This is a genomic window from Micromonospora polyrhachis (genome assembly GCF_014203835.1).
Taxonomy (GTDB): Bacteria; Actinomycetota; Actinomycetes; order Mycobacteriales; family Micromonosporaceae; genus Micromonospora_H; species Micromonospora_H polyrhachis.
On the sequence record NZ_JACHJW010000001.1, the window covers coordinates 4,804,603 to 4,862,273 of the forward strand.

General features: G+C 67.8%; 48 protein-coding genes, 2 tRNA genes and 3 rRNA genes (1 of these 53 running past the window's edge). 36 read left to right on the forward strand and 17 right to left on the reverse strand.

Annotated elements, in window-relative coordinates; translation table 11 throughout:
• The 3 genes from FHR38_RS21105 to FHR38_RS21115 form a co-directional block, all read left to right on the forward strand.
• Positions 1–690 carry the 3' portion of an amidohydrolase family protein gene (locus tag FHR38_RS21105; protein ID WP_184536295.1) on the forward strand. 378 nt of this gene lie to the left of the window's left edge, so the window shows 690 of its 1,068 coding nt (coding positions 379–1,068); its start codon lies beyond the left edge, outside the window; its stop codon occupies positions 688–690.
• 233 nt (positions 691–923) lie between these two features.
• The gene (gene ctaJ / locus FHR38_RS21110) at positions 924–1,253 is read left to right on the forward strand and encodes an aa3-type cytochrome oxidase subunit CtaJ (protein ID WP_446685675.1); all 330 of its coding nucleotides are present in this window, start codon (positions 924–926) and stop codon (positions 1,251–1,253) included.
• Positions 1,240–1,650, forward strand: coding sequence for a DUF5130 family protein (locus tag FHR38_RS21115; protein ID WP_184536296.1), 411 nt, complete (start codon positions 1,240–1,242; stop codon positions 1,648–1,650). Before ctaJ ends, FHR38_RS21115 begins: the two co-directional genes overlap by 14 nt.
• Before the next feature lie 112 nt (positions 1,651–1,762).
• On the opposite strand, the gene pepN is transcribed toward FHR38_RS21115, so the two are convergent.
• Entirely contained in the window at positions 1,763–4,309 is a 2,547-nt protein-coding gene (pepN, locus tag FHR38_RS21120; protein ID WP_184540011.1) for an aminopeptidase N, read from the reverse strand.
• 243 nt (positions 4,310–4,552) lie between these two features.
• Here pepN and FHR38_RS21125 point away from each other — a divergent pair, with 243 nt between their 5' ends.
• The 4 genes from FHR38_RS21125 (at position 4,553) to FHR38_RS21140 (ending at position 7,556) form a co-directional block, all read left to right on the forward strand.
• Positions 4,553–5,155, forward strand: a complete 603-nt coding sequence (locus FHR38_RS21125; RefSeq protein WP_221449914.1) for a mycothiol-dependent nitroreductase Rv2466c family protein — start codon at positions 4,553–4,555, stop codon at positions 5,153–5,155.
• Positions 5,156–5,299: 144 nt separating this feature from the next.
• Complete coding sequence (locus tag FHR38_RS21130) at positions 5,300–5,557, forward strand: hypothetical protein (RefSeq protein ID WP_184536298.1); 258 nt, start codon at positions 5,300–5,302, stop codon at positions 5,555–5,557.
• Positions 5,558–5,713: 156 nt separating this feature from the next.
• Entirely contained in the window at positions 5,714–6,913 is a 1,200-nt protein-coding gene (locus FHR38_RS21135) for a DUF1015 family protein (protein WP_184536299.1), read from the forward strand.
• A gap of 175 nt (positions 6,914–7,088) precedes the next feature.
• A complete protein-coding gene (locus tag FHR38_RS21140; RefSeq protein WP_184536300.1) occupies positions 7,089–7,556 on the forward strand; it encodes a ribose-5-phosphate isomerase in 468 nt (155 codons plus the stop codon).
• Positions 7,557–7,649: 93 nt separating this feature from the next.
• Here the strand turns inward: FHR38_RS21140 and FHR38_RS21145 are convergent, their stop codons facing one another.
• Entirely contained in the window at positions 7,650–8,018 is a 369-nt protein-coding gene (locus FHR38_RS21145) for a hypothetical protein (RefSeq protein WP_184536301.1), read from the reverse strand.
• Between the two features lie 167 nt (positions 8,019–8,185).
• On the opposite strand from FHR38_RS21145, the gene FHR38_RS21150 reads away from it, so the two are divergent.
• Entirely contained in the window at positions 8,186–8,728 is a 543-nt protein-coding gene (locus tag FHR38_RS21150) for a hypothetical protein (protein ID WP_184536302.1), read from the forward strand.
• Between the two features lie 18 nt (positions 8,729–8,746).
• Here the strand turns inward: FHR38_RS21150 and FHR38_RS21155 are convergent, their stop codons facing one another.
• The 3 genes from FHR38_RS21155 to FHR38_RS21165 all read right to left on the reverse strand — a co-directional run bounded on the left by FHR38_RS21155 (position 8,747) and on the right by FHR38_RS21165 (position 11,208).
• Entirely contained in the window at positions 8,747–9,484 is a 738-nt protein-coding gene (locus FHR38_RS21155) for a polysaccharide deacetylase family protein (RefSeq protein ID WP_312882315.1), read from the reverse strand.
• A gap of 56 nt (positions 9,485–9,540) precedes the next feature.
• A complete protein-coding gene (locus FHR38_RS21160) occupies positions 9,541–10,482 on the reverse strand; it encodes an anti-sigma factor RsbA family regulatory protein (RefSeq protein WP_184536303.1) in 942 nt (313 codons plus the stop codon).
• A gap of 255 nt (positions 10,483–10,737) precedes the next feature.
• Positions 10,738–11,208 carry an ArsI/CadI family heavy metal resistance metalloenzyme gene (locus tag FHR38_RS21165; protein WP_184536304.1) on the reverse strand — a complete coding sequence of 157 codons (471 nt, stop codon included), beginning with the start codon at positions 11,206–11,208 and terminating at the stop codon, positions 10,738–10,740.
• 77 nt (positions 11,209–11,285) lie between these two features.
• On the opposite strand from FHR38_RS21165, the gene FHR38_RS21170 reads away from it, so the two are divergent.
• Complete coding sequence (locus FHR38_RS21170) at positions 11,286–11,642, forward strand: ArsR/SmtB family transcription factor (protein WP_184536305.1); 357 nt, start codon at positions 11,286–11,288, stop codon at positions 11,640–11,642.
• Between the two features lie 4 nt (positions 11,643–11,646).
• Positions 11,647–12,726, forward strand: a complete 1,080-nt coding sequence (gene arsB / locus FHR38_RS21175; RefSeq protein ID WP_184536306.1) for an ACR3 family arsenite efflux transporter — start codon at positions 11,647–11,649, stop codon at positions 12,724–12,726.
• A gap of 69 nt (positions 12,727–12,795) precedes the next feature.
• On the opposite strand, the gene FHR38_RS21180 is transcribed toward arsB, so the two are convergent.
• Positions 12,796–13,245: a hypothetical protein gene (locus FHR38_RS21180; protein WP_184536307.1), complete on the reverse strand. Its 450-nt coding sequence runs from the start codon at positions 13,243–13,245 to the stop codon at positions 12,796–12,798.
• Between the two features lie 516 nt (positions 13,246–13,761).
• Here FHR38_RS21180 and FHR38_RS21185 point away from each other — a divergent pair.
• Together FHR38_RS21185 and FHR38_RS21190 are read left to right on the forward strand one after the other, a co-directional pair.
• Entirely contained in the window at positions 13,762–14,145 is a 384-nt protein-coding gene (locus FHR38_RS21185) for a hypothetical protein (RefSeq protein WP_184536308.1), read from the forward strand.
• Between the two features lie 369 nt (positions 14,146–14,514).
• Positions 14,515–14,724, forward strand: coding sequence for a hypothetical protein (locus FHR38_RS21190; protein ID WP_184536309.1), 210 nt, complete (start codon positions 14,515–14,517; stop codon positions 14,722–14,724).
• A gap of 107 nt (positions 14,725–14,831) precedes the next feature.
• On the opposite strand, the gene FHR38_RS21195 is transcribed toward FHR38_RS21190, so the two are convergent.
• Positions 14,832–14,905, reverse strand: a tRNA-Gly gene (locus tag FHR38_RS21195).
• A gap of 324 nt (positions 14,906–15,229) precedes the next feature.
• On the opposite strand from FHR38_RS21195, the gene FHR38_RS21200 reads away from it, so the two are divergent.
• The 7 genes from FHR38_RS21200 (at position 15,230) to FHR38_RS21230 (ending at position 21,277) form a co-directional block, all read left to right on the forward strand.
• Positions 15,230–15,303: transfer RNA gene (locus tag FHR38_RS21200), tRNA-Pro, on the forward strand.
• A gap of 114 nt (positions 15,304–15,417) precedes the next feature.
• On the forward strand, positions 15,418–16,758 hold the full coding sequence (gene tig, locus FHR38_RS21205) for a trigger factor (protein WP_184536310.1): 1,341 nt from the start codon (positions 15,418–15,420) through the stop codon (positions 16,756–16,758).
• 174 nt (positions 16,759–16,932) lie between these two features.
• Positions 16,933–17,574 carry an ATP-dependent Clp protease proteolytic subunit gene (locus FHR38_RS21210; protein ID WP_184536311.1) on the forward strand — a complete coding sequence of 214 codons (642 nt, stop codon included), beginning with the start codon at positions 16,933–16,935 and terminating at the stop codon, positions 17,572–17,574.
• A gap of 9 nt (positions 17,575–17,583) precedes the next feature.
• A complete protein-coding gene (locus FHR38_RS21215; protein WP_184536312.1) occupies positions 17,584–18,246 on the forward strand; it encodes an ATP-dependent Clp protease proteolytic subunit in 663 nt (220 codons plus the stop codon).
• A 208-nt stretch (positions 18,247–18,454) separates the two neighbouring features.
• A complete protein-coding gene (gene clpX / locus FHR38_RS21220; protein ID WP_184536313.1) occupies positions 18,455–19,747 on the forward strand; it encodes an ATP-dependent Clp protease ATP-binding subunit ClpX in 1,293 nt (430 codons plus the stop codon).
• 32 nt (positions 19,748–19,779) lie between these two features.
• Complete coding sequence (locus FHR38_RS21225; protein WP_246446675.1) at positions 19,780–20,394, forward strand: GNAT family protein; 615 nt, start codon at positions 19,780–19,782, stop codon at positions 20,392–20,394.
• An 85-nt stretch (positions 20,395–20,479) separates the two neighbouring features.
• Positions 20,480–21,277: a carbon-nitrogen hydrolase family protein gene (locus tag FHR38_RS21230; protein ID WP_184536314.1), complete on the forward strand. Its 798-nt coding sequence runs from the start codon at positions 20,480–20,482 to the stop codon at positions 21,275–21,277.
• Between the two features lie 81 nt (positions 21,278–21,358).
• On the opposite strand, the gene FHR38_RS21235 is transcribed toward FHR38_RS21230, so the two are convergent.
• A complete protein-coding gene (locus FHR38_RS21235; protein WP_184536315.1) occupies positions 21,359–21,574 on the reverse strand; it encodes a hypothetical protein in 216 nt (71 codons plus the stop codon).
• A 644-nt stretch (positions 21,575–22,218) separates the two neighbouring features.
• Here FHR38_RS21235 and FHR38_RS21240 point away from each other — a divergent pair.
• The 3 genes from FHR38_RS21240 to rrf all read left to right on the forward strand — a co-directional run bounded on the left by FHR38_RS21240 (position 22,219) and on the right by rrf (position 27,383).
• A 16S ribosomal RNA gene (locus FHR38_RS21240) occupies positions 22,219–23,735 on the forward strand.
• 345 nt (positions 23,736–24,080) lie between these two features.
• Positions 24,081–27,187 (forward strand): 23S ribosomal RNA (locus FHR38_RS21245).
• Positions 27,188–27,266: 79 nt separating this feature from the next.
• Positions 27,267–27,383, forward strand: a 5S ribosomal RNA gene (gene rrf, locus FHR38_RS21250).
• Together the 16S, 23S and 5S rRNA genes form the textbook arrangement of a ribosomal RNA operon.
• Before the next feature lie 357 nt (positions 27,384–27,740).
• Here the strand turns inward: rrf and FHR38_RS21255 are convergent.
• Positions 27,741–28,451: a hypothetical protein gene (locus tag FHR38_RS21255; protein ID WP_184536316.1), complete on the reverse strand. Its 711-nt coding sequence runs from the start codon at positions 28,449–28,451 to the stop codon at positions 27,741–27,743.
• 69 nt (positions 28,452–28,520) lie between these two features.
• Here FHR38_RS21255 and FHR38_RS21260 point away from each other — a divergent pair, with 69 nt between their 5' ends.
• The 3 genes from FHR38_RS21260 to FHR38_RS21270 are packed head-to-tail and all read left to right on the forward strand — an operon-like array spanning position 28,521 to position 32,940.
• Positions 28,521–31,157 (forward strand): valine--tRNA ligase, encoded by a 2,637-nt coding sequence (locus FHR38_RS21260; RefSeq protein ID WP_184536317.1) that lies wholly within the window; start codon positions 28,521–28,523, stop codon positions 31,155–31,157.
• 59 nt (positions 31,158–31,216) lie between these two features.
• Positions 31,217–32,488: a bifunctional folylpolyglutamate synthase/dihydrofolate synthase gene (locus tag FHR38_RS21265; RefSeq protein WP_246447606.1), complete on the forward strand. Its 1,272-nt coding sequence runs from the start codon at positions 31,217–31,219 to the stop codon at positions 32,486–32,488.
• Positions 32,489–32,541: 53 nt separating this feature from the next.
• Positions 32,542–32,940 (forward strand): DUF4233 domain-containing protein, encoded by a 399-nt coding sequence (locus FHR38_RS21270; RefSeq protein ID WP_184540017.1) that lies wholly within the window; start codon positions 32,542–32,544, stop codon positions 32,938–32,940.
• 87 nt (positions 32,941–33,027) lie between these two features.
• Here the strand turns inward: FHR38_RS21270 and FHR38_RS21275 are convergent, their stop codons facing one another.
• Together FHR38_RS21275 and FHR38_RS21280 are read right to left on the reverse strand one after the other, a co-directional pair.
• Complete coding sequence (locus FHR38_RS21275) at positions 33,028–33,756, reverse strand: SDR family oxidoreductase (protein WP_184536319.1); 729 nt, start codon at positions 33,754–33,756, stop codon at positions 33,028–33,030.
• 111 nt (positions 33,757–33,867) lie between these two features.
• Positions 33,868–34,596 carry an SDR family oxidoreductase gene (locus tag FHR38_RS21280; protein ID WP_184536320.1) on the reverse strand — a complete coding sequence of 243 codons (729 nt, stop codon included), beginning with the start codon at positions 34,594–34,596 and terminating at the stop codon, positions 33,868–33,870.
• Between the two features lie 102 nt (positions 34,597–34,698).
• Between FHR38_RS21280 and FHR38_RS21285 the strand changes: the two genes are divergently transcribed.
• Positions 34,699–35,550 (forward strand): helix-turn-helix transcriptional regulator, encoded by an 852-nt coding sequence (locus FHR38_RS21285; protein WP_184536321.1) that lies wholly within the window; start codon positions 34,699–34,701, stop codon positions 35,548–35,550.
• Positions 35,551–35,558: 8 nt separating this feature from the next.
• Here the strand turns inward: FHR38_RS21285 and FHR38_RS21290 are convergent, their stop codons facing one another.
• Positions 35,559–37,103: a VOC family protein gene (locus FHR38_RS21290; protein ID WP_184536322.1), complete on the reverse strand. Its 1,545-nt coding sequence runs from the start codon at positions 37,101–37,103 to the stop codon at positions 35,559–35,561.
• A 221-nt stretch (positions 37,104–37,324) separates the two neighbouring features.
• Here FHR38_RS21290 and ndk point away from each other — a divergent pair, with 221 nt between their 5' ends.
• Positions 37,325–37,750, forward strand: coding sequence for a nucleoside-diphosphate kinase (gene ndk, locus FHR38_RS21295; protein WP_184536323.1), 426 nt, complete (start codon positions 37,325–37,327; stop codon positions 37,748–37,750).
• A 142-nt stretch (positions 37,751–37,892) separates the two neighbouring features.
• On the opposite strand, the gene FHR38_RS21300 is transcribed toward ndk, so the two are convergent.
• Positions 37,893–38,336, reverse strand: coding sequence for a carboxymuconolactone decarboxylase family protein (locus FHR38_RS21300; RefSeq protein WP_184536324.1), 444 nt, complete (start codon positions 38,334–38,336; stop codon positions 37,893–37,895).
• 429 nt (positions 38,337–38,765) lie between these two features.
• Between FHR38_RS21300 and ileS the strand changes: the two genes are divergently transcribed.
• Positions 38,766–41,936: an isoleucine--tRNA ligase gene (gene ileS, locus FHR38_RS21305; protein ID WP_184536325.1), complete on the forward strand. Its 3,171-nt coding sequence runs from the start codon at positions 38,766–38,768 to the stop codon at positions 41,934–41,936.
• A 233-nt stretch (positions 41,937–42,169) separates the two neighbouring features.
• Complete coding sequence (locus FHR38_RS21310) at positions 42,170–42,880, forward strand: lysophospholipid acyltransferase family protein (RefSeq protein ID WP_184536326.1); 711 nt, start codon at positions 42,170–42,172, stop codon at positions 42,878–42,880.
• Between the two features lie 119 nt (positions 42,881–42,999).
• Here the strand turns inward: FHR38_RS21310 and FHR38_RS21315 are convergent, their stop codons facing one another.
• Positions 43,000–44,475: a cryptochrome/photolyase family protein gene (locus FHR38_RS21315; RefSeq protein ID WP_184536327.1), complete on the reverse strand. Its 1,476-nt coding sequence runs from the start codon at positions 44,473–44,475 to the stop codon at positions 43,000–43,002.
• Positions 44,476–44,587: 112 nt separating this feature from the next.
• A complete protein-coding gene (locus FHR38_RS32905; RefSeq protein WP_281384895.1) occupies positions 44,588–45,775 on the reverse strand; it encodes a hypothetical protein in 1,188 nt (395 codons plus the stop codon).
• A gap of 348 nt (positions 45,776–46,123) precedes the next feature.
• Here FHR38_RS32905 and FHR38_RS21325 point away from each other — a divergent pair, with 348 nt between their 5' ends.
• The 7 genes from FHR38_RS21325 (at position 46,124) to FHR38_RS21355 (ending at position 55,382) form a co-directional block, all read left to right on the forward strand.
• Complete coding sequence (locus FHR38_RS21325; protein WP_184536328.1) at positions 46,124–48,112, forward strand: TIGR03960 family B12-binding radical SAM protein; 1,989 nt, start codon at positions 46,124–46,126, stop codon at positions 48,110–48,112.
• A gap of 212 nt (positions 48,113–48,324) precedes the next feature.
• Entirely contained in the window at positions 48,325–49,059 is a 735-nt protein-coding gene (locus FHR38_RS21330; protein WP_312882318.1) for a TIGR03936 family radical SAM-associated protein, read from the forward strand.
• Positions 49,060–49,193: 134 nt separating this feature from the next.
• A complete protein-coding gene (locus FHR38_RS21335; protein ID WP_184536330.1) occupies positions 49,194–52,412 on the forward strand; it encodes an Rne/Rng family ribonuclease in 3,219 nt (1,072 codons plus the stop codon).
• Between the two features lie 240 nt (positions 52,413–52,652).
• Positions 52,653–52,967 (forward strand): 50S ribosomal protein L21, encoded by a 315-nt coding sequence (gene rplU, locus FHR38_RS21340; protein WP_184536331.1) that lies wholly within the window; start codon positions 52,653–52,655, stop codon positions 52,965–52,967.
• Positions 52,968–52,978: 11 nt separating this feature from the next.
• Positions 52,979–53,236 (forward strand): 50S ribosomal protein L27, encoded by a 258-nt coding sequence (gene rpmA, locus FHR38_RS21345; RefSeq protein ID WP_184536332.1) that lies wholly within the window; start codon positions 52,979–52,981, stop codon positions 53,234–53,236.
• A 91-nt stretch (positions 53,237–53,327) separates the two neighbouring features.
• On the forward strand, positions 53,328–54,830 hold the full coding sequence (gene obgE, locus FHR38_RS21350) for a GTPase ObgE (protein WP_184536333.1): 1,503 nt from the start codon (positions 53,328–53,330) through the stop codon (positions 54,828–54,830).
• Positions 54,831–54,926: 96 nt separating this feature from the next.
• Positions 54,927–55,382 carry a GNAT family N-acetyltransferase gene (locus FHR38_RS21355; protein ID WP_184536334.1) on the forward strand — a complete coding sequence of 152 codons (456 nt, stop codon included), beginning with the start codon at positions 54,927–54,929 and terminating at the stop codon, positions 55,380–55,382.
• A gap of 40 nt (positions 55,383–55,422) precedes the next feature.
• Here FHR38_RS21355 and trpS read toward each other — a convergent pair whose 3' ends face one another.
• Both trpS and FHR38_RS21365 read right to left on the reverse strand, forming a co-directional pair.
• Positions 55,423–56,433: a tryptophan--tRNA ligase gene (gene trpS / locus FHR38_RS21360; RefSeq protein ID WP_184536335.1), complete on the reverse strand. Its 1,011-nt coding sequence runs from the start codon at positions 56,431–56,433 to the stop codon at positions 55,423–55,425.
• Between the two features lie 177 nt (positions 56,434–56,610).
• A complete protein-coding gene (locus FHR38_RS21365; RefSeq protein ID WP_184536336.1) occupies positions 56,611–57,456 on the reverse strand; it encodes a helix-turn-helix domain-containing protein in 846 nt (281 codons plus the stop codon).
• Positions 57,457–57,671: the final 215 nt, after the last annotated feature.

Genomic DNA, 57,671 nt, shown 5'->3' on the forward strand with positions numbered 1-57,671 from the left:
GTGCCGTTCTGCCAGGTGCCGTTACAGGATCCGGAGGCGGCCTGCGTCGAGCTGGACCGGTGCCTGGCCAACGGGCACGTCGGGGTGGAGATCGGCAACCACGTCGGGGAGCGGGACCTGGACGACGAGGGAGTCGTCACGTTCCTGCGGCACTGTGCCGAGGTGGGCGCTCCGGTCTTCGTACATCCGTGGGACATGCCCGGTGGTCCCCGGCTGGACCGGTGGATGGCGCGTTGGTTGACCGGTATGCCGGCCGAGACCCACCTGTCGGTCCTGGCACTCATCCTCGGTGGCGTGTTCGACCGGGTACCGGAGACGTTGCGCCTCTGTTTCGCCCACGGGGGCGGGAGTTTCCCGTTCTGGCTGGGGCGGGCGGACAACGCCTGGCACCGTCGGGGCGACCTGGTACGTGGCCGGTCCACTCGTCCGCCGAGCCACTACGCCGATCGGTTCTACGTCGACAGCGTGGTCTTCGATCCGGCCGCACTGCGGCTGCTGGTGGACACCATGGGGGTCGACCGGGTGCTGCTCGGCAGCGACTACCCGTATCCGCTCGGCGAGCGGCCGGTCGGCCGGGTGGTCCACGAGGCGGACTTCCTCACCGACGACCAGCGGGCGAAGCTGCTCTCCGGCAACGCCCTGCGCTTCCTCACCGGCAACGACCGGCACCGGGCCGGTCGTCGATCCTGACCCGTCGTACGGTGTGATCTTCAACGTGTCCGGTGGGCTATCGGCGGGAGGAGGCAGGCGAGCAGTCGGCGGAGGTGACCCCGAGTGGGCCGGATTGCGGCGATATGTGCCTGGTTGCGGTTGAAGATGGTGTGGTGGGATCGCTACCCCGAAGCCTGGCAGGCCACGCCCTCCGCTACCGTGAGGTTAGCTGAGCCAGGTAGGTGGACCCATGATCACGCAGCCTGGCCCGGGTGTTCTGGTCCCTCTTCCGCCTGGGAGCGTTGAGGTTGTCTGTTTCCGAGACGTTGCTGGTCTTCGTCGCCATCCCGGTCGTGGCGGTGCTACTGATCGCCGGGCTGGCGCTCATCGGTAAGCGTGGTGGTGGCCACGGTGCCAAGCGCTACCGCCCCGGCCGGCCCTACGACTTCACCCCGGTGTGGTTCCTGGCCTCGCCGGAAAAGCTCGCCGACCCCACCGGCACGACCCTGCCCGCCGGTGCGCCGGTTCCCGCACTGGCCGGCAAGACCGAGATCGCCCGGAAGCGGGGCGGCGCGACAGGAGGCGCAAGTGACCGCTGGTGAGTTGACCGCAGAGCTGGGCAGCCGACCCGAGGTGCTCGACGGCCCGTTCACGACTCGGCAGCTACTGCGTATCGACGAGGCGTTGCGGATGGCCGACCAGGCCACCGGGTTCACCTTCACGATCTACGTTGGTGACCTCGACGAGCCGAGCCGCGAGCACGCCGAAAAGCTGCATGGCCGGCTGATCGACCCAGACCGCTCGGTGCTGATCGCGCTCTCGCCCACCCAGCGAGTCTTGGAGATCGTCACCGGCACCGAGATCCGTAAGCGGGTTCCGGACCGGCACGCCAAGCTCGCCGCGCTCTCCATGGTGGCCGCCTTCGGCGTTGGCGACCTGACCGGCGGCATCATCAGCGGCTTGGACCAACTCGCCACCCACGTCGGCAAGGCGGCCTGAGCCGCCTCGCCGAGGCTGAGCGACAGCAACACCGCCAACAGGGCAGAAACGGTACGGGCCCGGTCGCGCTACCGCCGCATGAGCGGGGAGCGACCGGGCCCGTGCCGTCAACTCAGGCCGAGGCGTCCTTGGTCCGGGCCTTCAACGCCCGTACCACGCCGTCCCGCCCCTCGCCGACCAGCCGGCGCAGCGGTGCCGGGTGCCCCGGCTGGGCCAGCCACTCGTCCGTCGCGGCGATCGTCTCATCGCTGATCTGGTAGGCCGGGTAGCCCAGGATGGTGAACTCCTGCGCCGGCTCGCTGTCCCGGCTCGCCCAGACCGGCCCGACCGCGTCGAAGTACCTCGCCACGTACGGGGCGGTCAGCTCCACCTGCGTCGGGTGCTGGAAGCCCTGCAGCAGCGCCCGACTCCGCCAGTTCGGCAGCACTTCGTCCCCGGTGAGCAGCGCCCAGACCTCGGCCTTGTTCTCCGCCGTGGGCACCAGCGCGCGGACGTACGCCGCCTCGCGCTCACCGCTGGCGGTCCGGTCACCGGCCAGCTCCGCCTCGATCTCCGTGATGCCGGCGGCCCCGTTGGCGACCAGCGCCGCCAGCACCGACCAGCGCAGCTCGGTGTCGATGGCCAGCCCAGTCGGCACCTCGGCCCCGTCCAGCCAGCCCCGCAGCGTGGCCAGGTCGGCGTCCGAGCGGGCCGCCGAGGCGAAGGCCCGAGCCCAGGCGAGCTGAAGGCCGCTGCCCGGTTCGGCGGTCTGCAACACGGTCCGCGCGGTACGGGCCAGGTCGGCCCAGCCGGTGGGGGCCCAGGCCGGGTCGGCGTACGAGGTGAGCGTGGTGGTCGCCTGCCGCAGTGTCTGGGTGACCAGGTTGATGTCCGTCTCGGCGGGGAGCCCGGCCAGCGCCAGGGCCACGTAGTCCCGGGTCGCCAGCTCGGCGTCCCGGACCATGTCCCAGGCGGCGGCCCAGCACAGTGCTCGGGCCAGGGACGACTCGAACGCGCCGATGTGCTGCACCACGGTGGCCAGGGACCGCTCGTCCAGCCGCAGCTTGGCGTAGGTCAGGTCGTCGTCGTTGAGTAGCAGCACAGCCGGTGCCCGTACGCCGACCAGCTGCGGCAACTCGGTGCGCTCGCCGGTCACGTCGACCTCGATCAGCTCCCGGCGCACCAACCGGCCATCGGTCAGGTCGTAGAGGCCCACCCCGATCCGGTGGGTACGCAACGTCGGGTAGCCGGTCGGCACCTCCTGGCGGACCGTGACCCGCTGGTAGGTGCCGTCCGGCCCGATGGTGACCTCCGGCCGCAGAGTGTTGACCTGAGCGGTCTCCAACCACTGCGCGGCGAACTTGCGCAGTTCCCGCCCGGAGGCGGTCTCCAGTTCGGAGAGCAGGTCGTCGAAGGTGGCGTTGCCCCAGGCGTACTTGCCGAAGTAGGCCCGTAGCCCGGCCAGGAACGGGTCCAGCCCCACGTACGCCACCAACTGCTTGATGACGCTGGCGCCCTTGGCGTACGTGATGCCGTCGAAGTTGACCTCGACCGCCTCCAGGTCCGGCATCTCGCAGTAGACCGGGTGGGTGGAGGAGAGCTGGTCCTGCCGGTAGCCCCAGTTCTTCCGAATGGAGAGGAACGTGGTCCACGCGTCGGCGAACCGGGTGGCGTGCGTGTTGCACCAGTGGCTCGCCCACTCGGCGAACGACTCGTTCAGCCACAGGTCGTTCCACCAGCGCATGGTGACCAGGTCACCGAACCACATGTGGGCCAGTTCGTGCAGGATCGTGTTGGCCCGCTGCTCGTATTCGAAGTCGGTGACCTGCGAACGGAAGATGTAGTGCGACTCGGCGTGCGTCACGCAGCCGAAGTTCTCCATCGCGCCGGCGTTGAAGTCCGGCACCCAGATCTGGTCGTACTTCGGTAGCGGGTAGCGCACCCCGAACTGCTCGTGGAAGAAGTCGAAGCCCTGCGTGGTGATCAGGTTGAGGTCATCGGCGTCCATGTGCTCGGCCATGCTCGCCCGGCAGTAGTAGCCCAGGTCGATGCCGTCGTGTGAGTAGCGCACCTCGTGGTACGGCCCGGCACACAACGCGGTGATGTAGGTGCTCATCCGGGCCGACTCGGTGAAGTGGATCGTCTTGGCCTCCGCCCCGGCCGGTTCCTCCCGCTCGATCGGCGAGTTGGAGATCACCTTCCAGTGCGTCGGCACGGTGGCGTGCCAGGTGTAGACGCTCTTCAGGTCCGGCTGGTCGAAGCAGGCGTAGACCCGCTGCGCGTCCGCCGTCTCGAACTGGCTGTAGAGGTAGGTCTCGCCGTCCACCGGGTCGACGCTGCGATGCAGGCCCTGGCCACTGTTGGAGTAGAGGAAGTCGGCGTCGACGACCAGCGTGTTCTCGGGAGCCAGTCCGGTCAGGGTGAGCCCCTTCTCCGCCGACCAGTCGGAGAGGTCCACCGGAGCGCCGTTGAGGGTTGCGGAGCGTACCGAGTCGGCAGCGACCTCTATGAAGGTGGTGGCTCCCGGGCTGGTGCAACGGAACCGAACCTCGGTGACCGAGCGGAACGTGGGGCTGCCCGCGGCGTCACCGGCGGCGGAGAGATCCAGACTGATGTCGTACGAGGTGACGTCGAGCAGACGGGCCCGCTCGGTCGCCTCGATCTGGGTCAGGTTGCGCACTCCCGGCACGTGATTTCTCCATCCATGTCCAACCGCTGCCCCCATTGGCAGTCGTAGATCCACCCGCCGTGGTGGTTCGAGACTGAGTCTTCCACGACACCTAATTCTCGGCTGGTGGTCGAGGTCACGGTCTCATTCCGGTACCGCCGTACGGTTTCCAGGGGTCATGATCTGTACGGGGAACGCCAACGGGGCGTTCCAGACCGGGGAGGAATTCCTGTGGCAGAGCGCACAGCCGTGGACATGTGGTTCGATCCCCTCTGTCCGTGGGCCTGGCTCACCTCTCGCTGGCTGCTGGAGGTGGAACGGGTACGCCCGGTGGACGTCCGGTTCCGGGTGATGAGCCTGTCCGTGCTGAACGAGGGCCGGGACCTGCCGGAGCAGTACGTGGCCCTGATGGAGACCGGCTGGGCGCCGGTGCGGATCTGCATCGCCGCCGAGCAGAAGTACGGCCCGCAGGTGCTGCGGGACCTCTACACCGCCTTCGGTAACCGGATCCACCTCAACAAGGAGGAACTCGGGCCGGACCTGTACGTCGCCGCCCTGGCCGACGCCGGTCTCGATTCCGACCTGGCCGAGGCAGGCGGATCGACCGAGTACGACGAGGCACTGCGGGCCAGTCACAACGCCGGCATGAAGCCGGTGGGCACCGACGTCGGCACTCCGGTCATCCATGCGCCAGGCCCGGTCGAGGGGGAGAAGGTGGCCTTCTTCGGCCCGGTCATCACCCCGGCTCCCAAGGGCGAGGCGGCTGGCCGACTCTGGGACGGGGTGCTCCTGGTCGCCGGCACCCCGGGCTTCTACGAACTGAAGCGCTCCCGCGACCAGGATCCGATCTTCGACTGAGTCGGTTCGATCGTCTGGGTCGGCTCGATTGGCTGAGTCGGTTCGATCGTCTGATCGAAGCGTGACCAGGGGTCGTCGGTCTCGTTGCACGGAATGTCCGCCGCGGCGATCCCCGCGGTCCCATCCGTCGCACCGGAGGCCCCCATGGCCAGGCATCGCCACTCGTCCGGCCCCCAGGCACGCGACACGGTGCCGGAGGAGAACCTGGGCGGCGGGTACTGGTCGGTCGACCCCGCTCGATGGGCCACGTTCCGACCGGGATTCCCGGAGGAACTGGCCGACCTGCTCGCACCGCCGATCGTCGTCGGAGTCGTACCGGTGCCGGCCGTCGTCGCCGGGGTGACCAGCCGGTCACCCCGGCCCGGGCGAGGCCGGCACCGCCGGCTCACGCCGCGCGGCTGACCGAGCGACCTGGCTCACGCCGCGCGGCTGACCGAGCGACCTGGCTCACGCGGCGCGGCTGACCGAGCGACCCGGCCCGGTCCGGGGTGCCCATCGGGTGGACACGATCCGGGGTGTCCGTGGTCACCCCGCCCCCCGCCGGTAGCGTGAGCGGACATGACGGTCGTGCATCCGATCGCCCGGGCCTGGATCACCACTGGCGGCACCGGCGCGCAAAACTATGACGAGTTCGCCGACGACGCGGAGATCACCGCGATCATCGAGGCCAACCCGCACAGTGCTCTCGCCATCGAGATGCCCCATCGGGCACCGGAGAGCCTCGGGCAGTCGCTGGTCGACGCCCTGCCGGCCGCCGCATCCCGACTTGCCGAGGCCAGGGCAGACGGCAGCTACACCCCGGCCGAGCAGGTGGTGGTGCTCTACCGGATCACCTCCCCGGTGGACGAGCCGGCGTATGGAATGTTCGTCCTGGTTGATACCGACCAGATCTCCACCAGCGCCGACGAGCCCGGCCTGGTGATCCGTAACGAGGATGTCTTCATCGCCAAGGTCCGGGAGCGGGTCGCCCTGGCCGAGGCCGTGGGGCACCTGCTCTCACCCGTACTGCTGTTGCAGACCGGGACGGGTGACGAGTTGCACGCGGCACTTGCCCGCGCCACCGACGCGGCTGGCGTGCCGGCGGCGACCGACACCGACCAGGCCGGGCGGACTCACGCCATCTGGCCACTCGGGCCGGGGACGGCGCAGGACGAACTGCGGGCGCTGGCCGGCGGTGGCGAACTGGTGGTCGCCGACGGCAACCATCGCAGTCTGGCCGCCCAGATCGGGGAACTGCCGAGGTTCCTGGCCGTGGTGACCACCCCCGCCTCGGTCGCGATCCAGCCCTACAACCGGCTGGTCAGCGAGCTGCCCACCACCCCCGAGGAACTGGTCGACCGGCTGCGCTCCGCCGGTGCCCAGGTCGAACCCGTCACCGGCCCGCCCGCCGTCCCGACCGCCGGCGGCAGCGTCCAGTTGTACGCCGCCGGACAGACGTACGTGGTCACGCTGCCGACTGGCAGCGGCGGCCGGGTGGAGAACCTCGACCACGCCCTCGTCGAGCGGGTGCTGCTGCGGGATGCACTCGGCCTCGACCCCGGCGACAAGCGGATCAACTATGTGGGGGGCGACTACTCGGCCCAGTGGTTGGCGGGGGAGGTGGACGCCGGCCGGGCTGAGCTGGCGATCCTGATCGCACCGGTGACCGTGGACGACTTCGTGGCGGTCAACCTGGGCCGGCAGAAGCTGCCGCGCAAGAGCACCTGGTTCACCCCGAAGGCCCGGGGCGGCCTGGTACTGGCGGAACTCGGCGCATGACCGTACGGGGTCGGCCCGGTGGCACTGAGCCGATCGGGCCGACCCCGATGTTCGCGCTACCGCCAGTGGCCGAGGTCGCGGCGAGGCACACCCCTGCTCCGGGGCGATCTGGCCGGGTCGGGTACGGCCCGGCCCGGCTGGGTGCCGGCGACGGCCAACTGACAGACTGCGCGGTATGCGCGTCTACCTGGGATCCGACCACGCCGGCTACGAGCTGAAGGTGCACCTGACCAACCATCTGGCCAAGCAGGGGTACGAGGTCGTCGACGTCGGGCCACACGGCTACGACCCGGACGACGACTACCCGGCCTTCTGCCTGCACACCGGGGCCCGCGTGGTGGCCGATGCGGGCAGCCTCGGCGTGGTCATCGGCGGCTCGGGCAACGGCGAGCAGATCGCGGCGAACAAGGTCGCCGGGATCCGGGCCGCCCTCGCCTGGAACGTGGCCATCGCCCAACTCGGTCGCGAGCACAACGACGCGAACGTGGTGGCCGTGGGGGCTCGGCAGCACACCCTCGACGAGGCTACCGCGATTGTCGAGGCGTTCCTCGCCACGCCGTTCTCCGGTAATGACCGGCACTCCCGTCGGATCGCGCAGATCGCCGCGTACGAGGACTCCCACGAACTGCCGGCGCTGCCCTGACCAGGGCTGATCGGGCTGCCTCGCCAAACCGGGCTGTCTGATCGGGCTGCCTCGCCAAACCGGGGCCACCGGACTGGGGGTTGACGGGGCCGGTCAGGGACCGGGGCGGCCCAACTCCTCCCGGGGCACCCAGTTTCGGCGTACCACGACCAACCGGGCCTCTGCCTCGGCCAACTGCTCCGGGGTAGGTCGGGCGGCGTCCCGGGCCCGCAGCGCCGCCCGAACACCGATCTGGGAAGCGCCGGAGCCGACCAGTCCCCGCAGACCACGTTCGCCGTCCCGCTCCTCTGCCGCCGCCGCGCCGGGGCTCGACCCCCGGCGCGGTCCGACCGTCTCGGAGCCAGCCGGTCGTAATGCCGACCCGGTCCTCGGAAAGGCCGAATCGGGCCTCGGGGACGTTGGTTCGGTCCCGGTCGGTGGAGTGTGTCGCAGTCGGCGGCGGCGCCGCTCGGGGTCGGCCATGGCCCGACCGTACCGGAACCGATCGACGGCCTGGATCGCCTCGACCGGTCGTTCCGGCCGGCTGCCATCGGCCGACGCTGGTTCGGCGAAAGATTTGCCGGCTGGCTACTCTCGGAACGGGACGGTCGGAAGGTACGGGTTCACCGTCCCAGACCGGGGAGGACGAGATGGTGGACCAGACACAGCCGTGGGCCGAACGGACCGTTGAGGTTCCACCTCAGCGCAACGCCGGCTTCCGTCCCGGGGTCGCCTCGGTGGGGCAGCCGACCGAGCACCGTCGCGAACCCTCCACCGAGCCGTTCCCGGTCGTCGGGCACGAGCCGAGCGGCACGGGCTGGCCGGGGGAGGAGCAGCCCCGCCAGCGGATGCCGTTGAGCTACCACATGCAGCAGTTGCGCCGGGGCGGGGAGTGGAGCGCCTTCGGTGCCCTCTTCTCCTTCATCTGCTGGGGCATCTGGGCCATCTCGGCGCGCGGTGACCTGACCAGTCCGGTGCTGACCTTCGTGTTGACGGTCCTGGTGGCGATCGGGCTCTTCGCGCTCGCGCGGCTGGTCGGCCGGGTGGTGTGGGAACGGCAGTTCGGTCGGGTCCGGCGGACCGCCAAGGGAGCCCACCTGGTGGCCGGAGTCTTCCTGTTCGTGGTCGGGGTGGCCTATCTGCGGCAGACCGAGTGGGTCATCAGCGCCTGGAACTGGGTGACCGGCCGGTAGGACCGTCGCAGGGTCGACTCACCTCCTGACGGACGGGACAGGCTGGTGATGGTCGCCGAGCGGTCCCACCGCCCAGCCGTGCAGGGCGCACTCGTCCAGCAGGTAGGGCAGCGCGGCGAGGCTGGTCCGCCAGGTGCCGGGCGCGGAGGCACAGTCGGAATCGTGCAGCAGGATGGTGCCGCCACCGGCCAGTCGGGTACGTAGGTTGCCGAGCACCGAGTCGACCGTTGCCGTCCGGCTCCAGTCCCGACCCCAGCAGGTCCAGAGCACCGGGGTCAGCCCCAGCCGGTGTGCCGCCACCAGGGCCGAGGTGCTGAGCAGCCCGTACGGCGGACGAAAGAACCGGGGGCTCTGGCCGCTCACCGCCTCGACCAGATCGCGGGTCCGGGCAAGATCGCGGTACGTCCCGGCCGGGCCGCGCAGGAGCAGAGTGCGGTGCGTCCAGGCGTGTACGCCCACCTCGTGACCGGCGGCGACGAGTTCACCCGCCAGGTGGGGTGCGCGGGCGAGCATGGAGCCGAGCAGGAAGAACGTGGCCCGGACCCGGTGCCGGGCCAGGGTCTCGACGAACCGGGGGATGGCCTCGGGGTCAGGGCCGTCGTCGAAGGTCAACGCGATCCGGTCCGGGTGGCCGAGGCCACTCAACCCGGGAAACAGCCGTAGCCGGAGGCCGGGCAGCGCGGTCAGGACCGGGGCCAGATGTACGGCCGCTGCGGCCCCCATCGTCGCCGCGAGCATCGACCTGCCCGGAGTCACCTCCGGCGGTTACCCGCTGTGCCTTGGGTTAGGCCGGATGGTTTGTCGTGACCTGCTCAACCGCGCATGTGGATGCGGATGGTGGTGGCACCCGGGCGGGTGTGCATGCGTACCAGGTCGCAGATCTGGTTGACCAGCAGCAGCCCTCGGCCCCCCACCTGCCGGGGCGGTACGGGAAGCCGGCCTGCGAGCGGGTTGGTGATGTGTCCGGTGTCGGTGAGCTGGCAGATCAGCTGGCCGTCGTGCTGCCATACCGCCAGCGAGCCACCGCTTTCGGTGTGCTCGATGGTGTTCGCGGCCAGCTCGCTGACGGCGAGGGTCAGGTCGTCGACCCGGTCTGTCGGTAGACCGGCGGCGGTGGCCTGGACGGCTACGTACCGCCGGATCGCGGCCAGCGCGTCGAGGCCGACGGCGAGGGTCGTCGCGTACCCGGGTGGGGCCGGCAGGGGCTGGTTGAACCGGGCAGCCGTGACCAGGGGATCGGTGTAGTGCGGGCTGGGCTGGAGCGTGCCGGCGTTCTGGACGACGGGATGCGTTCGGTACGCGTCGTCCAGCCAGTCCTGGGGCAGGCGACCGCTGTCGTAGGGGCAGAGGATGGTGGCCGGCCGGCCAGCGAAGGCGGTGTTGATCAACGCCTCGTGTTGGGCGCAGGCGGGATACTCGGCCCCGGTACGGGCCGCCCAGATGGGCTCGCCGATGATCCGTACCGGTCTTCCGGAGTGGGCGGCGGCGAAGGCGAGCAGGACACCGGGGATGATTCGTCCCGGGTTGCGTCCAGCGACGCTCATGTCGTGCAGTCGTACCCGGGGGCGGTCGGTGCCGAGGGCCGCGCGGATGTGGTCGAGGTTCTCCCCGGGAACGGCGACCAGCACCGGCTCGTCGGCGGCGAGCCCGGCCCGGATGAACGGAATCGTGCCGGCGAGGTATTCGTGGCGGTTCGCGTAGAACAGGGCGGGGTGCACGAACTGTCCGCACCTGGGAGCGGTGGAGGAGTTCATGCGTCGGCCTCCGCGAAAGCATGATGCGGCGTCCAGTCAGACGCAAGGTTGGCGGGGGTGTCGCAGCGGGCCGAGGCCCGGTTGACCTGGGAAGACTACCCCTCCCAGGCGGTGGATGCACTGCGCCGGCTCGACCTGACCGTCAGGAATCGCTGTCCTTCACCGGCTGGGTCGGCGGCCGGCAGGTGGCCCCATGCGGAGCTGGTGTGCGCGCCTGGTGGCCGGGTTGCCATCGGGCGCGCACACTCCTGGCGGTCAGCAGCAGTTCGACGCGGCTCCGCTGGGGGCGGCTTCCTTCTGCTCGGCCTTCTGCTCGGTCGACGTGCAGCAGGCGCTCTCGACCGGCTTGCCGAGTTGCTCGGAGTCGGCCTTGACGGTGTAGACCTCCCAGGGTTCGTTGCCGGGGCCGCGTACCCAGACCTTGTCCTGGAGGGCGTAGCAGCACTCGGTGTCGTTCTCTTCGAGGGTGATCAGGCCGCTGTCGGTGAGTCGTCGGGTGGCGGCGTCGACCTCGTCGGTGCTGAACACCTCGACGCCCAGGTGGTCCATGACGGTGGGCTGGTCGGGCTCGCCTTCAAGCAGGACGAGCTTCAGGGGCGGGTTCTCGATGGCGAAGTTGGCGTAGCCGGGGCGGCGCTTGGCTGGCTCGGTGCCGAACAGCTTGGAGTAGAAGGCGATGGAGCCTTCGAGGTCGGATACGCGTAGGGCGAGTTGGACACGGGACATCCGGGTCTCCTTGTCTAGATGTTCTTCGAAGCAGCGTCACTGTTGCACGCTGTTTCGAGATCTGTCAAGGTAGACCCATGTCAAAACAAGCTCTTCCGGTGGTGGATCCGCAAGCGTGCTGCCCACCGCTGGCGACCCGCCCACTGGATGCTGCCCAGGCGGCGGAGATCGCGCCGATGTTCCGGGCGCTCGGCGATCCGGTACGGCTGCGGTTGATGTCGATGATCGCCTCGGTGCCCGAGATCTGCGTGTGTGACCTGACCTCGGCGTTCGACCTGTCCGGGCCGACCATCTCCCACCACCTGAAGGTGCTGCGCGAGGCCGGACTGGTGAGCTCGGAACGTCGGGGCACCTGGGTCTGGTACCAGGTCAAGCCGGAGGCGTTCCGCCAACTCGGCTCGCTCCTGGAGATCGCCACACCAGCGGGAAGCTGAACCGATGACCGTTACACACCGCGACGTCGTACCCGCTGTCGTTGGTCGACTGTCCCGCCTGGATCGATTCCTGCCGCTGTGGATCGGTCTGGCCATGGCCGCCGGGCTACTCCTCGGCCGGCTGGTCCCCGGCCTCGACCGCGTACTGGAGGCGGTGACGCTGGGCGGGATCTCCCTGCCGATCGCCCTCGGGCTGCTCGTGATGATGTATCCGGTACTGGCCAAGGTCCGCTACGACCGGCTCGACACGGTCACCCGTGATCGTCGCCTGCTGGTCTCCTCGCTGGTCCTGAACTGGATCATCGGGCCGGCAGTGATGTTCGCCCTGGCATGGATCTTCCTGGCGGACCACGCGGAGTTTCGAACCGGGCTGATCATCGTCGGCCTCGCCCGCTGTATCGCCATGGTGATCATCTGGAACGACCTCGCCTGCGGTGACCGGGAGGCGGCAGCCGTTCTCGTCGCCCTCAACTCGGTGTTCCAGGTGTTGGCCTTCGGTCTACTCGGCTGGTTCTACCTCGCCGTACTCCCCGGCTGGCTCGGCCTCTCCGGCGCTGCGCTGCACGTCTCCGGCTGGGACATCGCCGCCAACGTGCTCGTCTTCCTCGGCATCCCGCTCGTCGCCGGTTACCTCACCCGCCGCATCGGCGAGCGCGCCCGGGGCCGGGCCTGGTACGAACAGCGGTTCCTACCGAGGATCGGCCCGGTCGCCCTGTACGGCCTGCTGTTCACGATCGTGATCCTGTTCGCCCTCCAGGGGGAGGCGATCACGGGCAGCCCCTGGGACGTCGTCCTGATCTCGGTACCGCTGCTGGCCTACTTCGCCATCATGTGGTCCGGCTCCTACGCCCTGGGCAGGGCCCTCGGCCTCGGCTACGAGCGAACCACCACGCTGGCCTTCACCGCCGCAGGAAACAACTTCGAGCTGGCCATCGCCGTGGCTATCGGCACCTTCGGGGTGACCAGCGGCCAAGCCCTCGCCGGCGTCGTCGGACCGCTTATCGAGGTCCCCGTACTCGTCGCCCTGGTCTACGTCAGCCTCGCCCTACGCTCCCGGCTCTTCGGCGAAGACTCCCTGGCATGAGCACCTCGGCCAAGAGGTGAGACGGATCTCCACCGGCCGATCGCGGTGGCGTCGCAGGCCCGTGAGGCCTCAGGAGCCGGTCGCCTGGAATCTGCGGACCGCAGCTTCGGTGAGCTGGGTGAGGTATCCGTTGTCGCCGGGTTTGTTGCCCTGCTCCTTGACGACCACCAGAGCGGTTCCGATCCGGACGAGTACGGTGTCGAAAACCAGCGGGTCAGAACCGGACGTCGCGCTGGAGCTGACGTGAATACTGTCGTCGCCCAGCCGAGGCCCTGGTGCGATTGCTAAGCGGTGGCTGCTGGCGATGCCAGGGCCGGACGACGTGACGGTGGGGCAACGGTCGATGAAGGTCCGCAGGTCGGTCATGGCTCGTCGGGCACCGTCATCGGTGTAGGTCCGGAGAAACTCGGTTCCCACCCAGCCCCAGCGGTCATCGGGATCCCCGTCATAGCTGAGGGTGGCTGCGGCCATCGCGGACGGAGTCCCGGTCAGCCGCGTGGCCGACAGCAGCGGGATCATGGCCGAACAGGGCAGGTCGAGGCCTGAGTGTTGCTTCCCGGCATCCGGCCCCATGGACGTGGCTATCATCACGGTGAATCCGGGCGGCACGGAGTCGGTGGACAGCAAGCGTGCGGACAGCGTCGCGGAGTAGCCGGGACCGCCGGTCGCCGGAACCGCTGGGAAAGCTGTCTTCGTGGCGGTGGCCGAGCCGGTCGCCTGCGCTGTGGGAGGGATCGGTTCGCTTGCTGTTCGAGCCGTTGACGAACCGCACGCGGTCACCAGGCAGACAGCCACCATTGCGACGAAGCTACGCGGCAGGATTCTGGGCACCGGGACAGACCCACCTCTCGTACGAGACGGGTCAGGCTACCAGCGCGCAACATTGTGGAGGGGGCGTCGCGCGCCAGCCGTCCACCTCGGATGATCGTCGGCCAGTCCCCCTATGAGCGACAGGAACGATCTCGACCGTGGTGCGACTGGCACGCGGATGGCCCGGCGAACGAGCATTCCCGCAAGCATCATTAGGCTGGTTGGGTGGTGTACCCAGGATCTGATACGCCGATCGTGGGCGTGCACATCGAGCAAGTGGGCGACCAGTACAGCCTCTACCTCCGCCGGTCCGACGGTGAGCTGACCGTGACGCACGGGGCCGACGTCCCTGGCGGCCTTTGCTACCCCGGTGACGTGCTGCTGCACCTGCTTGCCAGCGGGATGTCGATGGAACAAGCGGCATACCACGTTGACGAGTTGGAACCGGGCTTCGACGCGCAAGCAGAGGTCAGCCGGCGGTCGGAAACCGACATGGCGGCGTGGCGGATGGCCGACCATCTACGGCGCGAGCAACTCAAGGCGCAGTTTCGGCGAGACCGGCACGGTGAACCTGAGTACGCGGCGGGTGTTGACGTGACTGCTGGGTGAGAGGCAGATCTTCTCGTCGGGCAGTCGTAGACCGTCCAGCCTCCCGGGACCGGGTCCAGCGGCCCGGTCGAGGAACAGGTCTACGCCTTCGTGCGGCGCGTCGTCGACGAGCTGATAGTCCGGGACGCAGCCGAAGACGGGCTCCGAGAAGAGAACGCGCGGCTTAAGCAGTCACTACGCGACTGGCAGAGCCAACAGTCTGGATCAGGGCATCACCGGGCGTAATAAGGCGGGGGCGTAGGTCCATTACGAGAGTGCGTTGGATGGTGGTTATCGGATGCCGCTGTGACGCCACGGCCACTGGTCGGATGTGCGTTGTGCGGCAAGCCCGGGAATCCGGTGGTCGGGCTACGGCGTAGCCTCTGGTTCGTGATCTTCTTCGATGAGGAGAGCAGCGGCGCTGATGAGGTGCCGGCTTGTCGTGGTTGGCGGTATGCGGCGACGAACGGCAGCGTCTTTGTGGTGCTGGTGACGTTGGCGATACTGGGGTTCCTGGCGCTGGCAACCCTCGTGGTGTTCTCCAGAGTCATCCTCAGCTGGGTGCTCACGTTCGGCATGGCGGTGTGGAACGCCTTCTAGGACTGGAGGCGGCGCAGCTACTGGCGTGTGGATCGCAAGATCGAAGAGAGCTGGAACGAGAACGGCCCAGGTGCGGCGATGTGCTCGCTGACCTGGGCCGTTGTTGGTGGAGCGGGCGACGAGAATCGAACTCGCACCGTCAGTTTGGAAGACTGAAGCTCTGCCATTGAGCTACGCCCGCGTACGCCTTGGTCATCAAGGACGTGGGGAACAGCGTACCCGGTCCAGGGTGAGCGGGGATGCCGGGGTGTCGGCCAGGATTCTCTCGATGTTGCCCTCGGCGTACTCGGTGATCTTCCCGACCTGGTCATGGAGCCTGACCTGATCGCGGAGCTGGCGGATCTGTCGTCATCGGCGGTCTGCGACGCGGGAGCGAGGCCACGTACTATTCGGTACGGAGGGTCATCGGAGGGCTTCCCTGAGGTGATGTCGGGGGTCTCCTGTCCGCCGCGCCGATACCAGCGGGCGCGACCGGGCATGGAAGGCATACACTCTTCGTCGGCCACGGGGTGTGGCGCAGCTTGGTAGCGCACTCGCTTTGGGAGCGAGGGGCCGTGGGTTCAAATCCCGCCACCCCGACTGTGAGAGACGACCGCGGCGTCGGGTGCCGCTGGTGCCACATGCTGGTTCGCCTACACTCGATGTAGCCGAATCACGCCCATATCAGACTGAGATCTGTCAAGGAGTACGCCTGTGAAGAGCACCGTCGAGACTCTGAGCCCGACGCGCGTGCGGCTCGCCATCGAGGTGCCGTTCGTCGAGCTCGAGTCGAGCCTCAAGAAGGCGTACCGAGAGATCGCCCAGCAGGTGAACGTGCCGGGCTTCCGCCGTGGCAAGGTGCCGGCCAACGTCATCGACCAGCGGGTCGGCCGGGGTGCCGTGCTCAACGAGGCGGTGCAGGAGGCAATCCCGGAGAACATCCTCGCTGCCGTGCGCGAGCACGAGATCAAGACTCTCGGCCGCCCCGAGGTGGAGATCACCGAGCTGACCGACCGTGAGGTGCTGAAGTTCACCGCCGAGGTGGACGTACGTCCCGAGCTGATCCTGCCGGACCTGTCCGGCATCGAGGTGACGGTCGACGAGGTCCAGATCGGCGACAGTGAGATCGACGAGCAGGTGGACAGCCTCCGCCAGCGGTTCGCGACGCTCAAGACGGTCGAGCGGGCCGCCCAGGAGGGCGACTTCGTGCAGATCGACCTGGCCGCGACGGTCGACGGCGAAGAGGTGCCGGGCGGCTCGGCCACCAACATCTCCCACGAGGTGGGCAGCAAGCAGCTCCTGCCCGGACTGGACGAGGTCCTCGTCGGGCTCTCGGCCGGCGAGTCGACCACCTTTGTCACTCAGCTGGTCGGCGGTGACTTCGCCGGTCGGGACGCCGACGTGGCGGTGACCGTGCGTACGGTCAAGGAGAAGGAGCTGCCCGAGCTGGACGACGAGTTCGCCCAGCTGGCCAGCGAGTTCGACACCCTGGAGGAGTTGCGTAACGACCTGCGCGAGCGGGTGACCCGGGGCAAGAAGGTCGAGCAGATCTACGCCGCCCGGGACAAGGCCCTGGAGCAGCTGGTCGCGGCCGCCGAGGTGCCCGCGCCGGAGGGGGTCGTCCGGGACGAGGTCGAGCACCGCAAGCAGGCCATGGTCGACCAGTTGGAGCGCATCGGCGCCTCGCTGGAGGAGTACCTCGCCGCCGAGGAGAAGACCGAGGAGCAGATCGACGCCGAGCTGACCGAGGCGGCCACCGACGGCGTCAAGATCCAGCTGCTGCTCGACACCCTGGCCGACGCCGAGGACGTGCAGGTCTCCGACGACGAGTTCGGGCACGAGATCGTGCACCGCGCGCAGCGGGCCGGGATGGCTCCCCAGCAGTACTACGACCAGCTGGTCCGCTCTGGTGCGGCGGGCGCGGTCTTCGGTGACGTACGGCGCGGTAAGGCGCTGTCCTCGGTGATGGAGCGCATCAAGATCACCGACTCGGCCGGCAACGAGGTGACCCTGGACGCGGTGCGGGGCGAGGACGACCACGACCACGACCACTGATCCTGACGTCGTCCGGCCGCCCCGCGTCGCTTGCGGCACGTGGTGGCCGGACTCGTTCCGGCGTACGCACCGTAAGGGGTGCGCTGAGAGCGAACAGTGTCCCGAGAGGGGCTCTGTGGCCCCGGTGACCGGTTAGTGTCGGGCGTAAGACGGTACGGAGAGCGAAGGGCTGCCATGACCGAAATGCATATCCCAGCGATGCCCCTCCGGGTGACCGAGGCCCGCGGTGGGGACTCAATTGGCAACCTCGACGACTCGGTTTACAACCGGTTGCTCAAGGAGCGCATCATCTTCCTGGGTAGCGAGGTGACGGATCAGGTCGCCAACCGTATCTGCGCCCAGCTGCTGCTGCTCGCCGCCGAGGACCCGGAGCGCGACATCAACCTGTGGATCAACTCGCCGGGTGGCTCGGTCTACTCCGGTATGGCGATCTACGACACGATGCAGTTCATCGACAACGACGTCTCCACGGTCGCGATGGGCATGGCGGCGTCAATGGGCCAGCTGCTGCTCTGCGCGGGTACGAAGGGCAAGCGTTACGCCCTGCCGCACGCGCGGATCATGATGCACCAGCCGTCCGGCGGCATGGGCGGCACCGCGTCGGACATCGCGATCCAGGCAGAGCAGATGCTCTACACGAAGCGGATGTTCCAGGAGCGGGTCGCGCACCACACCGGCCAGGACCAGGCGCAGATCGAGGCTGACTCGGACCGCGACCGCTGGTTCACCGCGGTGGAGGCCAAGGACTACGGCTTCATCGACAAGGTGATCACCGGAGCCACGCAGGTTCCGGAAGGCGCCGGGACCCTGAGCTAGGAGCTGACGATGACTGACCTGAGCCTGCCGCCCCAGTTCGCGGCCGTGCACAACCGCTACGTCCTACCGTCTTTCGTGGAGCGCACGTCGTACGGGGTCAAGGAGTCCAACCCCTACAACAAGCTCTTCGAGGACCGGATCATCTTCCTCGGTGTCCAGGTGGACGACGCGTCGGCCAACGACGTGATGGCCCAGCTGCTGACACTTGAGGGCACCGACCCGGACCGCGACATCATCATGTACATCAACTCGCCCGGTGGCTCGTTCACGGCCATGACGGCGATCTACGACACGATGCAGTATGTCCGTCCGGACATCCAGACCGTCTGCCTGGGGCAGGCGGCCAGCGCGGCGGCGGTGCTGCTTGCCGCCGGTACGCCGGGTAAGCGGATGGCGCTGCCCAACTCGCGGATCATCATCCACCAGCCGGCTACCGAGGGCGGCTACGGGCAGGGCTCGGACATCGAGATCCAGGCCCGCGAGATCCTGCGGATGCGGACCCAGCTGGAGGAGATGCTGTCGCGGCACTGCAACCAGCCCGTCGACAAGGTGCGCAAGGACATCGACCGCGACAAGATCATGACGGCGGAAGAGGCCCGTGAGTACGGTGTGGTCGACACCATCCTGACCAGCCGTAAGAAGGGTCTGCTGGCGGCGAACGCCGCACGCTGAGCAACCCGGGTCAGGGGCTGGCCGAACCAGTGTGATCGGCCAGCCCCTGACACACCCGTTTTTGGGGTCGGAGAAACCTCCCGCAGCGGGTAACGTCGGGTCTGCACCGCTCCTCGGGCGGACCGGCGAGCGGAGCGGAGACTGACGGGACGTGAACGTCCTCAGGGCAGGGCCGGCGCGCCGGCCGATGAATGCAGGGAGAACGTAGGTGGCACGGATCGGCGACGGTGGCGACCTACTGAAGTGCTCCTTCTGTGGCAAGTCCCAAAAGCAGGTCAAGAAACTCATCGCGGGCCCCGGGGTCTACATCTGCGACGAGTGCATAGATCTCTGCAACGAGATCATCGAAGAGGAGTTGGCCGAGTCCGGCGAGGTCAAGTGGGAAGAGCTGCCCAAGCCGCGGGAGATCTGCCAGTTCCTCGACTCCTACGTCGTGGGGCAGGATCCGGCCAAGAAGGCGCTCTCGGTGGCGGTCTACAACCACTACAAGCGCATTCAGGCGCAGTCGGCCGGAACACCCGGCTCGGGTAACGACACCGTCGAACTCTCGAAGTCCAACATCCTGTTGATCGGCCCCACCGGCTGCGGTAAGACCCACCTCGCGCAGACCCTGGCCAGGATGCTGAACGTGCCGTTCGCCATCGCCGACGCCACCGCGCTGACCGAAGCCGGCTATGTCGGTGAGGATGTCGAGAACATCCTGCTCAAGCTCATCCAGGCAGCCGACTACGACGTCAAGCGCGCCGAGACCGGGATCATCTACATCGACGAGGTCGACAAGATCGCCCGTAAGTCGGAGAACCCCTCCATTACCCGGGACGTCTCCGGTGAGGGGGTCCAGCAGGCGCTGCTCAAGATCCTCGAAGGCTCGGTCGCCAACGTGCCCCCGCAGGGTGGGCGTAAGCACCCGCACCAGGAGTTCATCCAGATCGACACCTCCAACGTGTTGTTCATCTGCGGTGGCGCGTTCGCCGGCCTCGACCAGATCATCGAGTCCCGTACCGGCCAGGGCGGGTTGGGCTTCGGTGCCCACCTGCGGGCAGTGTCGGAACGCTCGACCGACGACATCTTCGGTCAGGTGATGCCCGAGGACATGCTCAAGTTCGGCCTGATCCCCGAGTTCATCGGCCGGCTGCCGGTGATCACGAACGTGCGCAGCCTCGACCGGGACGCACTGGTCAAGATTCTGACCGAGCCACGTAACGCGCTTGTCCGCCAGTACCAGCGGCTGTTCGAGTTGGACGGGGTCGAGCTGGAGTTCGACACAGCGGCCCTGGAGGCTATCGCCGACCAGGCCATGCTGCGCGGCACCGGGGCACGTGGGCTTCGCGCCATCATGGAGGAGGTGCTGCTCTCCGTGATGTACGAGGTGCCCAGCAACCCGGACGCCGCCCGCGTCCTGATCACGCGCGAGGTCGTACTGGAAAACGTCAACCCGACGATCGTGCCGCGTGAGTTCACCGGTCGCCGTCGGCGTGATCGTGAGGAGAAGTCGGCCTGAATACCCCGTCGAGCGTCAACCTCGGCGAACTGTTGCGCCGAGTCGAGCGGGGCGAGCGGCTGCCCGACCGCCCGTGGCTACGTACCTCCCCGCAGCCAGCCGGCCGGGCCGCAGCGGTGGTCGCCTTTCCCGGTCTGTTGGTAGTGGCCGCCGACGTCGACCCAGACTGGGTGCATGCCCAGTTGGCCGACGGCGACCTCTCCGCCCCGCTGAATCCGCCGTTCCTCACCGCGCTCTGCGACAAGACCGGTATGACCGTCAACAACATCGACGCGGTGGTGTTGGCCGACCCGCTCGACGGGCCCCCGGAACTGCCACTCGCCCCGATCCGGGATGCCGATCATCCCCGCGTACGACGAGCGCACCGCTACCGCGACGACGTTCGGGTCTGGACCACCACAGGCGGCGTTCTGATCATCGGTCGGGGCCTGACCGGCCGGTGGGAGGTTGCGGTCGAGGTGGACGAGACGGCCCGGGGCGCGGGACTCGGCCGACAGCTGGCCGTTTCCGCCCGCCACCTCATCCCACCCGGGCGGCCGGTCTGGGCGCAGATCGCGCCGGGGAACGCGGCGAGCCTGAGGGCCTTCCTCGCCGCCGGATATCGACCGGTCGGAGCGGAGGCGCTTCTCACCCGCGCTGCGTCCTGAGGTCACCCGCCGTGTCCTGAGTGGCATGACCACGGGCGCTGCTCGATGGATGGTCCGAGTCCGCCGTCGGCCGTAGAGTCGGTCCATGCGTGTCGCCGTCTGCCAGCTCAACGCCCGGGACGATCGGGCGGCCAACCTGGCCACCGCCGAGGATCTGCTCGTGAAAGCCGCTGCCGGCGGTGCCGACCTGGCCGTTCTTCCGGAGTACGTCGACTATCTCGGTCCCGGGTCCCGGACTCCCAAGCCGGAGTCGGTCGACGGTGAGTTCGGGGCGTTCTTCGCTGCGATTGCCCGTCGGCTGGGAATGTGGGTGCTGGCGGGATCGTTCCACGAGATCGGCCCAGACGCGGAACGGACCTACAACACCTCGTTGCTGTTCGACCGATCCGGCAACCGGGTAGCGGCCTACCGCAAGATCCACCTGTACGACGTGGAGATCCCCGGGCGGGTCTCCTATCTTGAGTCCCGGGGCGTCGCGCCTGGCGACGAGCCGGTGGTCGCCTCGGTCGACGGCGTACCGGTGGGCCTCTCCATCTGCTACGACCTGCGTTTTCCGGAGCTGTACCGACAGCTCACCGTCGTCGGTGGTGCGCAGGTGCTGGTGGTACCCGCCGCGTTCATGCTGCACACAGGGCGGGACCACTGGGAGGTGCTGCTACGGGCCCGCGCCATCGAGAACCAGTGCTACGTGGTGGCGGCCGGCCAGATCGGCGATCATGAGCCGGGACGTACCTGTTTCGGTCGCAGCATGATTGTCGATCCGTGGGGTACGGTGCTCGCCCAGGCGCCGGACACTGTGGGTGTGACCATCGCGAATCTCGACCTCGACCAGCTGGCTCGGATCCGGTCGGAACTGCCGAGCCTGGCCAACCGGCGGATGTGATTCCGCCATGGCCTGGACGGAGCGACCCCTCCGGTCCCGGTGCCGATCGACCCGTCCTACTCCTGGATCAGGATGCCGGGCCTACTCCTGGACCAGGATGCTGAGCACGGCGAGCCCGACGATGACGCTCCCGGTCACCAGCATCGCGGTCGTCATCCGGGAATGCCCTCGGCGGGCCAGCCGTTGCACCGACAGGAGTACGGCGACCAGCACCAGGACGCCGATGACCAGTTGCCACAGGGGAAGCAGGAGCCCGAGCAGTGGGTCCTGCGTCCAGGTTCCGGGGCTGCCGGTCATGGCTCACACTCTGGCACAACGAGGGCTGCGTCCGCGTCTCCCGACGTGCTCACTGCCGGCCGCGGAGCCGGTCGGTAAACGGGTTGACAGGCGTTGATTTGTGTTCTGCGCCGAGGTCCCGTAACTTTCTCTCTGCAAGCGGAACACCGGACAAAACGGCCGGAACCGCGAGCGCCAGGCTCGGGGCGGGTGACCGCCGAGCGAGACTGGAACCGGGTGGTGCGATCGACCGGCAAGCCGGGGTTGCGATCGCGAAGCCGACCGGGTAGAGTTACGAAGCCGGCAGGAGCCGGGCGGACAGCGCCGCAAGATGGCGAGTCGGCCGGTCTGAAGGCTTCCCCCGAACGAAACGACCACCGGGTACGGTGTGCGTCAACACGCGGGGATGGTTGGATCTAGTGGTTAAGGCTGGATTTTCTGGTCTGAATCACGCGGGTCCGACTGCATAGACTTGAACATCAGCCCCAGGGCTTTCCGGACTAGTCTGGCCTGTTCTGGTGTGTGTTTGTTCTTTGAGAACTCAACAGGGTGCTTGATAAGCCAGTGCCAAGTTATGTTTGAACCCCGGCCGGCTGATCCTTTGTGATTGGTTGGTTGGTGATTCCTTTGGCAACTATGTTGCCGGGATGATTTTCCAAAGATTTTTGTTGGAGAGTTTGATCCTGGCTCAGGACGAACGCTGGCGGCGTGCTTAACACATGCAAGTCGAGCGGAAAGGCCCTTCGGGGTACTCGAGCGGCGAACGGGTGAGTAACACGTGAGTAACCTGCCCTAGGCTTTGGGATAACCCTCGGAAACGGGGGCTAATACCGGATATGACTTCCTGCCGCATGGTGGGGGGTGGAAAGTTTTTCGGCTTGGGATGGACTCGCGGCCTATCAGCTTGTTGGTGGGGTAATGGCCTACCAAGGCGACGACGGGTAGCCGGCCTGAGAGGGCGACCGGCCACACTGGGACTGAGACACGGCCCAGACTCCTACGGGAGGCAGCAGTGGGGAATATTGCACAATGGGCGAAAGCCTGATGCAGCGACGCCGCGTGAGGGATGACGGCCTTCGGGTTGTAAACCTCTTTCAGCAGGGACGAAGCGTAAGTGACGGTACCTGCAGAAGAAGCGCCGGCCAACTACGTGCCAGCAGCCGCGGTAAGACGTAGGGCGCGAGCGTTGTCCGGATTTATTGGGCGTAAAGAGCTCGTAGGCGGCTTGTCGCGTCGACTGTGAAAACCCGCAGCTCAACTGCGGGCCTGCAGTCGATACGGGCAGGCTAGAGTTCGGTAGGGGAGACTGGAATTCCTGGTGTAGCGGTGGAATGCGCAGATATCAGGAGGAACACCGGTGGCGAAGGCGGGTCTCTGGGCCGATACTGACGCTGAGGAGCGAAAGCGTGGGGAGCGAACAGGATTAGATACCCTGGTAGTCCACGCTGTAAACGTTGGGCGCTAGGTGTGGGGGACCTCTCCGGTTCTCTGTGCCGCAGCTAACGCATTAAGCGCCCCGCCTGGGGAGTACGGCCGCAAGGCTAAAACTCAAAGGAATTGACGGGGGCCCGCACAAGCGGCGGAGCATGCGGATTAATTCGATGCAACGCGAAGAACCTTACCTGGGTTTGACATGGGCGGAAATCCGGCAGAGATGTCGGGTCCTTCGGGGCCGTTCACAGGTGGTGCATGGCTGTCGTCAGCTCGTGTCGTGAGATGTTGGGTTAAGTCCCGCAACGAGCGCAACCCTCGTTCGATGTTGCCAGCGCGTTATGGCGGGGACTCATCGAAGACTGCCGGGGTCAACTCGGAGGAAGGTGGGGATGACGTCAAGTCATCATGCCCCTTATGTCCAGGGCTTCACGCATGCTACAATGGCCGGTACAATGGGCTGCGATACCGTGAGGTGGAGCGAATCCCAAAAAGCCGGTCTCAGTTCGGATCGGGGTCTGCAACTCGACCCCGTGAAGTCGGAGTCGCTAGTAATCGCAGATCAGCAACGCTGCGGTGAATACGTTCCCGGGCCTTGTACACACCGCCCGTCACGTCACGAAAGTCGGCAACACCCGAAGCCGGTGGCCCAACCCCTTGTGGGAGGGAGCCGTCGAAGGTGGGGCTGGCGATTGGGACGAAGTCGTAACAAGGTAGCCGTACCGGAAGGTGCGGCTGGATCACCTCCTTTCTAAGGAGCACCATCCGTCGAAGGACGGTATGGAGCCCGCAGCCCGCGAGTGTCGGGTTGGGGTGCTCATTGGCGGAGACACTGGTGAGTCTGCTGCTGGCAACGGCCGGCCTCGTTTAGTACAGCCACTGTGGTGGTGGGAACGATGTGGGTTGGTGCGGCTGGTGGTGGGTGTAGAGCATCCTGTTGGGTCCTGAGGGAACAAGCATTCTGTTGGGTGTTTGTTTTTTCTGCCAGGCATGGCCTGCTGCCGCAAACCGGATCTGTTGGGGTTTAGGTGTGGTGGTGTGGGGTTGTGGGTTGGTCGTTTGTTGAGAATTACACAGTGGACGCGAGCATCTTTGTGGTCAAGTTGTCAAGGGCGAACGGTGGATGCCTTGGCACCAGGAGCCGATGAAGGACGTGGGAGGCCGCGATAGGCCTGGGGGAGCTGTCAACCAAGCTGTGATCCCAGGGTGTCCGAATGGGGAAACCTGGCACCAGTCATGTGGTGTCACCCACACCTGAACACATAGGGTGTGTGGAGGGAACGCGGGGAAGTGAAACATCTCAGTACCCGCAGGAAGAGAAAACAATAGTGATTCCGTGAGTAGTGGCGAGCGAAAGCGGATTTAGGCTAAACCGGCTGCGTGTGATACCTGTCAGGGGTTGCGTGGTCGGGGTTGTGGGACTCTGCTGGATGGGCTGACACCTGTCCGAGAAGTTACAAAGCCAGTTGCTAGCCGAATGGTGTGGAAAAGCCAACCGTAGTCGGTGATAGTCCGGTAGGCGAAAGTGGCTGGTCTTCTGTGGATGTTCCCGAGTAGCGGCGGACCCCTGAAATCTGCCGTGAATCTGCCAGGACCACCTGGTAAGCCTGAATACTTCCTGGTGACCGATAGCGGACGAGTACCGTGAGGGAATGGTGAAAAGTACCCCGGGAGGGGAGTGAAATAGTACCTGAAACCGTTCGCCTACAATCCGTCGGAGCCTTTAGGGGTGACGGCGTGCCTTTTGAAGAATGAGCCTGCGAGTTAGTGGCATGTGGCGAGGTTAACCCGTGTGGGGGAGCCGTAGCGAAAGCGAGTCTGAACAGGGCGTTCAGTCGCGTGTCCTAGACCCGAAGCGGAGTGATCTAGCCATGGGCAGGCTGAAGCGCGGGTAAGACCGCGTGGAGGGCCGAACCCACCAACGTTGAAAAGTTGGGGGATGACCTGTGGTTAGGGGTGAAAGGCCAATCAAACTCCGTGATAGCTGGTTCTCCCCGAAATGCATTTAGGTGCAGCGTCGCGTGTTTCTTGCCGGAGGTAGAGCACTGGATGGTCTAGGGGGCCTACAAGCTTACCGAAATCAGCTAAACTCCGAATGCCGGTAAGTGAGAGCGCGGCAGTGAGACTGCGGGGGATAAGCTTCGTAGTCGAGAGGGAAACAGCCCAGATCACCAGCTAAGGCCCCTAAGCGTGTGCTAAGTGGAAAAGGATGTGGGGTCGCATAGACAACCAGGAGGTTGGCTTAGAAGCAGCCACCCTTTAAAGAGTGCGTAATAGCTCACTGGTCAAGTGGTTCCGCGCCGACAATGTAGCGGGGCTCAAGTACACCGCCGAAGCTGTGGCATTCACATTTTTACTCGGCATCTTCCTTTGGGTGGGTGTCCAGGTGTGTGGATGGGTAGGGGAGCGTCGTGCCGGGGGTGAAGCAGCGGGGTGACCCAGCTGTGGACGCGGCACGAGTGAGAATGCAGGCATGAGTAGCGAAAGAAGGGTGAGAAACCCTTCCGCCGGATGACCAAGGGTTCCAGGGCCAGGTTAATCCGCCCTGGGTGAGTCGGGACCTAAGGCGAGGCCGAGAGGCGTAGTCGATGGACAACGGGTTGATATTCCCGTACCCGCGAAGGAACGCCCATGATGAACCTCGTTGTGCTAACCACCCGAACCGTGGGAGGTCTTCGGACCAAGCTCGGGGAGCGTGGGAACCTGGCGGGTAGTAGTCAAGCGATGGGGTGACGCAGGAAGGTAGCTGATCCCGGCCGGTGGTTGTGCCGGGGTAAGCGTGTAGCCCGCACCATAGGCAAATCCGTGGTGCATGTGGGTGAGACGTGATGCCGAGCCGATTCAGGTGAAGTCAGTGATCCTATGCTGCCGAGAAAAGCCTCTAGCGAGTTCCGAGCGGCCCGTACCCCAAACCGACACAGGTGGTCAGGTAGAGAATACCGAGGCGATCGGGTGAACTGTGGTTAAGGAACTCGGCAAATTACCCCCGTAACTTAGGGAGAAGGGGGGCCGGAGACGTGAAGCCCCTTGCGGGTGGAGCGTTGTATGGCCGCAGAGACCAGGGGGAAGCGACTGTTTACTAAAAACACAGGTCCATGCGAAGAAGTAATTCGATGTATATGGACTGACGCCTGCCCGGTGCTGGAACGTTAAGGGGACCGGTTAGTCTTTCGGGGCGAAGCTGAGAACTTAAGCGCCAGTAAACGGCGGTGGTAACTATAACCATCCTAAGGTAGCGAAATTCCTTGTCGGGTAAGTTCCGACCTGCACGAATGGCGTAACGACTTCCCTACTGTCTCAACCACAGGCCCGGCGAAATTGCATTACGAGTAAAGATGCTCGTTACGCGCGGCAGGACGGAAAGACCCCGGGACCTTTACTATAGCTTGACATTGGTACTCGAATTAGCTTGTGTAGGATAGGTGGGAGCCGGTGAAGTCCATACGCCAGTATGGGTGGAGGCAAGCTTGAAATACCACTCTGGTTGATTTGGGTATCTAACTTCGGACCGTGATCCGGTTCAGGGACAGTGTCTGGTGGGTAGTTTAACTGGGGCGGTTGCCTCCTAAAGGGTAACGGAGGCGCCCAAAGGTTCCCTCAGCCTGGTTGGCAATCAGGTGTTGAGTGTAAGTGCACAAGGGAGCTTGACTGTGAGACTGACAGGTCGAGCAGGGACGAAAGTCGGGACTAGTGATCCGGCACTTGCGAGTGGAAGCGGTGTCGCTCAACGGATAAAAGGTACCCCGGGGATAACAGGCTGATCTTCCCCAAGAGTCCATATCGACGGGATGGTTTGGCACCTCGATGTCGGCTCGTCGCATCCTGGGGCTGTAGCAGGTCCCAAGGGTTGGGCTGTTCGCCCATTAAAGCGGTACGCGAGCTGGGTTTAGAACGTCGTGAGACAGTTCGGTCCCTATCCGCCGTGCGCGTTGGATACTTGAGAAGGGCTGTCCCTAGTACGAGAGGACCGGGACGGACGAACCTCTGGTGTGCCAGTTGTCCCGCCAGGGGCACGGCTGGTTGGCTACGTTCGGAAGGGATAACCGCTGAAAGCATCTAAGCGGGAAGCTCGCTTCAAGATTAGGTGTCCCACCCACTTGATGGGGTAAGGCCCCCAGCTAGACGACTGGGTTGATAGGCCGGAAATGTAAGCCCGGTAACGGGTTCAGTTGACCGGTACTAATAGGCCGAGGGCTTGACTACTAAGTTGCTACGCGTCCACTGTGTGATTCACAGCAAACGAAACACCCTTGTGTGTGGTGTTTTGATATGTTGATAGTGTTACGGCGGTCATGGCGGAGGGGAAACGCCCGGTTACATTCCGAACCCGGAAGCTAAGCCCTCCAGCGCCGATGGTACTGCACTCGGGAGGGTGTGGGAGAGTAGGACACCGCCGGACTTCTTCTAGTTGAGGGCCACCCTATACGGGTGGCCCTCAACTGTTTCCCCGGACAGTTTTCCCGACCCGTATCGTTCCCCGGTCGACATCCGGTCCCCCAGTCCCCCGGGCTGTGTCCGGGCTGAATGTTCACAAGGGCTTGAATGTTCACGAGGGCCGGGCCTTGTGCCCCTGTTTTATGCGAGAGCCCCTTTCTCGGACCCCCTCAGGGTTGGCCAAGAGATTTGAGTCGGCTGGTGAGGCTGATGCTGACGTAAGTCTCTTGACCAACACAACAAGGTGGGGCGAGGTCGGGGCCAGGTTACCGTCCGGGATGGACCCCGGCGCGGGTGAGGCAAGTCGTAGAGGACCGGCTAGCTAGTCGCGGGTTTGGATGCTTTCCCGGATCTCGCGCAGCAGGTTGGCGGCCTCGGTGACATCCCGTCCCGGGAACATCCCCAGCGCCACACTGCCGTGGTCGGCCCACCCACACACGGTCAGGTCCCCGTCGTCGGCGCTGGTCGTACCACACTTCATGGTGCCGCCCAATTCCCCAGAGGGCACCTCTCGGATGCCGGTAACGGCACCACCCTCGTCCGACATCAACTCGAACAGCGTGTCCAGGTCGTGCTCCGGACGCCACAGCAAAGTCGTACCGCCGAAGAGCAGCACCGTACGTCTCACGTCCGCGGGATCGGTGTAGACGGCCCCGATACTCCGGTCCACGTCGATGTCGGCGACAAAGCCGCTACGGAGGTAGTCGGCGGTGCTCCGCGCCCGTTCACTGTCGTCCCGGACCAGCCCGGCGACCTGTGCCGGCGTCTCCAGTCGGGCGTCCTTCTGGTCAGCCACGCGCCAACCGGCCGTACCAAGTCCACCGGCCGCGACCAGGCTGACCAGCAGCGCCGACCCCAGCAGGATCCGGCGGCGGCGAGAAACGCCACGGACCGGTGGGCGGTCATCGTCGTCGGGTTCCCGCCAGGCCACCAGCTCGTCGGGCTCGGTAGCCGGGTCGGCCGGTTCGTGGGAGACATCCACCGGTAGCGGATCGGTGGCCGGGCGGCCCCCGAAGGTGTGCGCGTCGGACATAGCCGCCACCGTACGGCAAGCGGTGGTGGTGCGCGCCGGCTCCTGGAATGCGCTCCGTAGACTTTACGGGTGACCGAGAGACTGGATAACCACCACAACGTGCCCCCGACCCTGTCCGCCCAGTACCAGCCGGGCGAGGTAGAGCAGCGCCGGTACGAGCAGTGGGTAGCCGCCGGTCACTTCCGGGCGTCGGCCGACAGTGACAAGCCGCCGTACACGATCGTCATCCCCCCGCCCAACGTGACCGGGTCCCTGCACATGGGCCACGCGCTCGACCACACCGTCCAGGATGCGCTCATCCGGCGTAAGCGGATGCAGGGCTTCGAGGCGCTGTGGCAGCCCGGGATGGACCATGCCGGTATCGCCACCCAGAACGTCGTGGAGCGTCAGCTCGCGGCACAGGGCCTGTCTCGCCACGACCTCGGCCGGGAGAAGTTCGTCGAGCGGGTGTGGGAGTGGAAGGCGGAGTCCGGCGGCAGAATTCTGGGGCAGATGCGCCGTCTCGGCGACTCGGTGGACTGGGACCGTGAGCGTTTCACCATGGACGAGGGCCTGTCCCGGGCCGTGCAGACGATCTTCAAGAAGCTGTACGACGACGGCCTGATCTACCGGGCCGAGCGCATCATCAACTGGTGCCCGCGCTGCCTGACCGCGTTGTCCGACATCGAGGTCGAGCACACCGACGACGACGGTGAGCTGATCTCGATCCGCTACAGCGACGACGTGGTGGTGGCCACCACCCGGGCTGAGACGATGCTTGGCGACACCGCGGTGGCGGTGCACCCGGACGACGAGCGTTACCGGCACCTGATCGGCACCGAGGTGGAGCTGCCGTTGACCGGCCGGCGGATCCCGATCGTCGGTGACGAGCACGTCGACCCGTCGTTCGGCACTGGCATGGTGAAGGTGACCCCGGCGCACGACCCCAACGACTTCGAGATCGGGCAGCGGCACGGCCTGCCCTCCCTGACGATCATGGACGAGCGGGGGATCATCACCGCGCCCGGCCCGTTCGAGGGCCTGGACCGCTACGAGGCCCGGCCGGCGATCGTCGCGGCGCTGCGTGAGCAGGGCCGGATCGTGGCGGAGAAGCGGCCGTACGTGCACGCGGTCGGGCACTGCTCCCGGTGTCGTACGACGGTGGAGCCCCGGCTGTCGTTGCAGTGGTTCGTCAACACCGGCCCGCTGGCCAAGGCGGCCGGCGACGCGGTCCGGGACGGCCGGGTGCGGGTCGAGCCGGCGGACATGACCAAGCGCTACTTCGCCTGGGTCGACAACATGCACGACTGGTGCATCTCGCGCCAGCTCTGGTGGGGCCACCGGATCCCGGTCTGGTACGGCCCGGACGGCGAGACGGTCTGTGTCGGGCCGGGCGAGCAGCCGCCCACCGGCCCGGGCTGGCACCAGGACCCGGATGTGCTGGACACCTGGTTCTCCAGTGGGCTGTGGCCGTTCTCGACGCTGGGCTGGCCGGAGCAGACCGCCGACCTGGCCAAGTTCTATCCGACCAGCGTCCTGGTGACCGGCTACGACATCCTCTTCTTCTGGGTCGCCCGGATGATGATGTTCGGGCTGTACGCGATGGACGGCCGGGCGCCATTCGACACGATCGTGTTGCACGGCCTGGTCCGCGACCAGTTCGGCAAGAAGATGTCCAAGTCGCGGGGCAACGTGGTCGACCCGTTGGACTGGATCGACCGGTTCGGTGCCGACGCGACCCGCTTCACCCTGGCCCGGGGGGCCAACCCGGGGCAGGACGTGCCGGTGAGCGAGGACTGGGTCCAGGGCTCCCGGAACTTCTGCAACAAGTTGTGGAACGCCACCCGCTTTGCGTTGATGAACGGCGCGCACGTCAACGGCGTGCTGCCCGAGGTGACTCAGCTGTCGACCGTGGACCGGTGGATCCTGTCCCGACTTCAGCACGTCATCGCCGAGGTGGATGAGCAGTTCGAGGCGTACGAGTTCGCCAAGGTCTGCGACATCCTCTTCCACTTCGCCTGGGACGACGTGTGTGACTGGTACGTGGAGCTGTCCAAGCCCGTACTGGCCGGTGGGGGTGAGCCGGCGGCGGTGACCCGGCGGGTGCTGGGGCACGTGCTGGACCAGTTGCTGCGTCTACTGCACCCGGTCATCCCGTTCGTTACCGACGAACTGTGGTCTGCCCTGACCTCGGGGTCGGCCGCGGACGGCGAGTCGACGGTGATGATCGCGGCGTGGCCGGCGGCGGAGCCGGCGCTGATCGACGACCCGGCCGAGGAAGAGGTGGTCGCGCTCCAGCGGGTGGTCACCGAGATTCGCCGGTTCCGGTCCGACCAGGGGCTTCGGCCCGCCCAGCGGGTGGCCGCCCGGCTGGATGGTCTGACCGATGCTGGCATCGCCGCGCACGATTCGTTGATCCGGTCCCTGGTCCGGCTCGACGAGGCCGGTGCCGAGTTCCAGGCCAGCGCCACGCTCGCGGTGCCCGGTGGGGTGACCGTGGCCCTGGACACCCGGGGGTCCATCGACGTCGCGGCCGAGCGGGCCCGGTTGACGAAGGACCTGGCGGCTGCCGAGAAGGAGGTCGCCCAGGCGCGGGCGAAGCTCGACAATCCCGCGTTCGTGGGCAAGGCCCCCGAAGCGGTGGTCAACAAGATCAAGGACCGGCTGACCGTTGCAGAGGCGGACATCGCCCGCATCACCACCGCACTGGAGGCGCTGCCATCGTGACCGATCGTGCGGAGTTCGCCAGCATCGACGCGGAGTTGGCCCAGCGGGGCTTCACCCGGATGGTCTTCGACCTGGGCCGGATCGAGCAGTTGCTCGACCTGCTGGGCAGCCCGCAGCGGGCCTACCCGGCGATCCATCTGACCGGAACCAACGGCAAGACCTCGACCGCTCGCATGATCGACTCGTTGTTGCGGGCGTTCGGGCTGCACACCGGCCGCTACACCAGCCCACACCTGGAGACGGTACGGGAGCGGATCAGCCTGGACGGTGAGCCGGTGAGCGAGGAGCGGTTCGTATCGACGTACCGTGAGGTCGCCCCGCTGGCCGAGTTGGTCGACCAGAAGTCCACCGAGCCGTTGACGTACTTCGAGATGACCACCGCGCTGGCGTTCGCGACCTTCGCCGACGCCCCGGTCGACGTCTCCGTCGTCGAGGTCGGGCTGGGCGGGGCTGAGGACGCCACCAACGTGCTCAGCGCCGGGGTCTGCGTACTCACCCCGATCGGGTTGGACCACACCGAGTGGCTCGGCGACACCGTCGAGGACATCGCGCTGGCCAAGGCCGGGATCATCCATCCCGGTGCCACGGTCGTACTGGCCGCCCAGGAGGAGGAGGCCGCGAGGCCGATCCTGGAACGCTGCGTCGAGGTCGGGGCCACCGTGGCCCGGGAGGGCAGTGAGTTCGGCGTACTGCGGCGGGCGGTGGCGATCGGCGGACAGGTGCTCACCCTGCAGGGCCTCGGCGGGGTGTACGAGGACATCTTCATCCCGCTGCACGGGGCGCACCAGGCGCAGAACGCGGCCGTGGCGCTGGCCGCCGTGGAGGCGTTCCTGGGTGCCGGGGCCAACCGGCAGATCGTTGTCGACACGGTCCGGGAGGGCTTTGCGGCGGCGAGTTCCCCCGGACGGTTGGAGCGGGTCCGCAGCGCGCCGACGATCCTGCTCGACGGCGCGCACAATCCGCACGGCATGGCCGCGACCGTGACCGCGTTGCAGGAGGAGTTCGCCTTCAGCCGCCTTGTGGCCGTGGTCGGTGTGCTGGCCGACAAGGACGCCGAGAGCCTGCTGGAACTGTTGGAACCGGTGGTCGACGCGATCGTGGTCACCCGCAACACCTCGCCGAGGGCGATGCCCGCGGAGGAACTGGCCGGGCTGGCGGTGGAGGTGTTCGGCCCGGACCGGGTGGAGTTGGCACCGGAATTGCCCGACGCCATCGAAGCCGCTGTCGGGCTCGCGGAGTCCGATGTCCAGGGCGAACTGAGCGGGGTGGGGGTGCTGGTCACCGGTTCGGTGGTGACCGTTGCCGACGCCCGACGGTTGTTGAAGAAGTGAGCGACGAAGTGCCCCGGCCGCAGGCGGTGCAGGACGACCCGCAGTCCGTATCGCTGGATGAGCCGCAGTCCGTACCGGATGACGCGCCGGACGGTCCGTCGGACGGTGCCGGCCGACGGTCGGGGCTGAAGAACCCAGCGCGAACGGTGCGAAGCCTGGGGGCCGCCACCCTGATCCTGGAGGCCCTCGTCCTGCTCTTGGCCATTCAGCCGATCCGGTTGGTCGGCGGGGACCTGAGCGGTACGGCTATCGGCGTGATCGTCGCACTGGCGGTGCTCGCGGTGACGCTTTCCGGGATGATGCGCCGGCCGTGGGCCTGGCACGTCGCGACCGTACTTCAGGGGCTGCTGATGCTCTCCGGGTTCCTGCACTGGTCGTTGGGCGTGCTGGGATTCATGTTCGGGCTGGTCTGGGTCTACGTGCTGCATGTCCGGCGGGTCATCCTGAGCTAGGCACAGGCCGCCGGCCTCGGGCATTGGCCCTCGGTGCAGGTCGCCGGACGGATCCACCCGTCCGGCGACCTGTGTCCAGTCGGCTGGTCACCAGGGTATGACGCCCTCCTCGTTGAAGAAGCCAGCGGTCGGGCCGTCGTCGGGGAGGGTGGCGAGCCGGATCGCGGCGATCGCTCCCTGGGCCGGGGTACGCGGTCCGGCATGCGCGTTTATGTCGGTCGCGCAGTAGCCGGGATCGGCGGCGTTCACCTTGATCAGTGTGTCCCGTAGTTCGTTGGCGTACGAGATGGTGATCGAGTTGAGGGCGCTCTTCGACGAGTTGTACGCGAGCATCTGGAACTGCGCGTACCGGCTGTGTGGGTCGCTGGTGATGGCGAGGGAACCCAGACTGCTGGAGATGTTGACGATGCGTCCGGCCGCCGCCCGGCGGATCAGCGGCAGCATCGCGTTGGTCACCGCCACCACGGCGAAGACGTTGGTGGCGTAGGTCCGTTCCAGCAGGTCCACCGGCACTTCGCTGGGTTTCTGGTCCTGTTCCAGCGAGATGCCGGCGTTGTTGACCAGGATGTCCAGCCGGCCGTACTCCCGTTCGATCCGGGCGGCGGCGGCCGAGACCGAAGCCGGATCGGTCACGTTCAACGCCAGCGCCACGGCATTGATCCCCTCGGTGGCCAGCTTCTCCGCAGCATCCGCCCCGCGTTCCAGGTGACGTGCCCCGACCAGCACCGTGGCACCTGTCTCGCCCAGTCCACGGGCGATTTCGTAGCCGATTCCCTTGTTGGCCCCGGTCACGAGGGCGATCTTCGGTTCGTTCATGCGCCCAGTCTGGGGTGTTCCCGAACCGGTGAGAAGAGACGAAGTGCCCGAACCGCATCAGCGCCGGACAGGCGGACTCGTCCGGCGCTGATGCGTGCGTGCGGGTGGGGGTCACCAGGGCTCGGTGCCCTCCTCACTGAAGAAACCGGCCGTCGGGCCGTCGTCGAGCAGGGTGGCGAGCCGGATCGCCGCGATCGCTCCCTGGGCCGGGGTACGCGGTCCGGCGTGCGCGTTCAGGTCGGTCGCGCAGTAGCCGGGATCGGCGGCGTTCACCTTGATCGGTGTGTCCCGTAGTTCGTTGGCGTACGAGATGGTGATCGAGTTGAGGGCGCTCTTCGACGAGTTGTACGCGAGGAGCGGGAATGGAGCGTATGGGCCGTGTGGGTCGCTGGTGATGGCGAGGGAGCCCAGGCCACTGGAGATGTTGACGATGCGTCCGGCTGCCGCCCGGCGGATCAGTGGCAGCATCGCGTTGGTCACCGCCACCACGGCGAAGACGTTGGTGGCGTAGGTCCGTTCCAGCAGGTCGACCGGCATCTGGCTGGGCCGCTGCCCGCCTTCGAGCAGGATGCCGGCGTTGTTGACCAGGATGTCCAGCCGGCCGTACTCCCGTTCGATCCGGGCGGCGGCGGCCGAGACCGACACCGGGTCGGTCACCTCCAGTTGCACCGGTATGGCGGTGATTCCCTCGGCGGTCAGCTTCTCCGTGGCAACCGTGCCGCGTTCCATGTTGCGTGCCCCGACCAGCACGATGGCACCTGTCTCGCCCAGCCCACGGGCGATTTCGTAGCCGATTCCCTTGTTGGCCCCGGTCACGAGGGCGATCTTCGGTTCGTTCATGCGCCCCAGCCTGCGACGCTGCCGAGCCGGTGAGGAGAGACCGGTTCAACCATGGATTGGCGGTCCCTGGTTGGGCCTGCCGGATCAGCCGAGAATGACCATATGGACCGTCTGCATCTCGCCGAGTTCCTACGCAGTCGCCGGGGTCGGGTACAGCCCGGCGACGTGGGGCTGGCCGCCGGCACCCGACGTCGTACCCCCGGCCTGCGCCGCGAAGAGGTGGCCCGGCTCGCCGGCATCTCGGTGGACTACTACGCCCGGCTGGAGCAGGCGCGCGGTCCTCGTCCGTCCCGTCAGGTGCTGTCCGCGTTGGCCCGGGCGCTGCGACTGTACGACGCCGAACGCGCACACCTGTACCACCTCGTTGGCGAGGTCCCCGCTCCACCGACCGGCCCGAGTCCGGACGTGCCGGCTGGTGTCCTGCACCTGCTCGATCGGCTCGATGACACGCCCGCCTACGTCATCGACGTGAAGTACGAGATCCTGGCCTGGAACCGGATGGCCGCCGCGTTGATGGGGGACCCGTCCGGGTGGCCAGCCGAGCGGCGCAACATGGTCTGGAACCTGTTCGCCGGCGAGTATTCGGAGCTGGCCCTGACCGAACCGCAGTCCTCTGCCTTCGCTGACGAATGCGTTGCCGAACTGCGCGCTGCTGCGGCCCAGTACCCGCAGGACCCGGGCATCCATCGCCTGATCGCCCGGCTGCGCTCGGCGAGCCCGGAGTTCGTCCGCCGCTGGGAGCAGTTGCGGGTGTGCGTACGGCGCGGCTCGACCGCCAAGCAGGTCCGGCACCCGGTGGTGGGGGAGTTGGCCCTGGAGTGCGAGGTGCTGGACATCGCCGGGCACGGGCAGCGCTTGATCATCTACAGCGCCGTGCCGGGCAGTCCTTCCGCGGAGGCGTTGGAACTGCTCAGCGTGGTGGGCACCCAGTGGATGGCCGAGCAGCCCACCTGAGCGGTGGTCTACTCGTGAACCGGTGCCGGTTGGTCGACCGGCCGGTCCCGCCACTGGGTCAGTGCGATACCGTGCCCGTCCGGGTCGCGGAACGCGGCGGCCCACAACTCCAGCTTGGCTCCCCGGTTGACGGCCCGGGGCGCGTAGGTGAACCGGACCCCCTTGCTCTTGAGGTCCTCATAGACCGCCTCGACATCGGTCACCTCCAGGTTGAGGTGGACCAGCCGGCGGTTGATCGGGGCGGCCTCCGGGATGGCCCGGAGCACCAGGCGGGTGGAGTTGGAGGCCAGTACGGCGTTGCCCTCGCCCCCGTCGATCTCGAAGAAGCCGAGCATGTCGCGGTAGAACCCGACCGACCGGTCGAGGTCGGTGACGAGCAGGGTGATACCGACCCCCTGGAACGGGCCGGCTGCGCCCGCTGCCGCGCCCGAGGTCGGGCCGATCAGGTCGGCGAGGATCACGTCCTCGTCGTCGGTCGGGTCGGGCCGGTTGGCTTCCGTACCGGGCTCGGTGTCGTAGCCGGAGACGAGGTCGACGAGGTCGGCCAGGTCGTCGTCGGGAAGGTCTGCGTCCCGGGAGGTGTCGCCGCCGGTTGCGGGATCGGGTGTGGGGGTGGGCGGGGGAGCCGGGGCCGTGGTTGCCGGTTCGCCACCGTCAGGCAGCGGGGCGTCATCGGGCCGGGCGATGTCGGACCGCACGTCATCGGGTCGGAGGTCGTCCCGCTGCACGTCATCGGGATCCCGCTGGATGTCATCGAGCCGGACCTCGGCGGCTTCCGGCTGGGCGATCGGCGGCGTGGCCGGCTCGTCGTGGTCAGGGCTAGTCCGGGGGCGACGCGGCAGGGGAGGCAGGGTGGGGGTCTCGACCAGGGTGCCTTCCAGCACGATCGTGCCGCCGGCGGTCTGGCGTACGACCACCGGGTCCTCCCGTTCCCGTACCCCACCGCCGAGTTCGTCGGTGAGGTCGACTGTCACCGGGTCCCTGGGCGGCGGCGTGCTCGGGTAGCCGTCGTCCGGCCGGGGGCGTGCCCATGGTGGCGCATCCTCCTCGATCAGGACGTCGTCGGCCAGGCCGTCCAGGTCGTCGAACTCGGGTGGCAACTCGTCGGCGGCAGCGGCGGCCTCGGTGTGGGTGGGCACGTCGTCCCAGAGGATGCGGATGTGCCGGTGATCGTCGATGGCGATCTTGATCGGTAGCGTCTGTCCCGCGACGGGCCACTTCGCGACCGGCACCCGGGGCTCGATGATCTTCTTGGATCGGGGCGGCAGCCCCGGGGCATCGATCACGATCTGCAGCTCGCACCGGCCGAAAGAGTACGCCGTCGGTGGCTCGGAAGCGCTGTGCACGTGGGCGATGCCGGTGACCCAGGCCCGGCCGCCGGTGCGCACCACGACCAGAGCGACGGCCAGGACCAGCAGGGCGACCCCGAGGGCGACGATGGACCAGCTGGTCATGCCGAGGCCGAAAAGGGTCACGAAGGTGGCGACGGTGCCCAGTACCGCAGAGATGAGCTTGCGTACGGGTGCGATCGGTCGGCTTCTGCCATTCGCCACAGTGGACCTCCCTGGTTACTGCCAAGGCTAGGCCCGCCCCGCAGCCGATGGGAAGTAAGAACGGTACGAATAGTGGGCGCGCCGCCGGAACCGGGCGATGATCACGAGGATCGCAGCCTGGGCGATCCGGGATGATCGTGACCACCACCTCCTGGGTCAGGTCGGGTCGATAGGCTGACGCTGTTTACGTCGTACCCCTCATCGCACCAGGAGGAAGCAGCGTGTCCATCAGCAGCTCGGCCGAGCGTACGCTCGTATTGATCAAGCCAGACGCGGTCCGGCGTGGCCTGGTCGGCGAGATCCTCGGCCGGTTCGAGCGGAAGGGCCTGACGGTCGAGGCCATGGTGCTGCGGGGCATGGACGCCGAACTGGCCGACCAGCACTACGTCGAGCACGTCGACAAGGACTTCTACCCGCCGCTGAAATCCTTCATGACCGGCGGTCCGCTGGTCGCGTTGGTGCTCTCCGGTGACCAGGTGATCGAGGTGGTGCGCGGCCTGATCGGTAGCACCGACGGGCGTCGGGCCGTCGCCGGCACGATCCGGGGGGACCTCTCCATGTCCAACCGGGAGAACCTGGTGCACGCCTCGGACTCGGTCGACAGCGCCAAGCGCGAAATCGCCCTCTGGTTTCCCGAACTGGGCTGACCTGACGAACCAAGCTGCGTCGACCTGACGGACCAAGCTGCGTCGACCTGACGAGCTGGGCTGACCTGACGAACTGGCCGGCCGGTCCATGACGACCGGCCGGCCAGCTCACCCCCGTACCGCTGCCGGGAGCCGGCAGTGGTCAGACCGTGACCGGCGGCTGGGTCCGCGAGGTCACGGCGATCCGGTTCCACACGTTGATGGTGGCGATGGCGAGAACGAGATCGGCGACCTCCTTCTCCGACCACACCTTGGTCGCCTGCTCCCACACCTCGTCCGGCACACCGTGCTCACCCAGTCGGGTCACCGCATCGGTGAGCGCCAGGGCGGCGCGTTCCCGCTCGTCGAAGAAGGACGCCTCCCGCCAGGCGGAGACCGCGAACAGCCGCCGGCTGGACTCGCCCGAATCCAGGGCGTCCCGGCTGTGCATGTCGACGCAGTAGGCACATCTGTTGATCATCGATGCGCGGAGCTTCACCAGCTCCAGGACGGTGTGCTCGACGTTCGTGCGGACGTACTGCTCCAACCCGAGCACCGCCCGGATCCCCTCCGGTGCCACCTTCGACAGGTCGATTCGCGTGTCCATGGACCTCTCCTTGAACCGTTGGTCATGTCGAGAAGGGGACGGGACGGCGGAGGGATTCGTGACCGGAGGTAGCTGTGATCCCGGCCACGCCGGGTCGGTGCGGGCGCGGCACGCTGATGACGACGGTTGGGTGATTACTCGGCGGCGGGGTCGCCGGGGCGTCGAGTAGGCTGGAACACCGACAAGGCGATGACCCGGCCATCACCGGCGAGCCTCCGGAAGAAAGGGACGGATCCACCGCATGCGGTGGCCAGCCGGCCCGAGTAGAACCGGACGGGTCCGGCCCGTCACAGCCGGCCAACGAGCGGGCGGTCGATCTCGACCGTCAAGCGGGGTGGTACCGCGGGTTCTGCGGCACGCCAGTCGGCGTACCGCGTGGCTCGTCCTCGCAGACACGGACAGTGAGCTGCACGAGGAGAGCGACCAGCGATGGCGTACCCCAAGAACGTCCCCGACGGCACGGGCGTGCCGGCCAGTCCTGACCTGCCCGTGGTCGAGAGTCGGGTGCTCGACTACTGGACGGCCGACAAGACCTTCGAGGCCAGCGTCGAGAGCCGCGACGCCGGCCCGGACGGCGACAACGAGTTCGTCTTCTACGACGGTCCGCCCTTTGCCAACGGGCTGCCGCACTACGGGCACCTGCTCACCGGCTACGCCAAGGACGTGATGCCCCGCTACCAGACGATGCGGGGCCGGCGGGTCGAGCGGCGATTCGGGTGGGACTGTCACGGACTGCCCGCCGAGGTGGAGGCGGAGAAGCAGCTTGGCATCTCCACCAAGGCCGAGATCCTCGACCTCGGCGTGGGCCGGTTCAACGACGCGTGCCGCACCTCCGTGCTGACCTACACCCAGGACTGGGAGCGGTACGTCACCCGGCAGGCCCGCTGGGTCGACTTCGGCAACGACTACAAGACGCTCGACCTGGACTACATGGAAAGCGTCATGTGGGCGTTCAAGACGCTGCACAGCAAGGACCTGGTCTACGAGGGCTTCCGGGTGCTGGCGTACTGCTGGCGGTGTGAGACGCCGCTGTCCAACACCGAGACCCGGATGGACGACGTCTACCGGGACCGGCACGACCCGACGCTGACCGTCTGGTTCGAGCTGGCCGCCGACGAGAGCGCCCCGGAGTTGCTGCGCGGGCCGCTCAAGGTCGGGGTCTGGACCACCACGCCGTGGACCCTGCCGTCAAACCTGGCGCTCGCCGTCGGCCCGGACATCGAGTACGCGGTGCTGGAGCGCCGGGCTTCGCCAGACAGCGAGCCGAGCGGCGAAAGGTACGTGGTCGGCGCGGCGCGGCTCGGGGCGTACGCCAAGGAACTGGAGGACTACCAGCAGGTCGGCACCGTGTCCGGCCGGGACCTGGTAGGCCGGCGCTACACGCCGCTCTACGACTTCCTGGTCGAGCAGGCCGGGGGATGCGCCTACCAGGTGCTCGGGGCGGACTTCGTCACCACCGAGGACGGCACCGGGGTCGTGCACCTCGCCCCGGCCTTCGGTGAGGACGACCAGAACGTCTGCAACGCCGCCGGCATCCCCACCATCGTCACCGTGGACGAGCACACCCGGTTCACCTCGGTCGTCCCGCCGTACGTCGGCGAACAGGTCTTCGACGTCAACAAGCCGATCATCCGGGAGCTGAAGGACCGGGGGGTGGTGCTGCGGCAGGACACCTACACCCACTCGTACCCGCATTGCTGGCGGTGCGACACGCCGCTGGTCTACAAGGCGGTCTCCTCCTGGTTCGTGGCGGTCACGAACTTCCGCGACCGGATGGTCGAGCTGAACCAGCAGATCAACTGGACCCCGGGCCACATCCGGGACGGCTCGTTCGGTAAGTGGCTGGCCAACGCCCGGGACTGGTCGATCAGCCGGAACCGGTTCTGGGGCTCGCCGATCCCGGTCTGGAAGTCCGACGACCCCAACTACCCCCGGGTCGACGTGTACGGTTCGCTGGCCGAGCTGGAGCGCGACTTCGGCGTACGGGTGACCGACCTGCACCGGCCGGTGATCGACGAGCTGACCCGGCCCAACCCGGACGACCCGACCGGTCGGTCGACCATGCGTCGAGTGCCGGAGGTGCTGGACTGCTGGTTCGAGTCCGGGTCGATGCCGTTCGCCCAGGTGCACTACCCGTTCGAGAACCGGGAGTGGTTCGAGCACCACTACCCGGGTGACTTCATCGTCGAATACCTGCCGCAGGTGCGGGGCTGGTTCTACACCATGCACGTCCTGGCCACCGCGTTGTTCGACCGGCCGGCGTTCCGCAACGCGATGGCGCACGGCATCGTGCTCGGCTCCGACGGGCGCAAGATGTCCAAGAGCCTGCGCAACTATCCGGACGTCTACGAGATGTTCGACAAGTACGGCTCGGACGCGATGCGCTGGACGCTGATGAGTTCACCGGTGCTGCGCGGCGGTGACGTGGTGGTCAGCGAGACGGTGATCCGCGACTCGGTACGCCAGGTGCTGCTGCCGCTGTGGAACGTCTGGTACTTCTTCTCGCTCTACGCCAACGCGGAGGGTTACTCCGCGTCCCGGCGTACCGACTCCGGCCACCTGCTCGACCGGTACGTCCTGGCCAAGACCGGTGAACTGGTCACCACGGTGCAGTCCCAGCTCGACGCGTACGACATCTCGGGCGCCTGCACCTCCGTGCGGGCGTTCCTCGACGCGTTGACCAACTGGTACGTGCGCCGGTCCCGGGATCGGTTCTGGTCCGGCGACCGGGACGCCTTCGACACGCTCTACACGGTGCTGGAGACGGTGTGCCGGGTAGTGGCCCCGTTGGCCCCGCTGACCGTGGAGGAGATCTGGCGGGGGCTGACCGGTGAGCGGTCGGTGCACCTGACCGACTGGCCGTCGGCCGCCGAGTTCCCGGCCGACCGTGACCTGGTGGCCGCGATGGACGCCACCCGGGACGTGTGTTCGGCCGCGCTGTCGCTGCGCAAGGCGAAGGGGCTGCGGGTGCGGCTGCCACTGGCCACGCTGACCGTGGCCAGCCCGGCGGCGGACACCCTGGCACCCTTCGGGGACCTGGTCGCCGACGAGGTCAACGTCAAGTCTGTGGAGTTCACCACCGACCTGGGCAGCCACTGTCAGCAGGTGCTGACCGTGGTGCCCCGGGCGCTCGGTCCTCGGATCGGCAAGCAGGTGCAGTCGGTGATCAAGGCAGTGAAGGCGGGGGACTGGTCGCTCGTCGACGGGGCACCGGTCGCGGCCGGCGTACGACTGGCCGAAGGTGAGTACGAGCTGCGCCTGGTCGCCGCCGACGCGGAGCAGTCGGCCCCGTTGCCGGGCGGCGAGGGGGTGGTGGTGCTGGACACCACGGTCACCGCCGAACTGGCGGCCGAGGGGCTGGCCCGGGACGTCGTACGGGTGGTGCAGCAGGCCCGCCGGGATGCCGACCTGGACGTGTCGGACCGGATCGAGGTGACCCTCGCCGCCTCTCCGGAGGTGCTGGCGGCGGTGGATACGTACCGGGACTTCCTGGCCCGGGAGGTGCTCGCCGACTCGGTGACCTTCGCCGACGCGGTCGACGGGTTCACCGGCGAGGCCGGTGAGGGCCAGTCCGTGACGGTCGCGGTCCGCCGCGTCTAGCTGGGTACGGTCGCGGTGCGCCGCGTCTGGCTGGGTACGGTCGCGGTCCGCCGCGTCTGAACCGTTCAGGCAGGGGCCCCTGCTATCGCTTTTTGTACAGCAGGGGCCCCTCCTGACCACAAAACCGGGAGACGCCACCGGCGATGCCCGGGTTGGCAGGATGCTGTCCTAACATCGTTGCGACGGCGAGGGCCGTCGCGACCGGCGGGCCGGCGCTTACCAGGGGAGGCCGCGTGCCGCTGCTCTACACCATCGGCAAGCTCACTGTCGGTAATATGATGCGGCTGGGCTGGCGTCCGAAAGTGGAAGGGCTGGAACATGTGCCCCAGACCGGTGGAGCCATCTTCGCCGGCAACCACCTCTCCGTCGCCGACGAACTCTTCCTCGGTGCCGTCGTCCCGCGCCACCTCGCGTTCTGGGCAAAGGCGGAATACTTCGTCGGCAACGGGGTCAAGGGCAAGATCAGCAAGTCGGTCCTTACCGGGCTGGGTGCGATCCCGGTGGAGCGGCGCGGTGGGCGTGCTGCCCTGGCGGCGTTCGACGGGGCGATCCCGGTGCTGAAGGCGGGCGACCTCGTCGCGGTCTACCCCGAGGGCACCCGTTCCCCGGACGGGCGGCTCTACCGGGGGCGTACGGGTGCCGCCCGGCTGGCGCTGGCCGCCGGAGTCCCGGTGATCCCGGTCGGCGTGATCGGCACCGAGAAGGTCCAGCCGATCGGGGTACGCGTACCCCGGCCCTTTACCGGGCCGGTCACGGTGCGCTTCGGTAAGCCGCTCGACTTCACCGACCGCCCCGGGGACCGCACCTCGTTGCGGCAGATCACCGACGAGATCATGGCGGAGATCCAGCGGTTGACCGGGCAGGAGTACGTCCCCCGGTACGCCCCGCGCAAGGGCGAGCCGGCTGGTGCCACGCCGCCCGAACCGGGCCCCGAAATCGGCTGACGGCCACTGGCGATGCCCGGCGGGGCGCGCGGCGAGACCGACGAAGGCACCGGATGCCCGCCGGGGCCCGCCGGTCAGGGTGCGGTTGGCCGGCGGGCCCCGAGCAGGTGCCTGCCCGGTCAAGGAGCGCGGGAGCCGCGCTCCTTCTCCTGGGCGGCCATCGCCGACACGTCGGCACGTCGTTCGAGCTGCCGTACCGAACGGAGCATCCGGACGTTCCCGTGCAGCCGCGCCTGGTCACGATCGACGAACATCCAGTACCCGGCGGTAAAGGGGCACGCGTCGCCGCCGAGTCCGAGTTTCGGGTCGTATCGGCAACTGGCGCAGTAGTCACTCATCCGCTTGATGTACTCGCCGTCGGCCGCGTACGGCTTGGTGACCATCTTGCCGGGATCGGCGTACTGGCTGGTGCCGGCGAGATTGACGGTCAGGGCCCACTCGGTACCGTCGATGAAGCACCGGTGGAACCAGTCGACGAGGTCGGAAGGGTGCCAGCCACGCTGCACGGCATAGTTCGCCAGCACCATGAGTCGCGGCGTGTGATGCACCCAGGCCCGATCCCGTACTCCGGCGAGGATGTCGGAGAGGCAGCGGGCCCGCACCGCGTCGGCGTCGAGGTTGGTGAACCACCCGGGTACGGAGCGGCCGTGTGGCCGGTCGTCGGCGCGGTGACCGGCATTGAAGTACCAGTAGAGGTTCCAGACGAAGTCCCGCCAGCCGAGCAGTTGGCGGATGAATCCCTCGACACTGGAGAGTGGGGCGACGCCGTCCCGATATGCCTGCTCGGCCTCGCGAATCGCCTCCATCGGGTCGAGCAGCCCCAGGTTGAACGAGGACGAGAGGGCGCTGTGCGCCATGAAGGGGTCGGCCGAGAGCATGGCGTCCTCGTACGGTCCGAACATCGGTAGCCGGTGCCGGATGAAGTGGCGCAGCCGGACGATCGCCTCGGCTCGGGTGGCCGGGAACAACCGGGGCCCGTCGTGGCCGATGAACCGGATGCCCTCCGCCGCCCACCTGTCGAGTTCGTGCCGCACCTCGGCGTCGATCTCGTCCTCCTGCGGGATCGGTGGCGGCGGTATGTCGAGCTGTGCCGAGTCTCTCGCTGGGCGCTGTCGATTGCGGGCGTCGAGGTGCCATTTCTGGCCGCTGCTCACCGGTTCGGTGCCGCCGGTCAGCACGCCATGTTGCTGTCGGGCGTGTCGGTAGAAGTCCTCGATCCGTAGCGTGCCACGTCGTCGGTCCGCCCAGTCGGCGAAGTCGGCGGGGCTGGTGACGAAGCCACGCGGTGCCAGCATCGTGACGCCGGCCAAGCTTCGGACCAGGTCCCTGGCCCGTCGCGACGTCGGGTGGCATACCTCGACCGGATCGTCGAGCTGACGAAGCGCTTCTCGAAAGGTTTCGGTCCGTAGGTGTATCGCTTGGTCATTCAGTTCGGCCGCACGATGACGCAGGGCAGAGAGCAACAGGTGGGCGCGTTGCCGGTGGAAGGCGCGACGGCGGAAGACCGCCTTCGACTCCACCAGCAGTACCGGTTGGTGCGGGTCATCGAGGAAGTGCGGGCCGAGTTGGTCAGCGAAGATCCAACGCCGCAGCATCAGCAGATTGTGCCCTGTACGGTGCCATCGTTGTGTCCCCCCTGACAGCAGAGCGTGTGTTTGCCATCACATATCTGTGCGATGCGGGTCAGTTCCAACTGCGCGATGTGGGTTAGTTCCAGTTGCGCGAGACGATCCCGTCGCGTAGGTCGGGCAGCCGTTCTGCGCTGTCCTCAAGGGACAGTTTGGTGAACAGGGCCGTACCGATGCTGCCGTGGTCGGCCCAGGTGCAGGCCACGACCGTCGCTCCTTCGGCGCGACCGGTACCGCAGCGTTGGTGTTCGCCCCGAACGCCGGTGTCGTAGTCGCGGATGTCGGTGAGCCCATACTGGCCGGTCAGTCGGGTGAACTCGGTGTCGAGGTCCTGGTCGGGGCTGAACCGGAACCCGGTGACTCCGAAGATCGTCACCGTCTTGCCCCGAGAGTCCGCGTAGACGCCGGCGAAGGTGCCTTCGGCGAGCCAGTTCGTCATCCGCATGTCCGCCTTGAGCTGCTGCACCGTCTGCTTGCTGGTGGCGTCGTCCCGCAGCTTCAGCCCGGTCAGGTCGGTCGGCAGTGTGGCCGATGCCGGGTACTGGTCCCACATGGGTTTGCCGAAGTAGGCGGGGCAGCCGCAGCAGCAGGCGATCATCAGGAGCAACACCCAGGGCCAGCGGCGGCGACGTCGCCGGGGGCGGGGCGGCGTGGGCCAGCTCGGCGGGGCCGCAGGCGGACCGGAGGCGGGTGGGGAGCCGATTCGGCCGCGACGATCGCGTTTCGACGTTCGGGGCGGGGCTGGCGGTGGTGGGGCCGGTCGAGGGGGAGCCGCGGGCGCGTGGCGCGGTGGCGGCACCGGAGACGGTGCGGGCATCCGTGGCGTGCCGGAGATCGGCGGGGGCGGTGGGGGTGCCGCCGGAAACGACCGGGTCGGTGGCAGCGCTACGGGCGGTCGTGCGGCGGGCGGCGCTACCGACGGTGGTGAGAATGGCGGCGCTACGGACGGTGGTGAGAATGGCGGCGGCTCGGCGGGTAGCGGCCGGGTCGGTGGCAGCGGCTCGGCCGGCAGGTACCCGCCGGGGTGACCAGCCCACAGGTCGGCGGCGGAGTCCGCCCAGGGATCCACCGGTACGGCGGTCTCGGTCACACGCTCGTCGAGCGGCAGGGCCAACGTCGGGTCGGGTGGCGGCGGGACCGCGTTGGCCGAGCCAAAGCGGGATCGTCTACTACGTTTTCCGGCCTGCGGCGGCGGCACCTGGGCCGAGCCGGTCCAGCGGGACACCACGACCTCGGCGGTGGTGGCCGGCGAATCGGATGCGATCACCCGCTCGCCGGGCTCGCTGGGTCCATCTGACGTGGCCGACTTATTGGATGTGGTCGGCCCATCTGACGTGGCCGGCCCATCTGACGGGGTCGGTTCGTCGGACGCGGCCGGGTCGGTTCGGGGGAGTGGCGGCATGGCCGATTCATCCGAAGTGTGGGGCTGTGGCGTGGAATGCCCCGGGGTCTGGGCGGCCGGTTGGTCATTCCCCGGCTGCGGCTCCGGCATCGCGGCAATCTCCTCTCGCGCCCGTACGAGGTTAGTACCGCCACGCGAGCATCTCTCGGTACCGAACGGCAAGCGTACGGTGCCTGCCGGCAACCGGCGCCGGTCCGCGTACCCTTGGGCATCATGAACGTCGCGTCGACCACGCCGGACAAGCCGGTGACGAACTCCGTCTGGCCCCAGCTTGAGTCGCTGTTGCCGCAAATCAGCAAGCCCATCCAGTACGTGGGCGGCGAGCTGGGTGCGGTGCGGAAGGACTGGGATGCGGCGACCGTGCGTTGGGCGCTGATGTATCCCGACGCGTACGAGGTGGGCCTGCCCAACCAGGGCGTACAGATCCTCTACGAGGTGCTCAACGAGCAGTCCGACGTGCTCGCCGAACGGACCTACGCGGTCTGGCCGGACCTGGAGAAACTGATGCGCACCCACGAGGTGCCGCAGTTCACCGTCGACGCGCACCGACCGGTCCGTGCCTTCGACGTGTTCGGCATCTCGTTCTCCACCGAACTGGGCTACACCAATCTGCTCACCGCGATCGACCTGGCCGGCATTCCACTGCTGGCCGCCGACCGGACCGACGCCGACCCGGTGGTCGTGGCCGGTGGGCACGCCGCGTTCAACCCCGAGCCGATCGCCGACTTCGTCGACGCGGCGGTGCTCGGTGACGGCGAGGAAGCCGTACTGGAGATCACCGGAATCGTCCGGGAGTGGAAGCTTGCGGACTCGCCCGGTGGTCGGGACGAGTTGCTGTTGCGGCTGGCCCGGACGGAGAGCGTCTACGTGCCGCGGTTCTACGACGTGGACTACCTACCCGACGGGCGGATCCAGCGGGTCGTGCCGAATCGGGCGGACGTGCCGTTCCGGGTACACAAGCGCACCACGATGGATCTGGACGCCTGGCCGTACCCGAAGAAGCCCCTGGTCCCGCTCGCCGAGACGGTGCACGAGCGGTACGCCGTGGAGATCTTCCGGGGCTGCACCCGGGGTTGCCGGTTCTGCCAGGCTGGCATGATCACCCGCCCGGTACGGGAGCGCTCGATCACCACCGTGGGACAGATGGTGCAGCAGGGGCTGGAGTTCTCCGGCTTCCACGAGGTGGGGCTGCTGTCGCTGTCGTCGGCCGACCACTCCGAGATCGGCGACATGTGCTCCGGGCTGGCCCAGCAGTACGAGGGCACGAACGTCTCGCTGTCGCTGCCGTCGACCCGGGTCGACGCGTTCAACATCGATTTGGCCCAGGAGCTGTCCCGCAACGGTCGGCGGACCGGTCTGACCTTCGCGCCCGAGGGCGGGTCGGAGCGGATCCGCAAGGTGATCAACAAGATGGTGTCGAAGGAAGACCTGATCCGCACCGTCGTGACCGCCTACACCAACGGGTGGCGGCAGGTGAAGCTCTACTTCATGTGCGGCCTGCCCACCGAGACCGACGAGGACGTCCTCGAGATCGCCGACATGGCGCACGAGGTCATCAAGGCCGGCCGTGCCGCCACCGGCTCCAAGGACATCCGGTGCACGGTGTCGATCGGTGGGTTCGTGCCGAAGCCGCACACCCCGTTCCAGTGGGCGTCGATGGAGCGGCCGGAGGTCATCGACCACCGGCTGAAACTGCTCAAGCAGGCGATCAACGCCGACCGGTCCCTGGGGCGGGCGATCGGCTACCGCTACCACGACGGTGAGCCGTCGCTGATCGAGGGGCTGCTCTCCCGGGGCGACCGGCGGGTCGGTGCGGTGATCCGCAAGGTCTGGGAGAACGGCGGCCGGTTCGACGGGTGGAGCGAGCACTTCTCCTACCAGCGCTGGGTGGACGCCGCCGCCGAGGTGCTGCCCACCTTCGGCGTCGACCTGGACTGGTACACCACCCGCCAGCGCGACGAGCTGGAGGTCCTGCCCTGGGACCATCTCGACTCCGGGCTGGACAAGGACTGGTTGTGGCAGGACTGGCAGGACGCACTGTCGCAATTCGAGCAGGACGACTGCCGCTGGACGCCGTGCTTCGACTGCGGAGTCTGCCCCTCGATGGACACCGAGATCCAGATCGGGCCCACCGGGCAGAAGCTGCTGCCGTTGACCCCGGTCAACCAGGGCTTGCGCCTGCCGGCCGGCACCGGTAACTGACCTAGCCGGTACGTCCGACCAGCGGTCGGGGCGTACCAGACCGGCCGTCCGACACCCGGTTGGCCCCTGTTCGTCCAACCGGCCGAGGGTTAATCGGTCGGCCGGTTGACGGGGAGCTGACCGGTTGCGCGAGGATGATCCGGTCAACCGATTTTCCGAGGAGCACGACGATCAGTAGGAAACCACAGCCGGAGGGCGGCCAGGCGCCGGTCGTGCAGCGAATCCGGATCAGGTACGCCAAGCGCGGTCCGCTGCGTTTCACCTCGCACCGGGACTTCGCCCGGGCCTTCGAACGCGCGCTGCGCCGTGCCGGCGTACCCATAGCGTTTTCCCAGGGGTTCACCCCCCACCCCAAGATCTCGTATGCCAGTGCGGCACCCACCGGCGTGGCCAGCGAGGCGGAGTATCTCGAAATCGGCCTGCGGGAACCGGTGGATCCGGCGGCGCTGCGGATCGCGCTCGACGCCGCGCTCTCGCCCGGCCTGGACGTACTGGATGCTGTCGAGGCGCGAGGTGGGAGCCTGGCCGACCGGATCGAGGCGTCCCACTGGTGGATCGAGTTGCCCGGTGTCGACCCGGATGTCCTTCGGCAGGCCGTTACGGCCTTCCAGGCCGCACCCGAGGTGCCCGTCGAGCGGATGACCAAACAGGGCCGGCGGACGTTCGATGCGCGCGGCGCGGTCGACCGGATCGATGTGGTCGATCCGTCCGAGGCACCTTCCGGGGTCACGGGCGTACCGTGTGCGATAATCGACCTAGTCGTGCGGCAGGTCACCCCGTCCGTTCGACCCGATGACGTCCTTTCCGGCCTCCGCGTGGTGGCTGACCTGGCGCCGCCGGCACCGCCACGGGCGACCCGCCTGGCACAGGGCACGTTGACCACGCAGGGGGAGATCGTCGATCCGTTGGAGGCGGATCACGACGGGGCGACCATCGGTGAACGCTAGCCAGTTTCGGCCAGCGCTCAGTTAGTCAGACTTCGGCGGTTCGTGCGCCCTGCACGCTGCCGGAAACACCTTGCGGTAACCCTGCGTGGCAGCGCTCACCCGCGCCCGGGGATGCCAGAACTGGAGATCGTCCAATGCTCGAAAACGAGCCAGAGGGCGGTGAGCGGACCGGTTCGCAGCCGGCCGCCGACACTGCCGAGAATGTCGATGCCACACCCGTCCGGCGGACCCGTGCCACCCGCCGCCGTACCTCACCGACGGCTTCCGAACCAGCGCCGACCGGGGCTCCGGTAGAGGCGCCGACCGTAGCGCGGACGACCAGCGGCGAGGCACCGGAAGCCGAGGTGATCGCACCCGTGGCTGGTGACACCGCACCGGCTCCGAAGACCACCCGCCGACGCCGAAAGGCCACCACGGCCGACAAGAAGGAAGACGCGGCGGCTTCATCGCAGAGCGGCGCGGAAGCCGCGTCAACCGAAGCCGACTCCGCCGCCGCTTCCGGAGGTGCGGAGGCGGGCCCGTCCGACGAGGCGGCTGGCCCAGCCGAGGCCGCCGCCCGTCCACCCGCCGAGACGGCTGGATCCACGGAGGCTGCGGCTGGATCCACGGAGGCTGCGGCGGGGTCTGCAGAGTCGGGGGCAGCGCCGGCCAAAGCGACCCGTACCCGACGTAAGAAGGCGGTGAAGGCGGTCCCACCGCCGGTCGAGACGCCGAGCGAGGCGGACATCTCGCCGACGGCGGAGCCGACAGCGCCGGGTGGCGTGGTCGAGATCTCGGGGCCGCCGGAGGAGGTCGCCCCGGCCCGCGTGGTGCCGGCCGTCGGTGAACCGGTGCCGGAGGCCGACCAGCCGGCGGAGGAGGTCACCCGTACCCGTCGTCGCCGGGCGGCACTCTCCGCGCCGACCGTGCTGTTCATGGCACCAGAGCCGGAGGTGCCGCCGGCCCGCCCGCAGCGGGCTGCCACACCGGTGGTCGAGCCCGTGGTCGAGCCCATGGTCGAGCCTGCGGCGGCACCCGCCGAGGCGGGCGAGCCGGATGTGACGGAACCGGCCGAGACGTCCCGGCGACGGCGGCGGGGCCGCCGTACCGAGCCGGAGGTGCCGGTCGAGCCCGAAGAAGAAGACATCGAGGTCCAGGAGGAGTCCGTCGACCTCGACGAGGAGGACGAGGACGAGGACGAGGACGAGGCGACCGGCCGTCGGCGTCGGCGCCGGGGCCGCCGAGGCCGAGGCCGGGGCAAGGGGCCGGCGGACGAGGCCGAGGACGAAGACGTCGAGGAGCCGGCACACGCCGAGGGCGAGGCCGAGGGCGAGGGTGACGAGGACGAGGACGAGGAGACCGAGGGTGGCGAAGGGCTGACCCGTCGTCGCCGTCGTCGCCGTCGTAAGGGTGCCGGTGACGTCGAGAGCGCCGCCGACGACGGCGTACCCACCGTGGTCAAGATCCGGGAACCGCGCCGTACCGACGAGGTGCAGGGGGTCTCCGGCTCGACCCGGTTGGAGGCCAAGCGGCAGCGTCGTCGCGACGGACGCGAGCAGCGCCGTACCCGCCCACCGATCCTGAGCGAGTCGGAATTCCTCGCCCGCCGGGAGGCGGTCGACCGGGTCATGGTCGTCCGCCAGCGCGACGACCGTACCCAGATCGCCGTCCTGGAGGACGGGGTGCTCGTCGAGCACTACGTGAGCCGGTTGTCGGCCGGCGCCATGGCCGGCAACGTCTACCTGGGCAAGGTGCAGAACGTCCTGCCCAGCATGGAGGCGGCCTTCGTCGACGTGGGGCGCGGACGTAACGCCGTTCTCTATGCGGGTGAGGTCAACTGGGACACCACCGGCCTGGAAGGGCGGGCCCGTTCGATCGAGCACGCCCTGCGCTCGGGCGACTCGGTGCTCGTACAGGTGACGAAGGACCCGATCGGGCACAAGGGCGCCCGGCTGACCAGCCACATCGCGCTCTCCGGTCGGCACCTGGTCTATGTGCCGCACGGCAACGCCTCCGGCATCAGCCGGAAGCTGCCGGACACCGAGCGTAAGCGCCTACGGGACATCCTCAAGAAGCTGGTGCCGGAGGGGGCGGGCGTGATCGTCCGGACCGCCGCCGAGGGGGCCAGCGAGGACGAACTGGCCCGTGACGTCAAGCGCCTGCAGGCCCAGTGGGAGGACATCCAGGCCAAGTCCACCGAGGGTGGCGCGCCGGTGCTGCTCTACGAAGAGCCGGACCTGCTCATCCGGGTGGTCCGGGACCTGTTCAACGAAGACTTCCGTGAGCTCGTGGTGCAGGGCGACGGGGCGTACGACATGGTCGAGTCGTACCTGACGCACGTCTCGCCCGACCTGGTGGCCCGGCTGCACCGGCACGTCGGCACCGCCGACGTCTTCGCCGAGCGGCGCATCGACGAGCAGATCCTCAAGGGGCTGGACCGTAAGGTCTTCCTCCCCTCGGGCGGACACCTGGTCATCGACCGGACCGAGGCGATGACCGTCGTCGACGTCAACACCGGTAAGTACACCGGTGCCGGCGGCAACCTCGAGGAGACCGTCACCCGTAACAACCTGGAGGCGGCCGAGGAGATCGTCCGCCAGCTCCGGCTGCGGGACCTCGGTGGCATCGTGGTGATCGACTTCATCGACATGGTGCTGGAGTCGAACCGAGAGCTGGTGTTGCGCCGGCTCACCGAGTGCCTCGGGCGGGACCGTACCAAGCACCAGGTCACGGAGATCACCTCGCTGGGGCTGGTCCAGATGACCCGGAAGCGGATCGGCGCGGGCCTGCTGGAGGCGTTCAGCGAGACCTGCGAGTGCTGCAAGGGCCGTGGTCTGATCATCCACACCGAGCCGGTGCCGGAGAAGCCCCGGGCGGCCGGGGCGGGCGAGAAGGTCAAGGCGGTGGCCTCGGCCTCGTCGTCAGCGGTTGTGGCTCCGGCCGCGGCGGAGACGACCACCGGCAGCTCCCGGCGTCGCGGTCGTAAGAACACCGCCGCGGAACGGACCGTCGTGGAGTCCGAGCGGACCGTTGTCGAGCCCGAGCGAAGCCTGACGCAGCCGCAGCGGGCCACCAGCGAGGTGTCCGACTACGAGGACACCATGGGGTACGACCTGTCACGGTACGAGACCCCGACGGCGGAGTCCGACGATGCCGCACCAGCAGGGGCCGGAGCCGCCGCACTGGCGGGAACGGACGATGGCTCGCCGACGGAGTTCGGAGATACCTCGGTAGTGCCCGCTCCGCAAGCTCGGCTGGCCGGGGCGGACGATCCCGACGCGCTGGACGAGAACGGTGACCCGGATGACGCCGAGTCGGGCGGCGGTCGTCGTCGAGCTCGGCGGGGCGGTGCGCGCCGCCGTACACGCCCCTGATTCCGACCGTGGTGGGGAAGGGCCCCTTCTGGTGCGAGAAGCGACAAGAAGGGCCCCTTCCCTACCGCCGGGCGGGGAGGGTGAGGGGCGGTTTGAGCAGCGAGCGGGGCATGCCGTACGCTTGCCTACGGCGCACTTTTGTGCGCCAAGTTCTCGCGTGCCCGCCGCCGCATTTGCGGCGAGCCGCCGCGAACAGCACGTTACCCGAAAGCAGCCTCAACGACAGGGAGTCCGCGTCCGATGTACGCGATCGTCAAGACCGGCGGCAAGCAGTACAAGGTCGCCGAGGGCGACGTGATCGAGGTCGAGAAGCTCGCCGGCGAGCCCGGTGACGCCGTCACGCTCTCCGCGGTGCTCCTCGTCGATGGTTCCGACCTGGTGACCGACGCGGCGCAGCTTGCCAAGGTCGCGGTGTCCGGCGAGATCGCCGCCCACACCAAGGGACCGAAGATCCGGATCCACAAGTTCAAGAACAAGACCGGCTACCACAAGCGCCAGGGTCATCGCCAGCCGCTGACCCAGGTGAAGGTGACCGGCATCTCCAGCGGGAAGTAGGTCGTCTCCAGATGGCTCACAAAAAGGGTGCGTCCAGCTCGCGTAACGGTCGTGACTCAGCGGCGCAGCGGCTCGGCGTGAAGCGGTTCGGTGGCCAGGTGGTCAGCGCCGGTGAGATCCTGATCCGGCAGCGTGGCACCAAGTTCCACCCCGGTGACCTGGTCGGCCGGGGCGGCGACGACACGCTCTTCGCGCTGGCCGCCGGTGCGGTCCAGTTCGGCACCAAGCGCGGTCGCAAGACCGTCAGCATCGTGCCGGCGCAGCAGTAGCGCTTTCACCGAAGCGGGCCGTGGACCTGGTGTCCCGGCCCGCTTCGTCGTTTTCATAGCGGGGAGAGACCTCGCTGGAAGGATTGGTGGCGTGACGACGTTCGTTGACCGGGTCGTCCTGCATCTGCAGGCCGGCGATGGCGGGCACGGCTGTGTCTCGATCCACCGGGAGAAGTTCAAGCCGTTCGGTGGCCCGGACGGTGGCAACGGCGGGCACGGCGGGAGTGTGTCACTCGTCGTAGATCCACAGGTGCACACCCTGCTCGACTTCCACTTCCGCCCCCGGATCAAGGCGGAGAACGGCAAGGGTGGCGCCGGGTCCAACCGGGACGGTGCCAACGGTGCCAACCTGGTGGTCAAGGTGCCGGACGGCACGGTGGTGAGCACGCTCGACGGTGAGGTGCTGGCCGACCTCGTCGGGGCGGGCACCACCCTGGAGGTGGCCCGAGGCGGTCGTGGCGGCCGGGGCAACGCATCGCTGGCCAACGCCAAGCGCAAGGCTCCGGGCTTCGCCGAACTCGGTGAGCCGGGTGACCACCTCGACGTCGTACTGGAACTCAAGAGCGTCGCCGACGTGGGCCTGGTCGGCTTCCCGTCGGCCGGCAAGTCGTCGTTGATCTCGGTCATCTCGGCGGCCAAACCCAAGATCGCCGACTACCCGTTCACCACACTGGTGCCCAACCTCGGCGTGGTTCGGGTCGACGACCACACCTTCACCGTGGCCGATGTGCCGGGCCTGATCCCCGGGGCGGCCACTGGCAAGGGCCTTGGCCTGGAGTTCCTGCGGCACATCGAGCGCTGCGCCGTGCTGGTGCACGTGGTGGACGCGGCAACCCTGGAGACGGGGCGGGACCCGCTGGCCGACATCGACGCCATCGAGGCTGAGCTGACCGAGTACGGCGGGCTGGCCGACCGGCCCCGGCTGGTCGTACTCAACAAGATGGACGTGCCGGATGGCCGCGACCTGGCCGACATCGTCCGTCCCGACCTCCAGGCTCGGGGTTACCGGGTGTACGAGGTGTCCGCTGTGACCCGCGAGGGGTTGCGCGAGCTGACGTACGCGATGGCGGAGCTGGTCGAGCAGGCCCGGGCCGCCACGCCGGCACCCGAGCCGACCCGGATCGTCATCCGGCCGACCGCCGTGGACGACGCCGGTTTCACCGTCGAGTCGGACGGCGACGGCGGATTCGTCGTACGGGGTGTACGCCCCGAGCGGTGGGTACGGCAGACCAACTTCGACAACGACGAGGCGATCGGCTACCTTGCCGACCGGTTGGCCCGGTTGGGTGTGGAGGAGCAACTCGCCAAGGCGGGTGCCGAGCCGGGCAGCCTGGTCCGGATCGGTGAGCGGGAGTTCGACTGGCAGCCCACGCTCTACGCGGGAGCCGACTATGTGCCCGGCTCCCGGGGGACGGACACCCGGCTGGAGGAGAGGTCGACCCGGGCGAGCGCAGCCCAGCGGCTGGCGGCCCGCAAGGCCCGCCGCCAGCGTCCGACGGACGAGGTCGAGGCCGACGCCGGGGATGCGTCCGGTGCGGTGCAGACGGTCGGCGAGACCGACCGGAACAACAACGTTCTGGATGGTGCCGAGTAGGCCGCAGAGTCGTCGTACCCGGAACCACGCCGGCCATCCCGGATCAGGTCATCCATCGGAAACCAGGCGGAAATCGTCGCTGGCTACGCTGCCCGCGTGCTGATCGAATTCCGCCCGGTTACCGACCCTGAACTGGCCGCGCTGGTCACCGCCCAGCAGCGGGAGCTGCGGGAGATCGACGGTGGGCTCGACGGGCAGGTCACCGTCGTGCACGACGACGCCCGCCATCTGGTCGGGATGGTCGACGGACAGGCGGTGGCCTGCGGCGCGATCCAGACGCTGGGCGGCGACACCGCCGAGATCAAGCGGATGTACGTCCGCCCGGCGCACCGGGGTCGCGGCCTGTCCCGTCAGTTGCTGACTGCCCTGGAGGAGTTGGCCCTGCGGTCGGGGCACACTGTGCTGCGCCTGGAGACCGGCAGTTACCTGCCGACGGCCATTGCGCTCTACGCCTCCTCGGGTTACGCCGAGATTCCGGTCTACGGGGAGTACGTCGACAACCCGTACAGCGTGTGCTTCGAGAAGCATCTGCCGGTGCCGGTGCCGGTCTGAATGGTTCCGCGCCCAATCGGTGGCTGGTGTCGGCAGCTCTTCAGGTGAGCAGGCCGATGGCCCGCTTGGCGCGGTGGACCGTGTCGGCGGCGCTGTGCCTGGCCCGCTCGGCACCGTCGGCGAGCACCCGTCGTACGTAGCCGGGGTCGCGGGTCAGCTCCGCGTGCCGTACCTGGATGGGGTGCAGTAGCGCCGTCACCGCCTCGGCCACGGCCTGCTTGAGCTGCCCGTACGAGGTGTAGTCGGCGGCCAGTTCGGTCGGCTTGCCGTCCACGCAGGCGGCGAGGATCTCCAGCAGGTTGGCCACGCCGGGCCGGTGCTCCGGGTCGTACTCGACGGTGCTGCCCGAGTCGGTGACCGCCCGCAGCACCTTGCGCCGGATCACCTCGGGCGGGTCGAGCACGAAGATCGTCCCCGTGTCGAGGGAGCTGGTCTTGCCCATCTTGGCGGTCGGGTCGGCGAGGTTCATCACCCGGGTCGCCACCTCGGGGTGCACCGCCCGGGGCACGGTGAAGGTCTGGCCGTACCGGGCGTTGAACCGGGTGGCCACGTCCCGGGCGAGTTCGAGGTGCTGACTCTGGTCGTCGCCGACCGGCACCTCCCGAGCGTCGTGCAACAGGATGTCGGCGGCCATCAGCACCGGGTAGGTGAGCAGGCTGAGGCGTACCTGCTGCTGGCCCGCTGACTTCTCCTTGAACTGGATCATGCGATGCGCCTCGCCGTACCCGGTCGCACACTCCAGCAGGTAGTGCAGTTCGGCGTGCTCGGAGACCTGGGACTGGACGTAGAGCAGCGAGCGGTCCGGGTCGAGGCCGGCGGCGAGCAGTATGGTCGCCTGCTCCAGGGTGAGTTCGCGTACCCGGGCCGGGTCGTGTGTGACGGTGAGGGCGTGCAGGTCGGCGAGGAAGGCGATGGTCTCGCCCCGGTACTGGCCGGTGATGATCGGCTGGATCGCGCCGAGCAGGTTGCCCAGGTGCAGGTTTCCGGTGGGTTTGAAGCCGGTCAGACGCCGGGTGGCGGTCGTCGCCGTGGTCGGGATGGTCGCGGTCATCGGTGGCTCCTTCGGGAGGACGCCGACCGCCGGACCCGGGGCGGACACCAGATACGCGAAACGGCCGCCCGGGAGGGGCGGCCGTTCTTGGTTTCGGGTACGCGGATGCGTGGGCCGCCCGTCAGGGCGCCCGCCAGCAGCTCATGGTCGTCATCCGCATGGTGCAACCGTAGCAGGTCAGGTGGCTGCCGTGGCCACCTCGACGATCAGTTTCCGGGACTCCTCGGGGGAGAGGGCGATGGTGCGCTGGTGCCGGAACACGGCCCGGAGCCGGTCGACCTCGGTCGGCTCCTCGACGAGCTGACCGCCGACGAGGTGTTCGACGTAGCCGACCGGCGGATCCTCGGGGTACGGGAAGTCGAGCAGGACGAACTGGCCCAGCTCGCCGCCGGTCGCTCCGGCGGTGAACGGCAGGACCTGGATCATGATTCGCCCATCGTCGATCAACTGGACGAGCCGGTCCAGTTGGGCGGCGAGGATCTCCGGGGTGCCGATCCGGCAGTGCAGCGCCGCCTCGCCGAGCACCAGCTGGCACTGTAATCCGGGCCGGTTGCCGAGCACCTCCTGTCGGCGTAGCCGGAGCTGGACCCGGCGTTCCACCTCGGCCGGTTTCCGGTTGACCCAGGCTGCCCCGAGAAGTGCCCGGGCGTACTCCTCGGTCTGTAGCAGGCTCGGTACGACCTGCGGCTGGAACACCTGGATCTTGGCTGCCTCGCCTTCGAGACCGACGAAGGTCCGGAACCAGTCGGCCATGACGTCCCGGTAGGCGTACCACCAGTCGCGTTGGCTGGCGTCCCGGGCGAGCTGGACGATGACGTCGGCCTCGATGCCGTGTATGCCGTAGATGGGAAGCAGGCTGTGCACGATGACGGGGCGGGCACGAGCCCGAGCGGTCTCGATCCGCGACATTGTCGATTGGGCCATGTCCAACCGGGAGGCGACGTCTTCGAGCGTCAGGCCCGCCTGCTCCCGAAGCTGACGTAACGCCGAAGCGAGGCGACGGCGCTTGATGATCGAGGCCATGCCGCGATCATCCCATATCTCTGCGTCACCAATCGGTCGCGCAAAATCGTAGAGGGATATTGCGTCTACACGGGATCGCTGCAACACTGCGTACGGCTGCGATTACGCAAGCCGCACATCTGTCGCTTGTACTCAGTGGGCCTCGGCGGACTCGGCGGACTCGGTGGGCCTCGGCGGGACTCGGATGGGCCTCGGTGGGAGCGGTCACGGTCGGC

What these genes read in the sequence shown, in the direction of transcription:
- FHR38_RS21180 (WP_184536307.1), bottom strand. Translation starts at nt 13,245, where the DNA reads ATGATCCCGCTGCTGTCGGCCACGCGGCTGACCGGGACTCCGTCCGCG.
- FHR38_RS21285 (WP_184536321.1), top strand. Translation starts at nt 34,699, where the DNA reads ATGGACCGTCTGCATCTCGCCGAGTTCCTACGCAGTCGCCGGGGTCGG.
- FHR38_RS21140 (WP_184536300.1), top strand. Translation starts at nt 7,089, where the DNA reads ATGCGCGTCTACCTGGGATCCGACCACGCCGGCTACGAGCTGAAGGTG.
- FHR38_RS21135 (WP_184536299.1), top strand. Translation starts at nt 5,714, where the DNA reads ATGACGGTCGTGCATCCGATCGCCCGGGCCTGGATCACCACTGGCGGC.
- FHR38_RS21125 (WP_221449914.1), top strand. Translation starts at nt 4,553, where the DNA reads ATGTGGTTCGATCCCCTCTGTCCGTGGGCCTGGCTCACCTCTCGCTGG.
- FHR38_RS21160 (WP_184536303.1), bottom strand. Translation starts at nt 10,482, where the DNA reads ATGAACTCCTCCACCGCTCCCAGGTGCGGACAGTTCGTGCACCCCGCC.
- FHR38_RS21215 (WP_184536312.1), top strand. Translation starts at nt 17,584, where the DNA reads ATGACTGACCTGAGCCTGCCGCCCCAGTTCGCGGCCGTGCACAACCGC.
- ileS (WP_184536325.1), top strand. Translation starts at nt 38,766, where the DNA reads ATGGCGTACCCCAAGAACGTCCCCGACGGCACGGGCGTGCCGGCCAGT.
- FHR38_RS21150 (WP_184536302.1), top strand. Translation starts at nt 8,186, where the DNA reads ATGGTGGACCAGACACAGCCGTGGGCCGAACGGACCGTTGAGGTTCCA.
- FHR38_RS21130 (WP_184536298.1), top strand. Translation starts at nt 5,300, where the DNA reads ATGGCCAGGCATCGCCACTCGTCCGGCCCCCAGGCACGCGACACGGTG.
- FHR38_RS21280 (WP_184536320.1), bottom strand. Translation starts at nt 34,596, where the DNA reads ATGAACGAACCGAAGATCGCCCTCGTGACCGGGGCCAACAAGGGAATC.
- FHR38_RS21235 (WP_184536315.1), bottom strand. Translation starts at nt 21,574, where the DNA reads ATGACCGGCAGCCCCGGAACCTGGACGCAGGACCCACTGCTCGGGCTC.
- FHR38_RS21165 (WP_184536304.1), bottom strand. Translation starts at nt 11,208, where the DNA reads ATGTCCCGTGTCCAACTCGCCCTACGCGTATCCGACCTCGAAGGCTCC.
- FHR38_RS21265 (WP_246447606.1), top strand. Translation starts at nt 31,217, where the DNA reads ATGGTCTTCGACCTGGGCCGGATCGAGCAGTTGCTCGACCTGCTGGGC.
- trpS (WP_184536335.1), bottom strand. Translation starts at nt 56,433, where the DNA reads ATGACCGCGACCATCCCGACCACGGCGACGACCGCCACCCGGCGTCTG.
- FHR38_RS21315 (WP_184536327.1), bottom strand. Translation starts at nt 44,475, where the DNA reads ATGCTGCGGCGTTGGATCTTCGCTGACCAACTCGGCCCGCACTTCCTC.
- FHR38_RS21170 (WP_184536305.1), top strand. Translation starts at nt 11,286, where the DNA reads ATGTCAAAACAAGCTCTTCCGGTGGTGGATCCGCAAGCGTGCTGCCCA.
- FHR38_RS21255 (WP_184536316.1), bottom strand. Translation starts at nt 28,451, where the DNA reads ATGTCCGACGCGCACACCTTCGGGGGCCGCCCGGCCACCGATCCGCTA.
- FHR38_RS21365 (WP_184536336.1), bottom strand. Translation starts at nt 57,456, where the DNA reads ATGGCCTCGATCATCAAGCGCCGTCGCCTCGCTTCGGCGTTACGTCAG.
- FHR38_RS21335 (WP_184536330.1), top strand. Translation starts at nt 49,194, where the DNA reads ATGCTCGAAAACGAGCCAGAGGGCGGTGAGCGGACCGGTTCGCAGCCG.
- rplU (WP_184536331.1), top strand. Translation starts at nt 52,653, where the DNA reads ATGTACGCGATCGTCAAGACCGGCGGCAAGCAGTACAAGGTCGCCGAG.
- FHR38_RS21210 (WP_184536311.1), top strand. Translation starts at nt 16,933, where the DNA reads ATGACCGAAATGCATATCCCAGCGATGCCCCTCCGGGTGACCGAGGCC.
- FHR38_RS21300 (WP_184536324.1), bottom strand. Translation starts at nt 38,336, where the DNA reads ATGGACACGCGAATCGACCTGTCGAAGGTGGCACCGGAGGGGATCCGG.
- FHR38_RS21325 (WP_184536328.1), top strand. Translation starts at nt 46,124, where the DNA reads ATGAACGTCGCGTCGACCACGCCGGACAAGCCGGTGACGAACTCCGTC.
- rpmA (WP_184536332.1), top strand. Translation starts at nt 52,979, where the DNA reads ATGGCTCACAAAAAGGGTGCGTCCAGCTCGCGTAACGGTCGTGACTCA.
- FHR38_RS21275 (WP_184536319.1), bottom strand. Translation starts at nt 33,756, where the DNA reads ATGAACGAACCGAAGATCGCCCTCGTGACCGGGGCCAACAAGGGAATC.
- arsB (WP_184536306.1), top strand. Translation starts at nt 11,647, where the DNA reads ATGACCGTTACACACCGCGACGTCGTACCCGCTGTCGTTGGTCGACTG.
- FHR38_RS21230 (WP_184536314.1), top strand. Translation starts at nt 20,480, where the DNA reads ATGCGTGTCGCCGTCTGCCAGCTCAACGCCCGGGACGATCGGGCGGCC.
- FHR38_RS21145 (WP_184536301.1), bottom strand. Translation starts at nt 8,018, where the DNA reads ATGGCCGACCCCGAGCGGCGCCGCCGCCGACTGCGACACACTCCACCG.